Origin of the sequence: Marinicella meishanensis (assembly GCF_019931145.1) — a bacterium.
GTDB lineage: Bacteria > Pseudomonadota > Gammaproteobacteria > Xanthomonadales > Marinicellaceae > Marinicella > Marinicella meishanensis.
In genome coordinates this window covers 57,672-115,342 of record NZ_JAIOUV010000001.1, presented here as the reverse complement: position 1 = coordinate 115,342, position 57,671 = coordinate 57,672, and the positions used below count along the sequence as shown (strand labels likewise).

General features: G+C 51.7%; 45 protein-coding genes and 3 tRNA genes (2 of these 48 cut by a window edge). 26 read left to right on the top strand and 22 right to left on the bottom strand.

The features are described from left to right. The 4 genes in view from K7G70_RS00480 to K7G70_RS00465 are tightly spaced (at most 12 nt apart) and all read right to left on the bottom strand, a layout consistent with a single transcriptional unit that may run on beyond the window. Positions 1-598, bottom strand: partial view of a FecCD family ABC transporter permease gene (locus K7G70_RS00480; protein ID WP_223786624.1) — the 5' portion only. The gene continues 365 nt to the left of window position 1, outside the view; the window shows 598 of its 963 coding nt (coding positions 1-598); it begins with the start codon at positions 596-598; its stop codon lies beyond the left edge, outside the window. 12 nt (positions 599-610) lie between these two features. After that, a complete protein-coding gene (locus K7G70_RS00475; RefSeq protein WP_223786623.1) occupies positions 611-1,936 on the bottom strand; it encodes an LSm family protein in 1,326 nt (441 codons plus the stop codon). An 11-nt stretch (positions 1,937-1,947) separates the two neighbouring features. After that, positions 1,948-3,684, bottom strand: a complete 1,737-nt coding sequence (locus tag K7G70_RS00470; protein ID WP_223786622.1) for a phospholipase D-like domain-containing protein — start codon at positions 3,682-3,684, stop codon at positions 1,948-1,950. 1 nt (position 3,685) lies between these two features. After that, positions 3,686-4,252 carry a 4'-phosphopantetheinyl transferase family protein gene (locus K7G70_RS00465; RefSeq protein WP_223786621.1) on the bottom strand — a complete coding sequence of 189 codons (567 nt, stop codon included), beginning with the start codon at positions 4,250-4,252 and terminating at the stop codon, positions 3,686-3,688. Positions 4,253-4,263: 11 nt separating this feature from the next. Between K7G70_RS00465 and K7G70_RS00460 the strand changes: the two genes are divergently transcribed. The 7 genes from K7G70_RS00460 (at position 4,264) to K7G70_RS00430 (ending at position 16,744) form a co-directional block, all read left to right on the top strand. Continuing rightward, positions 4,264-5,394, top strand: a complete 1,131-nt coding sequence (locus tag K7G70_RS00460; RefSeq protein WP_223786620.1) for a class I SAM-dependent methyltransferase — start codon at positions 4,264-4,266, stop codon at positions 5,392-5,394. A 112-nt stretch (positions 5,395-5,506) separates the two neighbouring features. Further along, positions 5,507-6,427 carry a GTP cyclohydrolase FolE2 gene (folE2, locus tag K7G70_RS00455; protein WP_223786619.1) on the top strand — a complete coding sequence of 307 codons (921 nt, stop codon included), beginning with the start codon at positions 5,507-5,509 and terminating at the stop codon, positions 6,425-6,427. A gap of 508 nt (positions 6,428-6,935) precedes the next feature. Next, on the top strand, positions 6,936-8,654 hold the full coding sequence (locus K7G70_RS00450) for a choice-of-anchor B family protein (RefSeq protein ID WP_223786618.1): 1,719 nt from the start codon (positions 6,936-6,938) through the stop codon (positions 8,652-8,654). Positions 8,655-8,821: 167 nt separating this feature from the next. Beyond that, on the top strand, positions 8,822-9,724 hold the full coding sequence (locus K7G70_RS00445) for a helix-turn-helix transcriptional regulator (protein WP_223786617.1): 903 nt from the start codon (positions 8,822-8,824) through the stop codon (positions 9,722-9,724). A 208-nt stretch (positions 9,725-9,932) separates the two neighbouring features. Beyond that, positions 9,933-13,343, top strand: a complete 3,411-nt coding sequence (locus K7G70_RS00440; protein WP_223786616.1) for a hypothetical protein — start codon at positions 9,933-9,935, stop codon at positions 13,341-13,343. 361 nt (positions 13,344-13,704) lie between these two features. Beyond that, a complete protein-coding gene (locus K7G70_RS00435) occupies positions 13,705-15,423 on the top strand; it encodes an FG-GAP-like repeat-containing protein (RefSeq protein ID WP_223786615.1) in 1,719 nt (572 codons plus the stop codon). 13 nt (positions 15,424-15,436) lie between these two features. Beyond that, positions 15,437-16,744, top strand: a complete 1,308-nt coding sequence (locus K7G70_RS00430) for a Vgb family protein (RefSeq protein WP_223786614.1) — start codon at positions 15,437-15,439, stop codon at positions 16,742-16,744. Between the two features lie 96 nt (positions 16,745-16,840). Here the strand turns inward: K7G70_RS00430 and K7G70_RS00425 are convergent, their stop codons facing one another. Further along, positions 16,841-19,078 (bottom strand): TonB-dependent hemoglobin/transferrin/lactoferrin family receptor, encoded by a 2,238-nt coding sequence (locus tag K7G70_RS00425; protein ID WP_223786613.1) that lies wholly within the window; start codon positions 19,076-19,078, stop codon positions 16,841-16,843. 95 nt (positions 19,079-19,173) lie between these two features. On the opposite strand from K7G70_RS00425, the gene K7G70_RS00420 reads away from it, so the two are divergent. From K7G70_RS00420 to K7G70_RS00405, 4 genes are read left to right on the top strand one after another with little or no spacing between them, the layout of a single operon-like run. Then, positions 19,174-20,022 (top strand): heme/hemin ABC transporter substrate-binding protein, encoded by an 849-nt coding sequence (locus K7G70_RS00420; protein WP_223786612.1) that lies wholly within the window; start codon positions 19,174-19,176, stop codon positions 20,020-20,022. A 37-nt stretch (positions 20,023-20,059) separates the two neighbouring features. Further along, entirely contained in the window at positions 20,060-21,103 is a 1,044-nt protein-coding gene (locus tag K7G70_RS00415; protein ID WP_223786611.1) for a FecCD family ABC transporter permease, read from the top strand. A gap of 1 nt (position 21,104) precedes the next feature. Then, on the top strand, positions 21,105-21,908 hold the full coding sequence (locus K7G70_RS00410) for a heme ABC transporter ATP-binding protein (RefSeq protein WP_223786610.1): 804 nt from the start codon (positions 21,105-21,107) through the stop codon (positions 21,906-21,908). Between the two features lie 8 nt (positions 21,909-21,916). Beyond that, positions 21,917-22,657 carry a HugZ family pyridoxamine 5'-phosphate oxidase gene (locus K7G70_RS00405; protein ID WP_223786609.1) on the top strand — a complete coding sequence of 247 codons (741 nt, stop codon included), beginning with the start codon at positions 21,917-21,919 and terminating at the stop codon, positions 22,655-22,657. 55 nt (positions 22,658-22,712) lie between these two features. On the opposite strand, the gene K7G70_RS00400 is transcribed toward K7G70_RS00405, so the two are convergent. Next, positions 22,713-23,543: a 5'-nucleotidase, lipoprotein e(P4) family gene (locus K7G70_RS00400; RefSeq protein WP_223786608.1), complete on the bottom strand. Its 831-nt coding sequence runs from the start codon at positions 23,541-23,543 to the stop codon at positions 22,713-22,715. Positions 23,544-23,688: 145 nt separating this feature from the next. On the opposite strand from K7G70_RS00400, the gene K7G70_RS00395 reads away from it, so the two are divergent. Continuing rightward, positions 23,689-25,017, top strand: a complete 1,329-nt coding sequence (locus K7G70_RS00395) for a right-handed parallel beta-helix repeat-containing protein (protein WP_223786607.1) — start codon at positions 23,689-23,691, stop codon at positions 25,015-25,017. Positions 25,018-25,055: 38 nt separating this feature from the next. On the opposite strand, the gene K7G70_RS17840 is transcribed toward K7G70_RS00395, so the two are convergent. Genes K7G70_RS17840 through K7G70_RS00385 form a run of 3 tightly spaced genes read right to left on the bottom strand, consistent with a single transcriptional unit; the run spans position 25,056 to position 26,819 of the window. Next, a complete protein-coding gene (locus K7G70_RS17840; protein WP_255589797.1) occupies positions 25,056-25,721 on the bottom strand; it encodes a S41 family peptidase in 666 nt (221 codons plus the stop codon). Further along, positions 25,703-26,383 (bottom strand): S41 family peptidase, encoded by a 681-nt coding sequence (locus K7G70_RS17835; RefSeq protein WP_255589708.1) that lies wholly within the window; start codon positions 26,381-26,383, stop codon positions 25,703-25,705. The genes K7G70_RS17840 and K7G70_RS17835 overlap by 19 nt, the downstream gene beginning before the upstream one ends. Positions 26,384-26,393: 10 nt before the next feature. Continuing rightward, positions 26,394-26,819, bottom strand: coding sequence for a MarR family winged helix-turn-helix transcriptional regulator (locus K7G70_RS00385; RefSeq protein ID WP_223786606.1), 426 nt, complete (start codon positions 26,817-26,819; stop codon positions 26,394-26,396). Positions 26,820-27,000: 181 nt separating this feature from the next. On the opposite strand from K7G70_RS00385, the gene K7G70_RS00380 reads away from it, so the two are divergent. The 3 genes from K7G70_RS00380 to K7G70_RS00370 all read left to right on the top strand — a co-directional run bounded on the left by K7G70_RS00380 (position 27,001) and on the right by K7G70_RS00370 (position 32,601). Then, positions 27,001-27,591, top strand: coding sequence for an ECF-type sigma factor (locus tag K7G70_RS00380; RefSeq protein ID WP_223786605.1), 591 nt, complete (start codon positions 27,001-27,003; stop codon positions 27,589-27,591). 1 nt (position 27,592) lies between these two features. Continuing rightward, positions 27,593-30,457, top strand: a complete 2,865-nt coding sequence (locus K7G70_RS00375) for a serine/threonine-protein kinase (RefSeq protein ID WP_223786604.1) — start codon at positions 27,593-27,595, stop codon at positions 30,455-30,457. Between the two features lie 98 nt (positions 30,458-30,555). Next, positions 30,556-32,601, top strand: a complete 2,046-nt coding sequence (locus K7G70_RS00370; protein WP_223786603.1) for a DUF7452 domain-containing protein — start codon at positions 30,556-30,558, stop codon at positions 32,599-32,601. A gap of 201 nt (positions 32,602-32,802) precedes the next feature. Here the strand turns inward: K7G70_RS00370 and K7G70_RS00365 are convergent, their stop codons facing one another. Genes K7G70_RS00365 through K7G70_RS00355 form a run of 3 tightly spaced genes read right to left on the bottom strand, consistent with a single transcriptional unit; the run spans position 32,803 to position 34,428 of the window. Further along, the gene (locus tag K7G70_RS00365; protein ID WP_223786602.1) at positions 32,803-33,567 is read right to left on the bottom strand and encodes a hypothetical protein; all 765 of its coding nucleotides are present in this window, start codon (positions 33,565-33,567) and stop codon (positions 32,803-32,805) included. 28 nt (positions 33,568-33,595) lie between these two features. Continuing rightward, on the bottom strand, positions 33,596-33,865 hold the full coding sequence (locus K7G70_RS00360) for a DUF2024 family protein (RefSeq protein ID WP_223786601.1): 270 nt from the start codon (positions 33,863-33,865) through the stop codon (positions 33,596-33,598). A gap of 17 nt (positions 33,866-33,882) precedes the next feature. Further along, entirely contained in the window at positions 33,883-34,428 is a 546-nt protein-coding gene (locus K7G70_RS00355) for a carboxymuconolactone decarboxylase family protein (protein WP_223786600.1), read from the bottom strand. 112 nt (positions 34,429-34,540) lie between these two features. On the opposite strand from K7G70_RS00355, the gene K7G70_RS00350 reads away from it, so the two are divergent. The 3 genes from K7G70_RS00350 to K7G70_RS00340 all read left to right on the top strand — a co-directional run bounded on the left by K7G70_RS00350 (position 34,541) and on the right by K7G70_RS00340 (position 37,916). Then, on the top strand, positions 34,541-35,077 hold the full coding sequence (locus tag K7G70_RS00350; protein ID WP_223786599.1) for a MarR family winged helix-turn-helix transcriptional regulator: 537 nt from the start codon (positions 34,541-34,543) through the stop codon (positions 35,075-35,077). 96 nt (positions 35,078-35,173) lie between these two features. Further along, positions 35,174-35,563 carry a BlaI/MecI/CopY family transcriptional regulator gene (locus K7G70_RS00345; protein WP_223786598.1) on the top strand — a complete coding sequence of 130 codons (390 nt, stop codon included), beginning with the start codon at positions 35,174-35,176 and terminating at the stop codon, positions 35,561-35,563. Next, on the top strand, positions 35,556-37,916 hold the full coding sequence (locus tag K7G70_RS00340; protein WP_223786597.1) for a M56 family metallopeptidase: 2,361 nt from the start codon (positions 35,556-35,558) through the stop codon (positions 37,914-37,916). The genes K7G70_RS00345 and K7G70_RS00340 overlap by 8 nt, the downstream gene beginning before the upstream one ends. 67 nt (positions 37,917-37,983) lie before the next feature. Here the strand turns inward: K7G70_RS00340 and K7G70_RS00335 are convergent, their stop codons facing one another. Continuing rightward, positions 37,984-39,171, bottom strand: a complete 1,188-nt coding sequence (locus tag K7G70_RS00335; RefSeq protein WP_223786596.1) for an alkaline phosphatase — start codon at positions 39,169-39,171, stop codon at positions 37,984-37,986. Positions 39,172-39,334: 163 nt separating this feature from the next. Between K7G70_RS00335 and K7G70_RS00330 the strand changes: the two genes are divergently transcribed. The 4 genes from K7G70_RS00330 to K7G70_RS00315 all read left to right on the top strand — a co-directional run bounded on the left by K7G70_RS00330 (position 39,335) and on the right by K7G70_RS00315 (position 43,817). Beyond that, complete coding sequence (locus tag K7G70_RS00330; RefSeq protein WP_223786595.1) at positions 39,335-39,796, top strand: RNA polymerase sigma factor; 462 nt, start codon at positions 39,335-39,337, stop codon at positions 39,794-39,796. Further along, positions 39,793-40,131 (top strand): hypothetical protein, encoded by a 339-nt coding sequence (locus K7G70_RS00325; protein ID WP_223786594.1) that lies wholly within the window; start codon positions 39,793-39,795, stop codon positions 40,129-40,131. The genes K7G70_RS00330 and K7G70_RS00325 overlap by 4 nt, the downstream gene beginning before the upstream one ends. Before the next feature lie 182 nt (positions 40,132-40,313). After that, positions 40,314-41,099 carry a hypothetical protein gene (locus tag K7G70_RS00320; RefSeq protein ID WP_223786593.1) on the top strand — a complete coding sequence of 262 codons (786 nt, stop codon included), beginning with the start codon at positions 40,314-40,316 and terminating at the stop codon, positions 41,097-41,099. Positions 41,100-41,240: 141 nt separating this feature from the next. Continuing rightward, entirely contained in the window at positions 41,241-43,817 is a 2,577-nt protein-coding gene (locus tag K7G70_RS00315; RefSeq protein WP_223786592.1) for a TolB-like translocation protein, read from the top strand. 16 nt (positions 43,818-43,833) lie between these two features. On the opposite strand, the gene K7G70_RS00310 is transcribed toward K7G70_RS00315, so the two are convergent. The 3 genes from K7G70_RS00310 to K7G70_RS00300 form a co-directional block, all read right to left on the bottom strand. Next, on the bottom strand, positions 43,834-45,444 hold the full coding sequence (locus tag K7G70_RS00310; protein ID WP_223786591.1) for an integrin alpha: 1,611 nt from the start codon (positions 45,442-45,444) through the stop codon (positions 43,834-43,836). 115 nt (positions 45,445-45,559) lie between these two features. Beyond that, on the bottom strand, positions 45,560-46,129 hold the full coding sequence (locus K7G70_RS00305) for a CDGSH iron-sulfur domain-containing protein (protein WP_223786590.1): 570 nt from the start codon (positions 46,127-46,129) through the stop codon (positions 45,560-45,562). Positions 46,130-46,243: 114 nt separating this feature from the next. Next, on the bottom strand, positions 46,244-47,611 hold the full coding sequence (locus tag K7G70_RS00300) for a choice-of-anchor Q domain-containing protein (RefSeq protein ID WP_223786589.1): 1,368 nt from the start codon (positions 47,609-47,611) through the stop codon (positions 46,244-46,246). Positions 47,612-47,873: 262 nt separating this feature from the next. Here K7G70_RS00300 and K7G70_RS00295 point away from each other — a divergent pair, with 262 nt between their 5' ends. Further along, complete coding sequence (locus K7G70_RS00295) at positions 47,874-49,136, top strand: MgtC/SapB family protein (RefSeq protein ID WP_223786588.1); 1,263 nt, start codon at positions 47,874-47,876, stop codon at positions 49,134-49,136. Positions 49,137-49,148: 12 nt separating this feature from the next. Here K7G70_RS00295 and K7G70_RS00290 read toward each other — a convergent pair whose 3' ends face one another. Then, on the bottom strand, positions 49,149-49,844 hold the full coding sequence (locus tag K7G70_RS00290) for a helix-turn-helix transcriptional regulator (RefSeq protein WP_223786587.1): 696 nt from the start codon (positions 49,842-49,844) through the stop codon (positions 49,149-49,151). A gap of 267 nt (positions 49,845-50,111) precedes the next feature. Between K7G70_RS00290 and K7G70_RS00285 the strand changes: the two genes are divergently transcribed. From K7G70_RS00285 to K7G70_RS00275, 3 genes are all read left to right on the top strand, one after another. Beyond that, on the top strand, positions 50,112-50,498 hold the full coding sequence (locus K7G70_RS00285) for a VOC family protein (RefSeq protein ID WP_223786586.1): 387 nt from the start codon (positions 50,112-50,114) through the stop codon (positions 50,496-50,498). A 153-nt stretch (positions 50,499-50,651) separates the two neighbouring features. After that, positions 50,652-51,749, top strand: a complete 1,098-nt coding sequence (locus K7G70_RS00280; protein ID WP_223786585.1) for a helix-turn-helix domain-containing protein — start codon at positions 50,652-50,654, stop codon at positions 51,747-51,749. A 69-nt stretch (positions 51,750-51,818) separates the two neighbouring features. Then, the gene (locus tag K7G70_RS00275; RefSeq protein WP_223786584.1) at positions 51,819-53,528 is read left to right on the top strand and encodes a TPR end-of-group domain-containing protein; all 1,710 of its coding nucleotides are present in this window, start codon (positions 51,819-51,821) and stop codon (positions 53,526-53,528) included. A gap of 189 nt (positions 53,529-53,717) precedes the next feature. On the opposite strand, the gene K7G70_RS00270 is transcribed toward K7G70_RS00275, so the two are convergent. The 5 genes from K7G70_RS00270 to K7G70_RS00250 all read right to left on the bottom strand — a co-directional run. Then, positions 53,718-55,307, bottom strand: a complete 1,590-nt coding sequence (locus K7G70_RS00270; RefSeq protein ID WP_223786583.1) for a HEAT repeat domain-containing protein — start codon at positions 55,305-55,307, stop codon at positions 53,718-53,720. Between the two features lie 67 nt (positions 55,308-55,374). Next, positions 55,375-57,237 (bottom strand): hypothetical protein, encoded by a 1,863-nt coding sequence (locus K7G70_RS00265; protein WP_223786582.1) that lies wholly within the window; start codon positions 57,235-57,237, stop codon positions 55,375-55,377. Positions 57,238-57,258: 21 nt separating this feature from the next. Continuing rightward, a tRNA-OTHER gene (locus tag K7G70_RS00260) sits at positions 57,259-57,391 on the bottom strand. A gap of 18 nt (positions 57,392-57,409) precedes the next feature. Continuing rightward, positions 57,410-57,531, bottom strand: a tRNA-OTHER gene (locus K7G70_RS00255). 29 nt (positions 57,532-57,560) lie between these two features. Then, positions 57,561-57,671: transfer RNA gene (locus tag K7G70_RS00250), tRNA-Arg, on the bottom strand; it runs 2 nt beyond the window's last position.

Sequence of the window (57,671 nt, the reverse complement as noted above, 5' to 3'; positions counted from 1 at the left end):
AAGCCACCACACTGATGAGCAACAGCACCGGCATCAGCACATTGGGTTGGGCGTAACTCAAATCCCCCATCAGCCAAAACATCATGGATTTAATTTGTTGACCCGAAGCGGTGGTCAACATGAAACTGATGAAGGCGGCAAAGCCAAAAGCCATGACCACGCCATTGAGGGTGATTTTGTCGGGCCTGATGCGGCCTTCATAGCTGAGTTTCAACAACAGCAAGGTGGCCAACAAACTGCCCACAAAACCAGCCACAAACAGGCCATGTTGGGACCAGCTTAAGCCAATCAGAATGACCATCAATTGGACACTGGCTGCCCCACCTGAGACCCCCAATAGGTACGGATCGGCCAAGGGGTTTTTCACCAGGTTTTGGATCAACAGACCGGACAGGGACAAGCAACCTCCCACCAGCAACGCATTGATGATGCGCGGCAAGCGCAGCTGCCAAATGATGTTGAAATATTCAGACTCGGGGTTGAACAGGGCCGTCAGGGGCACCGATACGGTGCCCACAGTCAATGATGCCACGACCAACAGCATCATCAGCAACAGCCAGAACCACCATTGCCCCAGCAGCTTGCCAGTGACCGCCATCAGTCCGGGCGATCAGCGACTGACGCTCATCGACACCACGTCTTTGCGGGCTACCGTGATGGTGGCATTACCGCGCATGTATTTTGAAGAAATGGTCAGTTGATCGCTGTCAATGGACATCAGGCGGCCGAATATGGGTCGTCCCCGTTTGGTCCTGACTTTGATGTTTTGTCCCACCGCTTGTGACCAATCAGAAATTTTGGTTTCATTGACACTGCGGCCGATGCTGCGGGTGATGGTTTTCAGCAACTCTTTGGGTTTGTTGGCTTCGGCTTCCAGGCGTTCAGCCTCCTTTTGTTTGGCTTCCATTTCAGCCCGCAAGGTGTCCATGTCCAGTTCCAAAAAGTCAATGTCGGCCAGTTCGATCTTTTGGTATTCATTTTCGCCCAGGGCCGCTTCGATGTTCACCTGGCCATAGAACTGGGTTTGGCTCATGTCGGTCACTTCAAAGATGTACTTGGGTTCGATCAATTGGAAAATGGCATTCAGTTCGATGTTTTCAGACAGCGCCCGTTGGTATTGGTTGCTCAAAAAATCGGGCATCTCTTTGCCGGCGTAAACACGCAGGTGTTTTTGGATTTCTTCGGCGCTTTTTAAGCGATATGCGGCGAATGAATTTTTGTTGTATTGGGCACACATGTCATTGCGCTTCTTATTGAAACCTTGGTCTATGTGGTAGTAATACAAGGTGTCCATGATGGTGTCATGAAAGGTGATGCGCTCAATGTCACTGGGGCGGGTCAGGGTGCCTGACCAGGCAATGAACCAATTGCCCGGGCTGTCGATGTTGACATTAAAGTCGATGTGGTAATCATCCACCAATGAATAACTGACTTCCATATTGAAGGTCGGTGCCATGGGGAAAATGGCTTGCCACTGGCTGTTGCTGAAGGCCGGTCCAGGGCTTTCGCCACAGCCAAAAGCGCCCAAGTATTGCGCGGCCATCGGCCAATAGTTGGCTTGGTTGATGGCTTGCTGTAAGTCATTGCCGTCGCCAGACACCCGAACATTGCTGAATGATAGGGTCATGTTTTTGGGCATGTGGGTGATCAGGCTTTGGCTGCCAGAGAACAACAGCTTTTTCATGTCCGTGTGGACTTTGATGGAATTGATATGAATCGATTGTTGGAATCCTTTGGGGCGAAAAGTCAGACCACTGATGGAGACTTCGCCATTCAATGAAGTGCTGACACCTTGTTGTGACCATTCACCCAAGTGACTGAGGTGGCCGATGATGCCTTCGGCAAAAAACTGGCTGTTGTGGTTGATGCGCCAATACGGCAAAGCCACCGCCGCCAACAACACGGCCAAAATAATAAGTTTAGTTCTGTTATTCATATTCTTCTCTGTTACATCACAGGTTCAGCAAAACCAGCAAAAGCGGATATTATTATCGTTTGTATTTGTTTGGAAGACAAATTGACATTAGGGAAATTGCCAATGGCTTCATAATTTTCATAAAAATCAGGGTGATCGGGTGGCACTTCAGGATAGCCCGCTTTCAGTCGATAACTGGTTGAATAGCGAAAAGGCCAGATGTCAAAAATCGGCAGTTTGCGTGAAATGGTGGCAATGATGCCACTGATGTGGCTGAAAAAGGGGATTTGCTCTTTGGCCGCCACCACCCAACTGTTTTGGTCCAACATGTCGGTTTCGATGTTGGCCGTTAAGGCCGCCGCGAAAGCATCGCTGTAAATCACAAAGCCCGATTCGGTGTTCAGCACATCTGAGCGGGGATCAAAATTATGCGAGCCGATCATGGCGATGTGGTCATCAATGACAAAAGATTTGCCGTGCATGCCAATGCGGGTACTTTGATTGACGGTGTGTTGGGCAAAGTGCTCGGTGATCATGCCAGGTCGGTCTTTGTATTCAAAAATTTGCATTTGCAGCTTTTTCAAATAAAAGCGCTTGTATTTATAGGAAATGGCATAGACGTAATAGGCGTCGGTTGAGGCCAGGGAGTTGGTTGACACCAACAAGTCCAACTCGGGGTTCTTCTTGCGCAGTTTGCGCAAGGTTTTGCGGGCTTGCCGACTGAACACCAAATAGGGTGTCTGGATCAATATTTTGTGCTGGGCAGAGGCAAAAATTTGATGAATTTGTTGGGTCAGCTGCTCGTTGGCTTGGCGTGCTTCCCGATTGAATGGTTTGTCGTGAGTATCGCTGAAATAATCAACCCGATCCACTTCGATGATGTGGGGAAAAAAGGTGGCAATCACCTGCGGCAAATCCTGTGCCCGGGCCAGCAGGTTGACTGCTTTTTCACTCAAGGGCTGTTGCCAATCAATTTTAGATTGTTCGTTGTTGAGGATGCGGGCGCTGACATCGCGCAGGTGTTCCACCGGCACCACATGGGGACTGGTCCAAAAGCTGTCAAAAGAAGTGGTCATGTCAGCGACCACCGGACCGATGGCCAACACATCCCGGTCTTTGTAGTTGAAATTCTCGTCCCAGTCATAGTAACGACTTTGGTAATTGCGACCTCCCACGATGCCATAGCGGTTGTCCACAATGAAGGTTTTGTTGTGCATGCGCTTGTTCAAGCGAGCCATGCAACAGGCCATGGCACTGAAGAATTCAAACGGCGAGGTGTGGGCGTCCTGAAACACCGGGTTGTACAACTTGAATGACAGGTTTTGGTGCAAGGTGGCCAGGTCCGTGACCAACCAGGAATTGCCCATGGAAAACAACTGGTCAATGACGACATTGACTTTGACCCCGCGTTTGGCAGCAGCCAACAACTCGCGCAACATGAAATGACCGGCTTCATCATTAACCCAAATGAAGGTTTGGATGTCGATGGATTCGGTGGCGGCCCGAATCAGATGAATGCGGGCCAACAAAGAATCTTCGCCATGATCCAACAACAGCATGCGGTTGCGTCCGTGATCAGTGGCCAAGTGAAATTGGGCCGCAAAAGGGCTGGGCAGCGCGCACCGGTTGGGCTCAGACTCAGGACAGGTGATGGTGTCGTCTTTCTTGACTTCAATCACTTGTTCCACTTGCCGAATGGTTTCCTTGTTCACGGCACAGGCATTGAGCAGCAAGAACAGCAGCCAACTTGTTGATATCGTGCGTTTCATGTCATGCCAAATGATTGATCCAGATCCGATTGAAAGGTTGTGCGCAAGCCACCGCGCAAGCATAACCGGCAATGTCTTGGGTGGTCTTGATGTGCTTGTCGGGCATCACCGCTGACTGGCCTTGGGCCAAGCCCAACACCGATCGATTCAAATAAGACCACAGGTTGCCGCCGTCCAATTTACACCAAGCTTCCTTCAGCGTCCACAGTTGATAAAACATGGACCGGCGGGCAGCCGCTGCCAGCGGCTGCATGGCCGCCAGTTCATCGTGGCTGAAGTAGCGGTCAGCGAGTTTTTGAAAAGCGTGGTTGGGGCGCATGTATTCGACATCCACCCCGACCTCTGCGGTGGTTGAGATGACGTAGGCATGGAGGTTGCGACAATTGCTGTGAGAAAAATAAACCGCTTCATTGACAAAGGGTTTGCCGTGGTCGTTTTTGTGAATGGTCAGGGTTTTTGAGGTATTCAGTGTGTTTTGTAACAACTGCTGTAAAATGGCGTCTGAGTGGGGTTTGGCCTCTGCTTTGTTCTGATAGGGGTTGTTGTGCAGCCAAATTGTTAAATCCATGTCCATCCAAGATGTCCGATTCACTGTCTGAAATAAAACGTTCATTGCAACACAAAATCACCGCACAAATCAAACAAAAAGGTGCGATTAGTTTTGCTCAATTCATGCAAATGGCTTTGTACGAACCGGGGCTGGGATATTACAGCGCCGGCTTGCATAAATTGGGTTCGGCCGGTGATTTTGTCACCGCCCCTGAGTTGGGCTCGCTGTTCGCCCGCTGTCATGCCGTCACTTTTGCCCGCGTTTTGACCGCAGTTACCCGACCAACGGTGGTGGAACTGGGCGCTGGGACTGGGCGTTTTTGTGTCGATGTGCTGCAAGCTTTGGATCAGTTGGGGGTGCTGCCCGAGCGCTATGTGGTGGTGGAAATCAGCGGTGATCTGCGGGCCGTGCAACAACAAGCCGTGGCCCAATTGCCCGCCCATTTGGCGCGATTGGTGAGCTGGGAAGCGCAGCCGCCTGCCACCCCTTTTAACGGGATTGTGTTCGCCAATGAAGTGCTTGACGCTTTACCGGTGGAAGTCTTTCGTTGGCAAGATACACAATACCAACGCCTGATGTTGGTCGATCAAGGCGGCCAGTTGACCGAAGTCTGGCATGGGTTTGATCACGCCATGGCGGCCCAATTAGACCAAATGGATTTGCAGGTGGAATCCGGTCACCGAGGAGAATTCATCCCCCAGCTGAAACCGTGGTTGGCCTCGATCACGGCAGGTTTGCAACAAGGGATGGTGCTGTTGGTGGATTATGGTTTTGGGCGACGAACTTTGTATCACCCCCAACGACGCCACGGCACCGTGGTTTGTCACCGCCGCCACCAAGCCAACTTCAACCCCTATCAGGACGTGGGTTTGCAAGACATCACCGCCTTTGTTGATTTCACGGCCGTGGCCGAAGCCATGGAAGCGGCCGGGTTGACGGTGCAAGGCTACACCACGCAGGCCGATTTTTTGTTGGCCACAGGCATCGAACAATGGTTGGACCCAGCCGCAGAATTCACCGCACATTACCGCTTGGTGACGGAAATGAAACAGTTGGTCTTACCCGAAGAAATGGGGGAAAAGTTCAAAACCATGGTCGGCACCCGCGGGTTGTCGGTGGCGATCCCTGGATTCCAGCACAACCGCTTCAATGACCTGTGAACCCGAAAGCGGGATTCAGAACGGCAAAAAGCAAGTGAAAGCAACCCGCGCGGTGCTTGAATTTGTTAAGATAGGCCTCATTATCAGAGCTTTGACCGCATAGACAGTTTCCGTGTTAGATTCCACCAACCAATCGTGTACCCTGCCAGACATCGCCGCTGAGGAAAAAGCCAAAGTGGGCGGTCAGTTGCAATGGGTGGGCATGAGTGACATCGAAATGCCGCTGCAGTTGCAGGCCGATGTTTCGATACCGCCGGCGGTGGCTCGCGTGCGGGCTGAAGTGTCGCTGGATGATGAGGTCTCCAAAGGCATCCACATGTCGCGTTTGTACCTGGCCTGTGATGAGGTCTTCAGTGGCGGTCGAATAGACTACCAACAGCTGCAACAACTGACCCATCAGTTTCTGGACTCGCATCGCGAACTCTCGCAAAACGCGTTGATAGAAGTTGAATCCGAAGCGCTGTTGCGCCGACCGGCCTTGGTCAGTGAGAATGCCGGGTGGCGATCGTATCCAATCAAGCTTTCGGTGGTTCAATGTCACCAATCTGGGCTCAGCCAATACCTGAGCTTTCAAGTGACTTATTCCAGCACCTGTCCCTGTTCAGCGGCCTTGGCCAGACAGTTGATTCAAGAAAATTTCAAACAAAATTTTGACCCCGGTGCGGTGGACTTTCAGGCCGTGGTGGACTGGTTGGGGTCGGAACAAGGCATCAATGCCACCCCACACAGCCAAAGAAGCTCAGCCGTGGTTAAAGTCAAATTGTCCAAACAACAACAGCAAGTGCCGTTGTTGAAAATGATCGACTTGGTCGAAAACGCTTTACAAACGGCCGTTCAGGCCGCCGTCAAGCGGGCCGACGAACAGGCTTTTGCGCTGCGCAATGGACAAAACTTGATGTTTTGTGAAGATGCCGCCAGGCGCATCAAACAGGCCTTGGGCAAAGAGCCTGCCGTTAAACACTTCCACTTACGGGTGACCCATCACGAGTCCTTACACCCCCACGACGCCACCGCTGAAGCCTACAGCGAATAACAGGGCGCGAGGCAGAATGGCCTGAAAAAAACCCAAAAAATATCTTGATTTTTTTGATTTATACACATTCGGTCATCTGACTTTCATAAAACAAGAATTTAGTTTGCAACATTGATTTTCAACGTTTGAAAAGTCTTTTAAGTGATTGAAATATATGATTTTTCATGTTTTGGTTAAAATTTAACCAAAGTGAATGAAATGTAAAGACTGCTGTTTTCGAAGCAGTGATTTGACCGCTTATCAACAAAGTTATCCACAGGCTCTGTGGATAACGGCAACGCCCGCTTGGTGACTGAATTTACACCCCAAGTGGCGCGGTGACAGGCTTGCGAATTGGTTTGTTTTTTTTGGCACAAAAGAGTCGGTGGTGGCGGGTCGGCACTGTGGTCCGTAAGCGACCGGGTCCCATGAACACCATTGGTCACATCGACGAAACCCTTAATAGATGCTTCCTATCTGCGCTTTGATCCACTACAATGAAAGGATTAAAGGAATAAACCAAACCACCATGAAGAATAAATTGTATTTGATCTTGCTGATGGCCGCTTTTGTGCATGTCACTGCCTGGGCTTGCCACACCCCGCAACAATCCGCCAAACTGAACAAAATGTATCCCGATTGGGACTTTGTGAAAATGATGCACAAAGCCCACAACCAACCTTACAAAGGCTACCAATTCAATGGACCGGCTGCATGTGAAAATGGCCAAGCCGATGTGTTTGCCTGTCACAACGTGGATTTGTTGGGTCATTTGGACTTGAATCAAATTGGCGGTGGTCAGGGTTCAGACAGTTGGGGCTGGAAACACGAGACCAGTGGTCGGTATTTTGCTTTGGTTGGTCGCTCCAATGGCACCTCTTTTGTCGAGATCACCGATCCGGCCAATCCCGTTTATTTGGGCAACTTACCCAGCACCAATGGTCAAGCCAGCGCCTGGCGAGACATCAAAACCTACCAAGACCATGCGTTCATCGTGGCCGATGACATCGAACACGGCATGCAGGTGTTTAATTTGACCCGTTTGTTGAATGTGCAAGGTGTGCAAACCTTCACCCCGGATCATTTGTATGAAGGGGGTGGTTTTGTCTCGGCCCACAACATCGTGATCAACGAAGCCACTGGATTTGCTTATCTGGTCGGTGGACAAAACAATTGTTTGGGCGGTTTGCACATGGTCAACATCCAAAATCCGGTGTCGCCGCAATACACGGCCTGTTATGATGCCGATGGTTACACCCACGACGCCCAGTGTTTGATCTATGCCGGACCAGACAGCGATCATTTGGGCAGAGAAATCTGTTTTGCCAGCAATGAAGACACCGTCACCATCGTCGATGTGACCAATAAGAACAACCCCACCATGCTCAGCCGCACAGGCTACAACGGCCAACAATACACCCACCAGGGGTGGCTCACGGCCGACCAAAAATATTTTTTGATCGACGACGAGTTGGATGAATTGGTGCGCCGCGATGCGGGGCTTTCAGACCACACCCGCACCTATGTGATGGACCTGACGGATTTGGACAACCCGGTGCTGACGGGATACCACGAAGCCGATGGCGTGGCGGTTGATCACAACCAATACATCGTTGACGGCCACACTTACCAAGCCAATTACATCCGCGGCTTGCGGATTCTCAAGCTGGGTGATTTGGCGGCCGCAGAAATGACCGAAGTGGCTTATTTCGACACCTATCCGGATCCCGATAACACGTCCAACTTTGGCGGTGCCTGGAACGTCTATCCGTTTTTTGACAACGGCGTGGTCATGGTTTCCGATGTCAATCGAGGGGTCTTCATTTTGCGCCCCAATTTGGCTGAAATCGTGGACATCGAAGCGCACCACTCGGGTTTGTGGATCAATCCCGATCAAGGCGGCCACGGCCTCAGCGTTGATGTGCTGCCCAACAACCAAATGGTGATTTTTTGGTACACCTACGACACCCAGGGCAATCAAATCTGGTTGCTGGGGGCTGGGTCGTATGCAAACAATTTGGCCACCTTGTCGGTCAATATGACTCGCGGTGCCCTGTTCCCACCTTTGTTCAATTCCAGTGATGTGGAGTTCACCGAGTGGGGCACTTTTGAATTTGAAGTGAGTGCTTGTGATGCCGCTAAATTCCGTTGGACCCCGAACCCTGGTCTGGGCTATGAAGCCGGCAGCTTGTCGATGGTGCCATTGGCCAGAAACGCGGGTCTGAGTTGCGAGCAAGACAGCGAATAAAGGCTGGTTTTGGCTGGAACACAGGGCGTCACAGCTGGTGCCTCTGATCCCCTGAAGGGGGGATAATGGGCCCCAACAAGCGGCGTTGAACCACTGAAAATGGGCTGAAATGAATTGCAAGGTGGGGCAATCTGTGTAATTATGTGATATATCAACTAAATGTGTCAATGAACAACCAACAGTCCCCACACGATGCCCCGATCATCCACCACGCTGATCAGCTTGAACTGGTCATGGACGAGATGTATTTTCCTGAAAAGCTGGGCAACAAGGTGCTGCGGTTTGTGTCAAATCAAATGGATGAGCAGGGTCGAATCATGCAGTCCTCGGTGGCTTATCAATCCATTTTTTCCTTGAAATACGTCATTGAAGGTCATGAAGAATACACTATCAATGGCCACAAAAAGTGGATCCAGGCTGGCGACACGTTGTTGGTGAATAACCGCCGGGATGTGGCCGTTAAATGCTCAGCCGATTGTTTTTCTGTGTTCATTGATGATCAAGTGATGGAAGCATTGGGGATGGCGCTGTTTGATCAAGAACTGCAATCCCTGAAACCTTTCAGCAGAGCCCACTGCCTGCCATTGCACTCGGCCCACCTGACCCGGATTTGGCACCAATTGTTGCGCCGTCCGCAAGCGGTGCTGGGTGAAGAGTTTTATTTGGAGTTGGGCTTGGTGTTCATGACGGCTTTCATGACCCATGAGGAAGCTTGGCACAAATTGGCTTGTCAAATGAAGCGCACTTCAAAGCGCATCAGAGACCAATTGGATGAGGCCAAAGAATTCATTTATGCCCATGCCCATGCGCCTTTGAACTTGGCGCAAGTGGCCAGGCAGGTTGGCACCTCTAAATTTGTTTTGCTCAGACGATTCAAGCAATTGTATGGCATCACACCAATTCGTTTGCACACTTGGTTGCGACACAATCGGGCCAAGCACTTGATTCAACATCATGGAACCAACCTCACCGATGTCGCAGAATGCTTGGGATATCCTGATGTCTACACCTTCAGCAAACAGTTCAAAAGGTTGTCTGGCATCAAACCCTCTGACTTAAAAAAGCAATGAATGACATGTTCAGCCCATGGCCATTCATTTATCTTGAACCCAGGGGCACGGCCCCAAAGCAAGCAGCCCCAGCATTTAATCTGGGCCTGGATTGGGCTTGAGCCCAACTAACCCATCACGCAGATGAATTCATCCGGCTGATGGCATAAAATGGTTGTAACCACCATCCAATGATGATTTTGGAGGTGAAAAACTGCAGGAGACCGACATGAAAAAATTCATTGTGATCAGTTTGCTGATGGGGCTGGTGTTGACCTGGTCAGCCACCCAACAACAAGTCAAGCAGAGCGGAGCTGGCATTGAACTGCCACGACCGGACGCCCAATACCCGGCGGCGGCTTATGAACGGCAGCAACATTTTTTGCAAAAACGATTGCCGGCCGGCATGGATCAACTGCCGATGGATCCTTACCGGGAAGCCATCAATGCCACCTTGCAAAAACCAGTCTTTTCAACCCGTTTGGGTCGGGCTTTGAATGCCCAAGAAAAGAGTTTGAAGTCGACCAAACAAGCAGCTGCCACAGCCTGGGAATGGTTGGGCCCTGGCAACGTCGGCGGACGCACGCGGGCGCTGTTGTTTCACCCAGAAGATCCAGCGGTGATGTATGCCGCCGGGGTTTCAGGTGGGGTGTGGAAATCAACCAACGGTGGGGACAACTGGCAGGCCTTGGCCGACAACATGGCCAACATCAATGTCGGTGCCTTGGCCATCAGCCGCCATGATCCCCGGGTGCTGTATGCCGGCACCGGAGAATTGTATCGCAAGACCCTGCGCCCATATTCCAGCATGACCGGTGCCGGGATCTTCAAATCCACCGACGGCGGTGAGACCTGGTTTCAGTTGTCAGCCACGGTTAATGAACAGTTCATGTACGTCAGTGATGTTTTGATCAGCCCCAACCACAGTGAGACGGTGTATGCCGCCACCAATTCTGGGGTTTGGCGTTCAACCGATGGCGGCCGAACCTTCACCCAAACCTTGAACCCGGTCTCTGACCAGGGCCAAACTTTGTTTGAAGGGTGTAATGATTTGAGCCTGCGTGATGATTTGGCCGACGATTGGTTGTTGGTTTCATGCGCCTCACGTTCGACCGATGACCGCTATTACCTGCCAGGCTTGTTGCCCGACGCCTGTGACGGTCCATGTGATGCCCGCATTTATGTCAATACCCAGGCGCAAAGCGGCGACGATTGGCAAATGACCCACACCGAACCGGGCATGGGCCGCACCGAAATGTCGATCCACCAAGCCAATCAAAACATCATCTATGCGGCATCGGCCAACACCGATGGTGGGCCTGATTTCAATTTTGATGGCCAGCCCGATCTGCACAACGGCTTGCACGCGATTTTTTATTCGGACGACGGTGGTTTGAGTTGGCAGGCGCGGTTGCGCAACACCGACAGCAACATCCTCAACACCCAATTGTTCTCCTATGCCGATGGGGCATTGGCCGCCTCATGTGGCAATCAAGCCCCTTGGTATTACAGTGCCGGTTGGTACAACCAAGCCATCGCGGTCAGTCCGACTGATCCCAATGTGGTGTGGGTCGGTGGCATGGAAATTTACCGCTCGGATGACGGTGGCCGCAATTTTGGCATGGCCTCAGACTGGGATGCTGAGTTTTACAACAACCCCGCGTATGACGGCGCCTATGTGCATGCCGACCAACATGGCTTCTACTTTCATCCGGAGTATGACGGCCAGAACAACCGCACCTTGTATGCCATCAACGACGGCGGCATTTTCTTGACCGAAGATGATTCACCTGCGGTCAAATATGGTGACACGGCACCGTGTTTGCCCGCCACCGATGGGGTGCAATGGCGCAGCATCAACAACGATTATGGCACCACCCAGTTTTATGCCGGTGGGGTGTTTTCCGATGGCCGTTCCTACCTGGCTGGCGCCCAGGACAACGGCACCCAATTCGGCAGTGACGTGTTTGGGGTGAATAATTGGCAGTGGATCAATGGCGGGGATGGCACCGATTTGGCCATCAACCCCAGCGATGACAATAATTTCTATGTGTCATCGCAGAATGCCAACATCCAACGCACCACCGATGGTGGCCAATCGTTCACCAGTCTGATTTCCTTTGCCCAGAATTCGCCCACGGTGACGCCGTGGCACAACCTCGGGGTGTGGCCCAATAAGATTTTTGTGACCCCCTTTGAAATCGATGAAAATGACCCCAATCGTTTGTTCTTGGGAGGCGATCGCTTGTGGCGCAGTGACGATCAAGGGGTGTCCTGGCATCAAGCCAGCCCCAGTGCCGGCAGCACCTTCAATGATTTGATTTCCGCGCTGGCGGTGGCGCCCGGTGATTCCAACCACGTGCTGTATGGCAACAACCAAATCATTGCCCGTGTCAACAATGCCTTGGACAACAGCGGTTTGTTCAACGTGTCTTTCTCCCGCCCACGAACCGGCTGGGTGTCGTCCCTGGCCTTTGAGCCGGGTAATCCCGATGTGGCCTATGCCACCTATTCCACTTTCGGTGGTCAACACGTGTGGCGCAGCACCAATGGCGGTGCCACCTGGCGGGCCATTGATGGCAGCGGAGCGGGTCAATTGCCCGATGTGCCGGTCCACAAAATCGTGATCGATCCGAATGATTCCCAACGCCTGTTCATCGGCACCGACTTGGGTGTGTTTGTGACGGTCGATGGCGGCGAAAACTGGGTGGTGGAAAACACCGGCTTCAGTCAAGTGATTGTCGAAGACTTGGTGATCCGCGAACCGGCCCAAGGCGGCGATCCACTGTTGTTTGCCTTCACCTACGGCCGTGGGGTGTGGCGGGTGCCATTGGCCGACTTGGATGGGGCGATTGATTTTGCCATCAATGATGAGGTCAGTGGCATTTGGTTCAACCGCGACCAATCCGGTCATGGTTTGCAGGTTCAGGTGATTGACTTGAACGGCACCCCGGCGGTGTTGGCGGCTTGGTATGCCTACATCGACGGTGAACCGATGTGGTTGATCGGGGTGGGCGAAATCTCCGGTAACCAAGCCACCCTGGATTTGAACATCACCGAGGGCACCGGTTTTCCCTTGGCCAATTTCGACCCTGATGACGTGGTACAAACCCCGTGGGGTACGGTGACCCTGGTGTTCGAATCGGATCGCAGTGCCCAAGTGATTTGGTCTTCCACTTTGTCGACTTACAACAACGGCAGCATGCTGATGGAACGGTTGACGCAGTTGGCTCCGGATGACAGCAGTGCCACAGGTCTGCGTTCCTGTCACAGCGGCTCGTGGTTCAGCACCGAACAAAGTGGCCATGGCTTTTTGGTCGAAGTGATCGAAGCCGGTTCTGGCCTGAACATGTTGATGACTTGGTACACTTATGTCAATGGCCAACAATACTGGCTGCTGGCCAACGGCCCCATCGATGGTGACGTGGCCACCATGCCGGCGATCACCGGCTCCGGCACCTCATTCCCCAACGACTTCAACCAAGACGATGTGGTGCTGACCGACTGGGGCACCCTGAGCTTCACCAAAGTCGATGACAACAATGCGGTGGTCAGCTGGACCAGCACCCTGCCCGGATTCCCAGATGGTGAATTGGCCGTCACCCGTTTGACCCAACTCAGCGGTTACGCGTGTGATTGAATAAGGTGGCATAAGCACAACCGCCGATCCTTAACCCGCAAACCCTGACCGGCCATGTACCCGGTGCTATTGACTTTTCAGGTGTTGCAGACCACCTGCTTGCAACACCTGACCCGCGCATGCAGTCAACCAGGCATGTTGCGTAAGAAAAAATAATCACATCACCGCCATTGAGACCTAATTTCTGCTCCGCCCAATTCGGTGGTGAGGCACAGGCACCTGATGCTCCAGACCATTCATCACAACCCATTGTTCCTCGATCAATAACGACAATAAAAAAGCAATGATTGACATGTACTAAGGGTTTCGTTTCGATTAATTTGGATGGTGCTGACAAACCATGAATGATCAGGAATTTGCTATGAATAGAATCCTTTCTTGGGCCATCACCACCACCATGATCCTGTGCTGTGGATCGGTGCATGCGCAATTTTCAGATGACACCCAAGTGCTGCAAAGCCACACGGGTGCTGGCTCTTATGGCTGGGCTGTATCCGAGCTGACAGACATCAACGGTGATGGGATTACGGACTACATCATTGGAGCCACCGGCACCCACACCACCGATGTGTTCTCTGGCGCCGATGGTCAGTTGATCCATCGCTTCACCCTGCCCGGTTCGAGTTTGGGATACGCCATGGCCGATGCCGGAGATGTGGACAACGATGGGGTGCATGACATCATCACGGGTGGGACTCTACTGAATGGATCCAGGGGGGTGGCCGTGGTCTATTCGGGTGCCACCGGCGCCCAATTGTGGCGCTTTGATGGTGAGCAAGCCGGTGATCGATTGGGTTCTGCTGTGGCCTCAGCGGGTGATGTGAACGGCGATGGGTTTGCCGATGTGTTGGTCGGGGCCGAGTCTTATGCCCCCAATAACATCGAAGCCGGTCGGGTTTATGTGTATTCAGGTCAGGATGGTCAATTGATCAGAACCCTGGACGCTGCCGCCAACCGCGATCGCTTTGGCGGCGGGGTTGGCTTGTTGGGAGATTTGAATCAAGACGGCATCCATGAGTTCATTGTTGGGGCCTACGATGCGGGCACCAATCGTGGGGGACAAGCTTATGTCTATTCGGGTATCGACGGCCAACTGTTGTTTACCTTGTTGCCAGATCCCGGGGCCAGCGCCTACGGTCAATTCTTTGTGGCTGATGCGGGAGATGTCGACCACGATGGTACCCATGACATCTATGTGGGCGATTACAACCATGCCGGTGGCAGGGGTCGCGTTTACATCTATTCCGGTGCCAACCAACAGGTCATCCATCGATTTTCCGGTCAGGCCGGGGAGGGGGTGGGTCCGGGTAGGCGCGCCGGCGATGTCAATGGTGATGGACATGCTGACTTGATCGTGGGCTCGTATACGGCGGGCCCCAATCAAGCCGGCAAAGTCACGGTGTTTTCCGGTGCTGATGGCAGTGTACTGCAGGTCATGCAACACAACTTGGCCAACAGCCAATTGGGCTTTGATGCCGTTGGCCTGGGGGACGTCAACCAAGACGGCAAAGACGACCATTTGTTGTCTGCCGCCAATGGCAATGTGGTTTATGTGGTGGCCGGTACGGTGGCCAAACCCGACCTCCAAACATTTGCCATCAACCCCGGCCTGTCCGGCGCTTGGGGCATTGAAGGGGCGGATTCGCAAGGCTTGATGTTTGACATCAATGATCAATTGTCATTTGTGTTTGGGGCTTGGTTCACGTATGCCGATGGCACCGCATCACAGACCACTGACCACGCAGCCGGTGTCAAGACCATTGGCGCCCCGGAACACCTGTGGTTAACCGCTTATGGTTCTTATGAAGGTGCCCAAGCGCCATTGACTTTGGCCTTGTCCAGCGACGGCTTGTTTGTGGACCCCAGCCCCACCGGCTTAACTGAAGTGGGCACGGCAGAATTGACTTTCAGCGACTGTCAACATGGATCGCTGACGTATGATTTGGCGATCCCGGATGGGTTGGTCGCATCGGGCCAGCTGAATTTGTTTCGCTTAACGCCCGATCGGTTTTGTCAAAACCTGCAAAGCACCGTGGATGAGCCACCATCGATCACCCACAAGCATTCACTCAAGCACTGAAGGAGGCGCCCCCATGCAAGCAATTCATCATCAATTCATTTGGCTGTTCCTGTGGTTGTTCATTTTCGGGGCAGAAGCCGGACAAGTGACGACCTTAACACCCACCCCATTCCAAGCCAGCGGGGATGTGGCGGTGGCCCCCAATGGTGACATTTTTGTGGCCGATTATGGGGTTAAATTAAGCCAAGCGAATGGCAGTCGCGTCTATCGGGTGACACCGGCAAGCGAGGTCTCTGTGTGGGCCACTGGGTTTTTCAGCGCCACGGGTAATGTCATCGGTCCCGATGGCGCTTTGTATCAATCCAATGGAGGCGCTGTGGGGGTTGACCGCATTGATGCGGCTGGCAACAAGACGCCTTATGCCCGCAACGGCGGCATTGCCGGGCCCATTGGCTTGGCTTTTGACTCCGCTGGCAACCTCTTCGTCAACAACTGTGGCAACAACACCGTATCCAAGGTGAACCTGGCAGGTGGGGTGTCTTTGTTTTCTGATTCGCCTTTACTGTCCTGTCCGAATGGCTTGGCCATTGATGAGGCCGATAATTTATACGCCGTGAATTTCAACAACGGCATCGTGGTGAAAATCACCCCCGCCGGTGAGGCCACTTTCTTTGCCCGCACACCAGGCGCCCCCAACAAACCAGCCGGTGGCAATGGCCACATCGCTTATGGCAATGATCAATTGTATTTGGTCAGCAATGCCACCCATCAGGTGTTTGGTTTGTCTTTAACGGGTGAATTGACCGTGATTGCCGGTTCGGGGCAAGCAGGGCGCGATGACGGGGATGCCCTGACCGCCCGCTTTTCCTTGCCCAATGGCATAGACGTCAGTCCCGATGGCAGCAAGCTCTATGTCAATGATTCTGCGGTGGTTGGCACCCAGGATGACATCGCCCCGAATGTGTTGCGGGTGATCGAACTGGATGACCCAAACAATGGCACCGGTATCATGCCCAATGATGGATTGACCGGTGCTTGGCATAATTTAGACATTTCAGGACAGGGCCTGTTGGTCGACATCAAAACCGACATTGGTTTGTTTTTCGCTGCCTGGTTCACTTATGACGATGAGGTTCAAGGGGCGCTGCGCTGGTTAACCATCCAAGGCGAGTTGGGATCCGGGCCCACCATTGAAGCGACCATTTTCAACACCACAGGAGGCCTGTTCAATGCCTTGAGTGAGACCGAGACCTTGCCGGTGGGTACCGCAGAAATGCGGTTTTTGGACTGTTCGACAGCGCAACTCAGCTACCAAATTGATGGTGGCTTAAGTGGCACAATCGACTTGGAGCGCAGTGTGCCCAATGTCTTTTGTGAGTGACATTAAAAAAAGGCCAGTCTTGCAACCGGCCAAACAGGGGTTGGGTAGATGTCAGGGCCAGTGATGGCATATGACTGACCCTGATTTGGCAAAGATTCAGAATTCGTAGCGAACCGTCAGGGACGCGTTGCGTCCTGGTTGCGTCAAGCGAGCCAAGTTGGCGGCACCAGCGGGTTGCAACAGCACGTCGTTCCACTGCCAATATTGTTTGTCGGTCAAATTGAAAATGCCCCAATTAACGCGGAGGTTGTCCCTGAGGTTGTAGTAACCCACCCAATCATAGGTGCTGAACCCCGGGGTGTTGAAGGCGGGTACGGCTGGATCGGCTGGATCAGCCGGTTGAATGGCGCTGTCATCGATGTCGGTTTTGCGGTCATTCACGGTCATGATCAGCTCTGAACCCCATCGGCCGCTGGGGGCATCATAACCCAATCCCACCACCAATGACTCTGGTTGCACGGTGTTGATGGGCAAGCCAGTGGTGTCGTCTTCGCCATCAGAATGGGCATAGGCGTATTGCAGATGCATGCCTTCATGAAAGTTGGCCAGGTCCAGGTGTCCACGCAATTCAAAGCCTACGATCTCAGCCTCATCCAAGTTTCTGGCCTGGAATTCCAACAGGCCAGTGGTGGGGTTGAACCCACGAAAAGCCAATGATTCAATGAAGTCCTCGTAGCGACTGCGGTAAAAAGACAGCTCCACCTGGTGTTGTTCGCCTTTGAACCGCAAGCCCAATTCAGTGGTTTTGGACGATTCTGGATTCAAATCAGGGTTGGGTAAGGTGGTGTAGCCACCAGCGAAGTTGGTGAATCCGGTGTTCACCGCATCGATTGGCGGGGCTTTGAATCCTTCGGCGTACTGACCGAAAACAGCCCATTGGTCAGTGAATCGGTGGATGAAACCCAATTTCGAAGAGAGTTCAGACTCAGAGTAGGCAGCCGGGGTGGGTGAGCCGCTGTTGCCTGACAGGTAAATGTCGTCCACTATGGGGGTTAATTTAAAATCGTCCCACCGCAAACTGGGAATGATGGACAGGCGGCCACCCAGGAAGGACAACTCATTTTGCACAAACAAACCAAGGGACTGGTATTCAGAATTGGGGAAATCTCGAGTGGGGAAATTGCTGGTTTCTGGGATGATTTCACCGGTTTGGGTGGCAATGGTTTGGCCGGCACGCAAGGTTTGGATGTCGGAGAAATCATAATCAATGCCATACACCCATTGTTGCCCCACCGGGGTATCAATGTCTTTGATAAAACTCACTTTGAAGCCGCGGTTGTCTTGCTCATAGAATGAATTGCGGGTGCGGGTTTGTCTGACTTGTGCCGGCGACAGGCGCTCTTCAAAAGTGTTTTGTGCAGAATCGGAATTTTGGAAGTATACGTTGACATTGACTTCATCAAACATCGCTGTGCTGGGGGTGCCCAAGTATTCGAATGAAAAGCGGTTGCGGTCACGGCTGTCCTTGGCATCAACACTCAGTTTAACTGTGCCAAAGACCACCGAGCCGGCTTGCGTCAACACGCTGGTGTCGACATCGGCTTGGTATTTTTCAGCGGTGAATTTGAAGGTGTGGTCTGCACTGGCTTGGAACACCATTTTACCCAACCAATTGACTTCGGTGTTGTCGATGGGGTTGGCCGACATGCGATTGGCACCGGTGCTGCGATCGGCTGTGAAATACGATTGGGTTGCTTCGCCATGGCGGTGGGTGCCCACCACCATACCTTGGAAGCGATCGCCGCCACCGGCATAGGTGAAGGTGTGGTCAAAAGAAGCATCGGACGAGTCCCAACCTGACTTGATTGAGACGTATTGCTGGTCATCGGAACCTTGGTAGTAATCGCTGGGGTCTTTGGTGATGAAAGTGACCAATCCCCCAATGGCGTTGCTGCCGTATAAACTGGAAGCCGGACCACGCACGATCTCGACCGCTTTCAACGCGTCCACGTCGATGTAGTTGCGGCGGGCTGACAAAGCCGGCCCAAAAGAAAACTCATCGGCGATGGGGGCCCCATCAACCAAGGTCAACACGCGATCACCGCCGATGCCCCGAATGTTGAAGCCCGATAAACCAAATCGACCCAAGCCAGAGACCGTCACTCCCGGCTCATAGCGGACCAGATCACGGATGTCTTGGTGCAGATACTTATCGATTTCTTCGGCGGTGATGACCGAGGCTTTGTTACTCAATTCATCCAGGGTTTTGCTGGTGCGGTTGGCCGTGACGGTGACTTTTTCCAGTTCCAATGATTCGTCTTCTTCAGCCCGCACTTCTTGCAGTGCGGTCACAATGCCCATGGCCAGGGCTGTGCAGGTCACAAATTTTTTCATGTTTTGATTGGTAATGATTGACTTGGGCGGTAATGTAATTGATAATTTACGCAAATGCAAATCATTATCATTAATATTTATAAAAATCAAATTCCATGAAATCATCCCATTTGAAAACCACCTCACTGCTTGGACTGTTTGGCTTGTTAACCAGCTCTTGGATGGCGTTTGCCGGGTCCGAGAACCGCACCATTGCTGCTGGCGGCAGCATCACCGAAATCATGTATGCCTTGGGTTTGGGCGATGAAATCATCGCGGTTGATACCAGCAGTTACTTCCCTGCCGCAGCCGCGGCCAAACCCAAAGTTGGTTATTTCCGCCAATTGTCTGCTGAAGGGGTGTTGTCCACCCAACCCAGCCGCTTGGTGGCTGCCGGAGGCGCTGGACCGGATGCCGTCCTGCAGCAAATTCGCCAGGCCGGGGTGGAAGTTAAAGTGTTCAACCCGGAACAATACAACTTGCCGGCTTGGAAGTCTCATGTGCGGGCAGTGGGTGCCTATTTCAGGGTGCCAGATCAAGCAAATCAGATCATCGCCCGGGTTGATGACCAGTTGGCCGAGCTGAAACGCCCGCCCGCTGGACAAGAGAAGACCGCCATTTTCCTCATGGATGTTGGCGATCGCGGCTTGGTGGCGGCGGGTTTGAACACCGTGCCCAACATGCTGTTTGAGTTGGCCCATTTCAACAACATCGTCAATGAATTTGAAGGGTACAAACCTTACAGTGCCGAACAATTGATTCAAAGCAAACCCGATGTGATTGTGATGCCATCGCATGCGGTGGAGAACATCGGTGGGGTTGCAACCATTTGTCAGAACCTGACCATCGCCATGGCCACTGCTGAACGGGGTTGTGATATTTTGGTGGTGGATGGTTTGTTGGCATTGGGATTTGGCACCCGCATCGATCAAGCGGTCGCCGTGCTGGCCAATCATGAGCGTTGAGGCCAGGGCGGTTGACTGCCCAACCGGCGCCAACCCAATGAGTCACAAGAAATGGGCCATCGGTGATCGGTTTTGGCTGCTGTTGTTGCTGTTGCTGAGTTTCATCATGGCAGTCTCAGTGGGCCCGGCCTTGATTGATTTTTGGGGCTTGTTCAAATCCATGGACACCATATTCAATGGCACCGATGAAGTTGACTTCATGTTGTCCATCGTCAACAACATCCGTCTGCCTCGGGCCATTCTGGCCATGCTGATTGGTGGCGCACTGGCCATCAGCGGAGCCTCATTGCAAGGCATCTGCCGCAACCCATTGGCTGACCCAGGCCTGTTGGGCATTTCTTCAGGCGCCGCCGCTGCCGCGGTGATTGGCATCGTGTTCATGACCCAATGGTCGGTGCCGGATGTGATCAGACCTTACTTGCTGCCGGCTTTGGCCTTTGCTGGCGCCGCCTTCACCGCGCTGTTGATCAACCGCATGGCCCAGGTGAATGGCAAACTGGAAATCGTCACCTTGTTGCTGGCTGGCATCGCTTTGAATGCCTTGTTTGCGGCCGTGATCGGCTTGATGAGTTATTTGGCCGATGACCAGTCCTTGCGTCTGATCACCTATTGGCTGATGGGTTCTTTGGGGGCAGCCAATTGGACCAACATCTTGATTGTGACCCCGATTTTGGGCCTGTCTGTGTGGGGCATCTACCGCAAACGCCATGAGTTGAACTTGCTGTTGTTGGGCGAAGCCAACGCCAAATATATGGGCGTGGAAGTGGATCGGGTGAAACAACAATTGTTGTGGCTCAACGCCCTGACTGTGGGGGTGGCGGTGTCGGTCAGTGGCATCATTGGCTTCGTCGGCTTGGTGGTGCCGCACATCCTGCGCATCACCTTGGGCAGTGATTACCGGTTTTTGTTGGCCAACGCCATGTTGTTGGGTGCTGCTGTGATGTTGCTGGCTGATTTGGTGGCCCGCATGGCGGCGGCGCCGGCCGAGGTGCCCATCGGCATCATCACTTCCGTCATCGGTGCGCCGGTGTTCATCCTGTTGCTGATCAAACAAAAGCAGAAACTGGCCTTTGGGATATGAAATGAGTTTACAAGTCAACAATCTGAATTATGCCGTGCCCGGTAAAATGTTGCTGAAAAACATGTCGGTGGCGGTCAACCAAGCCAAAGTCATTGGCATCATCGGCCCCAACGGCGCCGGCAAGTCAACCTTGCTGAAATGCCTCACGGCCCTGCTGCCAAGCCCTGGTTGCATCCAACTCAATGGCCAACCATTGGCGGCTTTCAGCCCTTTGGCATTGGCGAAAATCAGGGCGGCCTTGCCGCAAGAGTCACCGTTGAATTTTCCCTTTCCAGCCGCCGCGGTGGTGGGTATGAGTTTTGCTTTGTCGCGCATTTCTTTGGCTCAACAAGAGCAGCTGATTGATGCTTGCTTGTCCATGGTGGCCGCGCAGCATTTGGCCCTACGCAATTTCCTCAGTTTGTCAGGGGGAGAAAAACAACGGGTGCACATTGCTCGGGTATTGGCTCAGTTGTTACAGCATGAGCCCAGTGAAGCCATGCGCTTCTTGTGTTTGGATGAGCCCACAGCGCCCCTTGATTTGAAGCATCAGCATCAATTGTTTAGCCAACTACAACAACTGACCACCCAGAACATCAGCAGCCTCGTGGTGATACACGACATCAACTTGGCGGCCAGTTATTGTGATGAAATTTGGGTCATCAACCACGGCCGCCTGGTCTGCCAGGATGTGCCGCAACGGGCGATCTCCCAACGGCTGATGAAAACCGTTTTTGAGGTGGACATTGAGGTGTCCTTGTCTGGTCAACAGCAACGACCGATCATCCACAAACCCATCAACCAACCTATTAGCACGCAACCATGAGACCTATCATGAACCGAAAAACCAAAGCCACAACGGCTGCCAGAAATTTGCTGCGCAGCCAAGAAAAAGCCCTGTTGTCGACCCATTCTTACAGCAAAACGGGTTACCCTTTTGGCTCGGTCACCACTTACATGACCGACCACCAAGGCCACCCCATCATCTACATCAGCTATTTGGCGCAACACACCAAAAACATCCAGCAAAACCCACAAATGAGTCTGTTGGTCAATCAAGACCATACAGACGACATCAATGCCGGGGCTCGATTGACCTTGTTGGGACGGGCGGAGCGGGTGTCAAGCGATGAAAGCGCCGCATTGGCGGCCAAATTTTTCTTGAAATTCCCAGAGAGCCAGCAATATCAAGACACCCATGATTTCGAGTTTTATCGAATTCGTGTTGAATACGTCAGATACATTGGTGGGTTTGGACAAATCTTCTGGTTGGATGTGAATCAATTCATCTTGCCCCAACCAGACTGGTTGGGCCATGAACAAGCTGCCATTGATCACATGAATGAAGACCACCAAGATGCGATGAAATTTATCTGTTCATATTACCGCAACTTTGAGGCCGATCACATCCGCATGACCCATTTGTATGCCGATGGCTGTGTGTTGCAAGCCAATGAACAACACAACCATTTCTTGCCATTTCCTGCACCGGTGATGCAGGCCCAGGACATCCGGATTCAGCTGGTTCAGATGACCCAACAAGCCCGCGCGAAACTGACACCTGCTGCGGTGTGAACCCGGCGAACGCCCGGCCCCACCGAACCCAGCGGGTGGGGTCGGTCATTGACCCTCAGTCAGGCAGCAGTTTGCTGCGGCGCATGGCCGCTTTCTCGGCTTCACTCCAATCATAACGGCCTTCATACAGGCCATCGGTTTCCCAGTCGCCATACATGGGGTTGGGCAAGACGATGTAGCGGCTGCCGAATTGCTGCTGCATTTTTTTCGCCGTGTGGTTGCGTTCAGCACTGCTGCGGTCATCGAAATCCTGATGGAAATCAGACAAATTGTCACCGATCAACATCACCACCTCATGCTCAGTCAGGATTTGTTGGCGACGTGGCTCCTTGCCTGAAGTCTCGGTTTTCAGCAACACATGAGCGGCTTGGGCAAAGGGAAAGCCGTGGTGTTGCAGGTTGTTGATGGTTTCGGTCAACTGTTCCTGGTAGCGGTTGGACACATAAAACACGGTGATGCCTTGGTCAGCCACATAACGGTAAAAATCCAGTGCGCCGGGCACCGGTTTCGCCGACTCTTTGCGGCCCCACTCATACCAAGTGGGCCTGGAGTAATTGATGTCGTCGAGGATCATGCGGCTTGAATAAGGGCTGTTGTCCAACACCGTTTCATCGATGTCGGCAATGATGGCCAGGGGCAAGTCACTGTCGTGGTTGGCCAGCACCCAATCGATGCGTTGTTTGGCCACATTGTAAGCTTGGTAACACAAGGCGCGGTATTCTGCGGCATGCTGTTGCCACAACACCGCCAACACCAAATGTTCTTTGATGGGAATGCCCAAGTGGGCATCGGTGGTGGGCGCTGGTTGGGTGGTTTGTGGCTTGCTGCAACCAAGCAGCAGCATGACAGAGATCAACATCACAGCAGACAGGGCTTTGGGTTTCATGGGTTTCTCGAATGATTGAATTTGGGCGATTGTAACGCAGTCCCATGAAAATTGGATGATGAAACCCGACTTCTGACTGATGCCTGCTTGGACATACTTGATGCCGGTCTCATTCAAGCGGTGTCTGATGCGCTAAGATGGGGACATGATGGTGAATAACTGGACTCCTTTGCACCATGTGAGGGCACAACACGGCTTAGGCTGGGTGGGTTTGTGCCGCTTGGTTGGATTCTTGCTGGCCGCACCAGCTCATGGTGCCACCCCGGCTTGTTTGACCGCACCGGTGTGGCCGGCACCCACGGGTCAAGTGGTGAACATTGCCAATGTCGGTGAGTTGAACCAAGCCTTGAACAACCTGCAAGCCGACAGCACCCTGCTGCTGGAACCGGGGGACTATGTCTTGACCCAAACCCTGTGGATCCAACAGGATGACATCACCATTCGCGGCAACAGTGACCGCTGTGATGCCGTTAACCTGATTGGCCCTGGCATGGAAAACCCCAATTTTGGTCAAGTGCCTCACGGCATTTGGACCAATGCCACCAACTTAACGGTGTTGAACCTGACCATTCGGGATGTTTATCACCACCCCATTCAATTCGATCCGGGGGCCGACGCACCGGTGATTCACAACGTGCGCTTGCTCGATGCCGGTGAACAATTCATCAAAGGCAGCTCTGGTGGCTTTGGCATCGGGGTGGATGACGGGGTGGTGTCGCACAGCATCATGGCCTACACCGCCGGCCCGCCGGCCACCGACCACGGTGGTGGCACCGGCTACACCAATGGGGTAGATATTCACGGCGGCGATGGCTGGTTGATCAGTCACAACCTGTTTCAGAACTTTCACACCCCGGATGGCAGCGATCACCTGTGGAATCCAGCGGTGTTGATGTGGAACGGGGCCCGCAACACCATCACCGAGAACAACCGCTTTGTGGATGTGGATCGGGCCATCGCCTATGGTCTGGTGGACCGGCCATCGGGCACCGATCATACCGGGGGCATCATCCGCAACAACATGGTCCACATGACGCCGGGTACCTACAGTGCGGCTCGCCGGGCCAATTCGGATGGTTTGATCATCGTTTGGGACTCGCCCCAAACCCAGGTGTTGCACAACAGCGTGGTGTCCAATCTGAATCAAAGGCTGTCGATTGAAATGCGCTTTGACACCACCGGCAGTGACCTGCAAAACAATTTGACCGATGCCGACATCGGCTCCAGAAATGGGGCCACCTTCAGCCAATCTGGTAATGTGACCAGCGCCATCGCCAGCTGGTTCCTCAATCCGGCCCAAGGCGATTTACATTTGCTGCCTGCCGCCACGGCGGTGATGGATCAGGTGATGGCACCGCTGGATGCCCAACTGGACCATGACGGCGAACCCAGACCGGGCGGCAGCAACGCCGATGTTGGTGCCGATGAGTTCAACCCCAATCACGACCTCATCTTTATCGATGGTTTTGACTGAAGCCGTGATCGGCTGCAACTCAAGCCAGCATTCTATTTTCAATCACCGCGTTCGTTCTTGTCGGTGCGGCCGTTGTTGTAATGGCCGACAATGGCGCCAGCAACGCCTTCGTTGACCTCAAACTCAATCCGAAAATAGGGAATGGTTGCGAACATGAAGCGGTGGTTTCCCATGGGTATCATGGCGTGCTTTTCACCGGCTCCGCGTTGGTAATACAGTTGGTCTTGTTCCAGGGTCACCTGCCGCGGACCATAGCTGCCAACATACTGTCGCAAGGCCGCTGCCGCCAGGGTTACGGGGGAGTGTTCGGCCTGCAACCCTTCAAACAACCACTGATAAGCGGCTTGGGCTGTGGGATCCTGGTTCTCAGCCATCAGTTTTTCCAAGGCCATCAGGTAGGCCCGGTCCAGCGCCTCGGCTTGGGGCACTGCCACATGGGGTGACACCCCGGTGCCTTCCCAGTTGGTGTTGGTGATGGGGTTGATGGCACGGCCTGTGGGCACCCACACTTGGTAGCGATCGGTGGCGATCAAAGGACCGCCTGGGTGGGCGCCACCACCGGTGGTTTCACCCACCAAAGTCGCCCGTTCCAAGTTTTTCAGGTTGTAACTGAATTCCTCAGCAGCGGAAAAGGTGCGGTTGCTGGTCAACACATACACCGGCCGGTCTGGTTGTCGCTGTCCGTCTACATGGGCAAGGTCCAGGTTTGGTCATAACGCTCGGTGGCGCGGCGGTAAAAGGTGTTCAAATGCACCGGTTCGGGCCCAAACAGGTAACTAGAGATCAGCTGAATCATTTGTGGGCTGCCACCGCCATTTTGTCTGAGGTCAATGATCAGGGCATCGGTGTTGCCCAAAAAATTCATGGCCGCCACCGCGGTGTCACCGGCGTAGTCGGTGCCTTGAAAAGAGCGCAGATCCAGGTAGCCAACATTGCCCTCCATCACTTTGACCTGGTGAAAACCAAAGTTGTTCATGCGGTTGCGGGCCACCAGCTCAGCATACAGTTGCTGTTCTTCTGCAGGGGTCACTGCCTGACGTTGTCTGGCAATGGCGGCCGGATCAAAGATCACCCGAATGTGTTTGTCGTCACTCACCGCAACCAGGTCAGCGGTTAATCTTTGGGCGAACAGTTGCACATCGGTGATGTCCTGGTATTGGCCTTTTTTCAGGTTTTTGCGGATGGATTTGGCCATTTTATCGGCCAACTTGGGGAAAATGTAATGGTCCTGCAGTTGGCGGCTGATGGCCTCAACCACCGCTTCGTGTTCGGCTTGGGTCAGTGGCGCGGGTGGTTCTTGGGCGGTTGCCAGTCCAGCCACCAGTAAACCGGTGAGCAGGCAGATCAGGGTTTTGCTTGTTTTCATGGGATTTCCTTCAGTCACAGTTGTTGATGATTTTGTTCAATATGTGGGTCAGTTGTTGCAGTTCAGCAGGCGCTATGCCCTGCAAGGCATGGGCCCGGTTTCGTAAAATGGTGGGTTTGAGTTGTGCCAGTGTTTGTTGGCCTTGGGTTGAGATGGCCAACTTGAATTTCCTGCGGTCCTCCGGGTGGACCGAGCGCAGCAAGTGACCGCGTTTGACCAACAATTCAATCATGCGGGTGATTGAGGCGTGGTCTTTGAACAACATTTTGGCCAAATCTTTTTGCGCCAAATCAGGCTCGGCATCCAGCAAGCCCAAGATCAACAGTTGATCCACCGTGATGCCGGATTGCACGGCGGCAATTTGTTGCTGGGCAAACTGGCGGTAGGATTTGATGGCCTTTTCGATGCGATAAAAAACGGTTTGTTGTGGGTCCATATCAGGTGTTTGGGTAATTATTTGATATATCAATTATATCCAGGTCAATCCTGGATGCAACAGGCCATCAGTCATGGCTGCGCTGGTTCTTGGGGTACCAGACAAAATGTGTGGTTTGTTTGGGTGTTGCAGATCAGATTCTTTATAATGAAGGTTTCACATGCAAGGGGGCTTGGTTGTCGTGGCAAAATTTCAGGATGAGGACCTCACGGTCCTGATCAACAAGTTGGAGGGTGGCTTGCCGGGCGAGGCCAGCGCCTTGTATGCCCACCTGTATGATGACATCAAAAAAATTGCCAATGGCATCCTTTATCGAATGCCGGCCGGCAAAACCATCACCCCGACTGTTTTGGTGCATGAAACCTATGAAAAATTCTGTCACTCTTTGCCCAAAAAATTCAACGACCGACAGCACCTGATGCGCTCATTGGGCATGATCATGAGGCATTACATTTTGGACGTGTTGCGCCACAAACAAGCGCAAAAAAGCGGGGTGCCGGTGGCCGATTATTCGATGACCCAAGAAGTGGGCGATGACGACATCAAAATTGATTTTTATGACTTCCACAAAGCCCTGGAAGCGGTGTCTGTGGTGGATCCCAATCACACCCAATTGATTGAGTTGAAGGTGTTGTTTGGCTTGACCTTCCAAGAACTGGGAGACTTATTGGAAGTCAGCTCACGCCAAGTGATGCGCCGTTGGAAGGTGGCCAAAGCTTTGTTGATATCGGTGCTGAACCAACCTGAATTACTGTCAGATTCAAACCCCTAACATGGATCCCAACCAAGCAAAAATTTGGCAACAGGCCTGTGACATTTTCCTGCAATTGGCCGATCTGCCCACCGCTGAGGCCCTGGCGCAGGTGGCCGCCATGGATGATTTGGATGCCGCGGTCAAAGCGTCGGTGATCAACTTGATTCAAGCCGAAGAACAGGATGGCGGCTATTTGGAAGACCGCTTGATGAGTGACACCCAACAAGCCATTCGCAATCGCTATCAGGCCGGTGACCGCTTGAATGAGTATGAGTTGTTGGAGCCATTGGGTGAAGGCGGCATGTCGCAGGTGTTCAAAGCCAAGCGTTTGGGTGAAGACGTGCAAAAATGGGTGGCCATCAAAGTGCTTTCCCCGCAAGGTAAGGAAGCCGATGAATTGTTGCACCAATTTGTCAAAGAACAAGAAATCCTGGCTGGCTTGTCCCACCCGAACATCGTCGACATGCTGCATGGTGGTCAAACCGAAAACCACGATGTGTTTTTGGTGATGGAATTGATTGAAGAGGCCATGCCGATCACAGCCCATTGCCAACAACAAGGTGGCACGGTGCGCGAGCGGATGCGTTTGATTTTGCAATGTGCCCAAGCCCTGTCATATTCACACGCCAACTTGATCATTCACCGCGATTTGAAGCCAGACAACATTTTGATCGATCGCAATGAGGTGCTGAAAATTGTCGACTTTGGTATCGCCAAACTGATTGACCAAAAAATTCAAGCCAACAAAACCACAATTTTGGCTTTGACCCCGAATTACGCTTCCCCCGAACAAATCAATGCCCAAGCAGTCAGCGTCACCACCGATGTTTTTTCCTTGGCGGTGGTGGCCTTGGAGTTGCTGGTTGGTCAACCCCCATTGCCCAGAGACCGCTTGCTCAAATCCTGTGCCCATGACGAGTTGGCCGTGGACCAACACCTCAAGGCTTTGCGGGTGGATGGGGACCTGAAAAACATCTTGAGAACGGCCTTGCAGAATGAGCCGGAGCGGCGTTATCCGTCGATGTATGCCTTTGCCGAAGACTTGCAGCACTGGCTCGACAACAAGCCAGTCAACGCCTCGCCCCAATCGTTTGGCTACCGTTTGAAGAAGTATGCGATCCGTAAGCCAGCGGTGGTCACTGCAGTGGTCGCTGGGGTGTTGCTGTTGTGCAGCGCCTTGTCGGTTACCTTGTATAAAAACCAGCAAATCCAAGCCGAAGCGCAAAAAGCTGCGGTGGTCAAACAGTTCATGTTGGATGCATTTGAAAACACCAACCCCGACGTCAACCAGGGGGCAACCGTCACAGCCAATGACCTGTTACAAGCGGCCGCTTTGCGGTTGCAAGCAGACCGCCGCATGGATCAAGCGATTAAGTTTGATTTGTTACAGAGCATGGGCATCGCCTTTGGTAAGCTGGGACTCTACCAACAGGCCATTGATCACTTGCAGCAATCGTTGCAACTGCAGCCGAATGAACCCCGATCAATGGCCCATTTGTTGCAATTCCTCTATGACTCACAAAATTTTGACCGGCTTGAGGGCTGGCTGCAGCGGCCGGACATCTTTGCCCATGACAGCCTCTCTGACCTGGCCAAAATGTATCGGGTGAAATCCCGGTTCCTGGCCCGTCAAATGCAATATGATCAAGCCCTGCTGGCGGCAGACCAGGCCTTACAACTGCCCTTCACCAACAACCAAGGCATTGAATATGTGCTGAGTCAAAAACTGTTGGCAGAAATCCACTTTTTTCAATCCAATCCCCAGCAAAGCGTGGCCATCCTCACCCGCTTGTTGGCTGATTCGGCGATGGATCACAACCAGCGTTTGTTTTTTGAAATCAGGAAAGACCTGAGTGAATATCACCTGGAATTGGGTGCTTACGAAGACGCCATGGCGGTGTTGGAGCAGTTGTTGATTGATCAGCGACGGGTGTTGGGGGATGACCACCCCGATTTGTTGGAGACTTTGCGGGTGAGCTCGGCCACCCTGAAGGATCTGGGTTTGATCGATCAAGCGATGGAAAAATCCACCCAAGCCCATGCCATCAGTCTCAAGCATTTTGGGGCTGACAGCATCCAAACCGGTTATGTGTTGAATAATTTGGCCACCATCGCTTACGCGCAGCGCGACTTGGATCGCTCAGAAGCCCTGTTGGCTGAGGCGGTGGCCATTTTTGAAGCCAAGTTGCCACCCAACTATTCGGACACACTGGAGTTGAAATCGAACCATGCCGCGGTGTTGAAGGTGCAGAAAAAGTTCACTGAAGCCCTGGCAGTGACCAAACAGGTGTTGGAGTCGCAGCGAATCAGTTTGGGCCCGTACCACGACCAAACCCTGTACACGCAAAAACTTTATGCGGAGATTTTGGCCAAAATCAAACACACCGAAGCGGCTTTTGCCGAGATCGAGTCAACCGTTGCCTTGGCCCGCGAACATTTGCCGGCGTTCCATCCAATGACTTCTGAAATTTTGTACGCCCAAGGGGTGATTTATCAAGAGGCGGCGGTTTACCCCCAAGCCAAGCTGGCCTTCCATCACAGCATCGACAACGAAAAGACCGAAAGCCCGGTGGTCAGAAAAGCCGCCGCCAGGTTGGCCCTGGTCAACATCGAGTTGGGCGATTTCGTGGCAGCGCAAGAACACATCCTCAGGGCATTGCGCCTGGGTCAAGCGATGCTTGGCGAAGCGCATCCCATCACCGTGCGTTACCACATCATTCTGTTGGAGATTCTGTTGCAATCAAAACCCCATGACTTCGCGCTGATGCAGACCCACATGGATGCTTTGGCGCAGCTGATGCAGGCTCAGGATTATGCCGCAGAGCTGGTCGATCAACAGCAGCAAGTCATCGATCAAATCAAAGCCTTGCCCCGAACACCCTAAGCCGGTTGCGGCTGAATGTCCGATTTTCTTCACTGATCATGTCGCCTTATTTTCGCCGATTGCGTTAAGCATGGGTATCGAATAACTGAGGTGGAAACATGAAATACTTGAAATTTACCCTGATCGGCCTGTTGGGCTGGTCGATGATCAACACAACCGCACAAGCGGCAGACCACATTTGGAGCGGCGCGGGCAGCCTTTGTGGCGACAGCCTGGATGTGTGTGCCAATGCCGCAGCCCCGGGTGATCGGGTGCTGCTGCACATCGATGGACCGATTGATGAAGGCGTCAGCCTGACTGGACCCGGCATCTCCATCATGGCCGGTGAAGGCTATCGACCGGTGTTTGCCGCGGGTCATCGCATCGATGCTTATTTGACTGGTGGCTTGGCAGAATTCAGTGGCTTGACCTTTGTCGATGGCAACCTGTATTTGATTGTGGATGACGAGGCAGACAGTGCCCTGGAGATCCGCATCAAACACAACAATATCAACAAAGACCATTCCGGGCATCCAATTGTCATCAGCAACAATGCCGATGTCGAGGTCACGGCGCACATCAGCAACAACCGCTTGCGGACACTGGCCACCGACACCGGACAAAGTACGGTCTACTTGACCAACTACGCAGCCAATGCCAACATGCAGGTTGAATTGATTGGCAACAGCATGCACGCCCAAACCAGCCTGATGACGATTGGCAACAACGGTGCGGCAACCAATGCCGCCATGGCAGTGGTGTTGCAAGCCAACAAATTCTACTCCAGGTATTATGGCAACGAATTTGGCAATTTTGCCCCAGGCGCCACATTCTCCGTGCATGCCGAATCCAACTTGATCAACATGTTGACCACCTCCTCATTTTCCACCGCCATGCGGTTCAGGAATGACGGCGGCGACTCGATGGCGGTGACCATGGTCAACAACACCTTGATGGACCGCAACCAGACATTTAACTTGGGTGAAGCCATCCGCGTCCTGAACACCGGAGCGGCAGCTGACTTTTCATTCGAGTACCACAACAACATCATGCAGGATTTCAATACGGGCATCTGGGTGCAAGGTGATGCCATGGTCAGCAATTCCTTTAATCTGTATCACAACATTTCGTTTCACAGTAATTTTGTGCCCGAAACCCCGGACACCGATCCACTGCTGGACCGCTATGGTCGGTTGCTGCCACTGTCACCGGCCATTGATGCCGCCGATGCCTCGATTTTGGCCGGCAGCCTGTTGCCTTATTTGGACATGGACGGTTTGTATCGGGAAAAGGATGGCAACGGCGATGAGGTGGTGATGTTGGACATCGGCGCCCATGAATTTGGGGTGGTCTCACACCAGCATGTGCATGCAGGGCCGGTTGACAACATCTCCAACGTGAGTCATGCCAGCATGGATGGTTATCCGGGCTTGATTGGATTGCACGTGACCCATCAATTCAATCTGGATGGGGGTCTCAGCGGGTTCTACAACAACGCCAATTCCGACCTTGAATACATCGACGGCAGTGGCCTGTGGCGGATCTATAACTATGGTGGCTTCGACATACAAGTGGGCTCGGTATTCAACATTTTGAACATCGCCAAAACGTTCACCACTTTCGAGGTGCAACAAAGTGGTGCCGCTAATTTTGTTGAAATCGACCGCACGGGTTTGAATGGTCGACCCGAAAAAATTGTCCATGTGATGCAAAAATATGACAGCAGCAATCCAGGCTTCAATGACCATCCGGTGGGCATCAATTACCTCATTGATCGGTGGTACGTACAAAACCTCGATGCCGCCACCCTGCCATTGAACACCACGTTCAATGTGTATTATCAGGATCCCAGCATCAGCGCTTTCAAGCACACCGTTGGCAGTGGCAACATCCACCCGGATCCGGTGATGAATTACGCCACGATGTTGAACAACCCCTTGATCAATGGTTGGTCTTGTGCCCAGCTGCAAGTCACCCAGTCGGCCGAGACCGGCTTGGTTAATCCGGCGCCCGTTGGGGTTCGCTTTGACAACACGATGGGCCGTTGGTTGATCTACAACCAAGACACTTCGCCCATGCCAGCCGGCGCGACCTTTCATGTGTTGTTGGATCCGGCGCAGATCGAAGTTTGCACCGATGAGATTTTCATCACGGCCTTTGACTGAAACAGCAACCAATGGTGAGAAAAGGAAGCCACCCAAAGGATCGGGGTGGCTTTTTGTGTGAATGGCACAAAACAGGGGGTGCAACCAGAGGAAACTCACTCCACCGGGGTAACAACAGAATGATCAAAGTTGACCCATTGATACAAAACGGATTTGCGGACATCTTGGTGACACATTGGGCTGATTGTTTTCAGCCGTGGTTCACCGCACCCGACCCGGCATAGACAAGTCGCCAGAGGCCACATCAAACACATTCACCACACACAACAAAGGGGCATGGGCGCTTTCATTGACCCTGAGGCCAGCGGTGACGCCATCGAAGGCCACGCCTTTGAGTGCTTTGGCTTGCTTGTATGGCACCCGCACACTGACTTGTTGTTGGGTCAAAATGGGACTGTAACCGGGGCTGTCGATCAAGATCGGCAGGCCTGGCCAAGTCAAGGGCAATTGCGGTTGGGCCCCTGCGGGGATGTCTTTCACCTTGAGGGCTCCCGGGCCGCAAGCCTCATCGGGCACCAACACCACCCAATGAGAGTGCCACACAGTGCCGTCATTGTTCAGGTTGCCATCACCGTTTTCATCAAACAAAGGGGTGTCATCGAAATCAGGATGGGACGTGATGGCCATCGACAAGATGCCCTGATCGGCGGCAAAACCGACCTCGGCACTGTTGATTTGGGTGGGCCACACATAGGAAAAAACCTCGCTGCCTTCCAGTTTGCCGGTGGGGGTGGGCTTGGAAGTGCCGGCCTGATCACTGACTTGCATGGTGAACGTCAACCAATGGTCACTGGCGGTGATTTCGGCTTGCACCAAATCAAAGGCGGCCAAGGGTGTGTTACCCGCAGTGGCTTGGATGGCGGCACCAGCCGACGGCTGATGCTTGGTTTCCTGGTGCGGCCAAATCGTTTGGCTGAATAGGGTCAGGGCGATCAAAGCCCCAGTGGATGGTGATTTAAGTTGCATGGTTTGCTCCTGTGGTGGTGATGAGGGGTCAGTAAGGTGCTGGACAGCCTTCCATTTGGAGGATGAAGTACCCGTGTTGTTGGATGTGTCTGGCGACCTCCGGATTGGCGGCAGCGGTATGACAGAACTGACAATGAGATTGTTGCAGCCCGTGGGCAGGTTCTCCAATCGACTGCAGCCATTGCTGCCCATATTGATGGGCTTGCGCGGCCGCGGTGTCGGTGGTAACCAGCACGTCAAAGTGCATTCGTTGGCCATTGCGGGCGGTGGCATAAGAATCGTAAACATCGATTTTCATGTGAACTCCTGCCTGTTTCAGGCGGCTGACTTGAAGGGTACAACCGGAAAGTCGGTGGGCACTGCCAAGCCGACATTGGTGTAGTTAGTGAACACATTCAAGGCCACGTGGGCCACCAGTTCGGCCACTTCAGCGTCGGTAAAACCGGCTTGTTTCACCTGGGCCACATCGGCCTCACTGAGGTGGGCTTTTTGCGTCACCATTTGTTGCACGAACTGCAAGGCTGCAGCGGTTCTGGCATCGGTAGAGAGCCCCTGTTGGGCTTGTTCCATTTGGGTCGCCGTGAGGCCGGCATTTTGGCCCAGCAGGGTGTGGGCAGCCAGGCAATACTCACAACGGTTCAAGTTGGCCACCAGCACTGCAATCTGTTCAGTCAGTTGGGTGTCTAGCTGGCCTTGACCCAGCGCGACGAACGAAGTCCACAGGCTGTTCAAGGCAGCCGGTGACTGACCGATGGCTTTGAACATGTTGGGCACTTGGCCAAAAGCCAGTTGGATGTTTTTGAAGTCTTGGTGGTGTTGTCCCACGGCCTTGGCGGGATCGAATAAAGGGATGTGACTCATGGTTTTGTCCTCGTAAACTGAAAAAATATTAGTATAGTTTCTAAACTTTATGCCGCAGTATACCGATAAAATTGGGCTTGTCAAGAAAGTTTAGGTGCTATACCATATATGCATGAATCAAGAATTGAATGTGTGGCTGGAACGCCTGACCTCTTTGTACAAAAGCCAAATGCGGCAGGCAGCCAGTTCAGCCGGCCTACAAATGGTGCATTTGGAAGTGATGCAGTACCTGTCGGTCTGTAATGGCTACTCCAACACCGCCCAAGCCCTGAGTGAATACCTGGGCCAAACCAAAGGCAGCATCTCGCAAACGTTGAAAGTGATGGAACAGTTGGGCTTGGTGACCAAAAGCAACTGCACCCGCGACAAACGCATTGTGCGCTTGGCCTTGACCAAGCTGGCGCGTGCGCAGTTGACCGCGGTGGCAGAACAGTTGGTGGTGGTGGACCACAACCATGAGCAACTGACGGCCGGCATCCGCAATTTATTAAAGGGCTGGCAACAACACCACGAGCAACCGGGTTTTGGTTTGTGTCAGTCCTGTCGTTACCACCAACCGATGGATGAAAAGCAGTTCCTTTGCCAACTGACCAAGGAGACCTTATCGACCACAGGTCAGCTGCAGCTGTGTCGTGAACATGAGTTTTGATCCGTCTTGCTGGGTGACAAAAAATGTAAAAATGGATTGACAAACTACACATGTAGTATTAAATTAAACTACAGTTGTAGTAATTAATCACATCCCATGACCCAAACCAGACCCGCCATCAAGCTCAGCCAGGCTCAAATCGAAGTGATGAAAGTGTTGTGGCAGCACGACAAACTCAGTGTCAGTGAAGTGCACCAACTACTGAACCAACACAAACCGCTGGCCTTGACCACGGTGGCGACCATGCTCAAGCGCTTACAGGAAAAGGGCGTCATTGGTTACGAAAAAGACGGCCGCCAATACCTCTATCAAGCCCAAGTCAGTGAAGCCGAAGTGCGCTCATCGATGTTGGGCAGTTTGTTGCAGCAATTGTTCGATGGTGAACCTGAAGCCTTGGTGCACCACTTGGTGGACCAAGAAACGGTGTCTGAAGATGACTTGCTGAAAATCAAAGCCTTGCTGGATCAGGAGGTGCGCCGTGATTGAGACCATCCAAACTTTGGCCGAACAGCTGATGCTGTTTGCGGTCAACTATTTCATTCACTCCACCGTGCTGATTGGCCTGGTGTTGGTGGCCATCCGACTGGGCTTGTTGGCCTTTGATCGTTTGGGTGAATGGGTCATGAAGTCGGTGTTGTTGCTGGGCTTGTGCACGGCCTGGGTACAGACCCAAGGCTGGATTCCCCAGGGGGCCATGACCTGGAGCCCTGCACAATGGCAGCCATCCAACCAACCTTTGGTCAGCAAGCAACCAACAGTCAAACCACCAAACCGCAGTTCAGCCAAGACTGACCCAGTGGTCACCGTGCCGACAGAGCACACCCCCGCACCCAGCCACCCAGAGGGCGCAGACATCAAGCCGCATGTGGGGCAAGGGATTGGGCAAGATCTTGGCCAAAGAAATGGCCAGCCAGACCCAATCAACCCAGCCATGTGGTGGTCATTGATTTGGCTGGCCGGATTGATCGGTTTGGTTTATCGACACCGACACAGTCAGCGCCAATGGTGTTGGCTGATGCAATCCAGACAGGCCGTAACCAACCCGGACACCCTCACCGCTTTCCATCGCTTGTTGGTACACAGTGGCTTGCCGGCCAACACCCGATTGAGCCAATCGGAAGTGTTGACTTCACCGATTGCCTTGCACCGCGAAGTGGTGTGCCCAACGGCCTTTTTGCAACAGTGTCGAGCCGAACAAATTGAAGCCGCCCTGGCCCATGAATTGGCCCACATCAAACGCCGTGATGGGCTGTGGCTGGCCATCAACCAATGGTGGCAGATGGTGTTGTTCTTCCAACCACTGAACCGCCTGTTGACCCAACACATTCACCAAGCCACCGAACAACAAGCCGATGCCCTGGCCACCACCTGGACCAACAATCCCAAGGCCCTGGCAGTGACTTTGGTTGATGTGGCCAAAGCCCAACAACCCAGACAGCTCAATCAACAACCTCAACCCCTAATGGTACCCGCTATGACATCAAAGAAAAGCCAACTGCTGCAACGTGTGGAAAACATCATGCAGCCCCAAAACAAACGAACCAGCCGCCTGTGGACCATGGGTCTGATGGGCATTTTGGCCCTGATCGTGGTGACCGCCCCTGGCGTGGTGGCCCAAACCCATTCGGTCCTGACCAACATCCACCATGCCAGTGGCTCATCCTACCACCACATCAGCACCGATGGTGGTGAGACTGAAATATCGATCAGTTCTTCCCGCGATGACCGCCAACTGAAAGTCAAAGCCAAGCTCAAAGGCGACATTCAATTCAATGACGACGAAAGTCAAATTCTGGCCTTCCCCAGCAACAGCCGCTTTGATCTGACCCACAGCGAAGGGGGCATCAAACAACGCATTTTGATTGAAAGTGCGCCCGGGACCAATGCCGAAAATGCCGCCTACACTTATTGGTACGAGGGTGATGAGCAAGCCTTTGATGCCGCTGCCAGGCGCTGGTTTGCCAGCGTCATACCCATGGTTTATCGGGAAACCGGCTTGCAGGCGGAAGCCCGGGTCGAACGCATTCAATCCCACCACGGAGATCAAGGTGTGTTGGAAGAAGTGGCTTTGATCCACAGTGATTTTGTGCGCAAAGCCTACCTCAAGCATTTGTTCAGCTTGTCTGTATTGAGTGATCGCGATTTGTCACAGGCCATGACCCTGGCGGCCGACATCGGTTCGGACTTTGAGTTGGCACATGTGTTGTCGGCCATGGTGGCCACCCAAGAGATCGAATCAGAAGGTCAGTGGTTGGACTTTTTTGCCGCTACTGGCAGCATTGGTTCGGACTTCGAAATGGCCAAAACCATGCTCAACGTGCTGCCGCAATTACCACCCAGCACCGCCATCAACCAAGCCTATTTCACCGCCGCTGAAAGCATTGGATCGGACTTTGAAATGGCCAAGGTGTTGATCGCTTATCTGGATCAACGCGGCGATCAAGGGGTGAATGTACAAAACCTGTTTGCCTTGGCCACCGCCATCGGCTCGGATTTCGAATTGGCCAAAGTCATGTTGGCTGCCAATCAACACATCGAACAAGCCGATGAGGCTTTGTTCACCGCCTATCTGGATCTGGCCAGTCACATAGGCTCTGATTTCGAGATGAAAAAAGTGTATGCCGATTTGCTCAAGTTTAACGTGCCAGAAGCGCATTTGGCCCGCATGATCGAAGCCGCGGCCGAACACATCGGTTCGGATTTTGAATTGGCCAACTTGTTGCTCAGCATCAGCCGCCAGCCGGCCATGAATGACGCCATCAAAGCCCGCATCAAAGCCGCCGCGAACAGCATCGGCAGCAACTTTGAACGCAACCGGGTGTTGGCCGCGATCAGCTGATCGTCAAACCAATTAAAGCAAGAAACCACCCAGACAGGGTGGTTTTTTTGGGTCAAATCAGGGGTGTTTATGGCGTCGTTGTTGCCTCATGTGGAGTCAACAAGTCTTTCAGCACCAGACCAATGTCCGTGTTGCGTTGGACCCGGGTAAATGCTTGGGCCCCAGGGCCTGTGGCCAACAAGGGCACCACCACCGCCGTGTGGTGCCTGGTTGACCAGCGCATTTGTAGATCGGGGTAGGTGGTGTAGTCGGCGGTGGCGGCCAGCCCACCGGTTTCGTGATCGGCGGTGAATACCAGCAAAGTGTCGGGATTTTCGGCGGTGTACTGCAGCAGCACCGCCAGGGTGTGTTGAATGACTTGCAAGCCGGCAATGACCCGATCTGCATCATTGGTGTGGGATGCCGAGTCCAGCTCCTCACTTTCGACCAACAGCAGCATGGGCTGCTGGTGCCATGACAAATACTGCAGCGCCGTGGCGGTCATTTGCGGTAGGTTGGGCGATGAGTTCAGGTTTTGAATTTCATCTTCATCATACAAAACTGCGATGGGTGGCAGTGGTTCGGTTTGTGCCGGCAAGGTCAGGGATTTGTCCAGTAATTGAAACCGTTGGCTCAAGATGGATTCCGTTTCAGCCTGTTCAGGGACCAGGCCTTCACCCAAATCTTCCAGCTCACCAAACAGCAGTGCCAACTGGCTGTTGGCCTGTTGCTTGAGGATGTTTCTGGCATCGTCTTCATTGCGGATGTGGGTGGTGAAACCAGCAGGTGTGCCATCCCAAACATATGAATCGGTCACCACCCCAGTCACCATACCTTGGGCGGATGCCAGTTCAAAGACATTGCTCAGGTGGTTTTGTTCGGCGTCCATGCCGATGTGACCAAAAGCGGTTGAGTGACCCGTGGCCATGGCCGTGGCAGCAGCCTCAGAATCGGTCAAAGGACCGTAGTGGGAGCGCGCATCATGCCAAGTTTTGACCTCGAATTGTTGCCAGACCGAGGATTGACCGGCTTGTTGTTGGGTGTGCATGGCCACTGTCAAATGACTGAATCCCATGCCATCGGCAATGAACACAATGATGTTCTTTGGCCGTGTCCCCTGCCAAGTGGGCAGCGGTGTTTGGCGTTTTGCTTCGGCCACGAAGGGCAAGTTATTCGAAGGCAATGAAATGTTGATTTTGAACAGGTAGATGAACAAAGCCAACAACAAGGCAAAGAACAACAGTGACAAGGCACTGATTTTTTTCCAATCATTCATGAGCGGGTGGTGCTGAGAATCAACAACAAATCAAAACCCAACCACCTTATCACGAATGCAAGGAGAAGGGCAGCTGGTGATTCACCACCCAAAGTAAAAAAACTTCAGCCCTGATGCACAAAAATCCCCCGCCCGACACTCATATGAATAAAAATCTGTAAGTATGAGGATAAAGCAACTGGGGCCACTGTTTCAAAAGCACCAACAGCGATGGTATGTGTGCGCTTTGGCGATCACCAAAAACCGTCAGTTGGCTGAGGATGCGGTGCATGAAGCCTTGTTGGCGGTGGCCGAAACCCCGGCCGAGCCCGACAATTTGGTGGCCTATGTGTATCGCGCCGTGCGCAATCAGGCCCTGCGGTTGCGCCAACAATCCATGCGCCATCAATCCACTTGGACGGAGGTGATTGATTGGCAACAAGCCGATCCGGCTTTGCGCCACCAACAACAAACCGTGTTGCAACTCATGTCACAACTGTCTGAAGCAGAACAGCAGTTGTTGGTCATGAAAGCCATCGGTGGCTTGACCTTCAAAGAAATCGCCCTCAGCAGCAATCAATCCATCAATACCGTGGCTTCGCGTTACCGCCGGGCCATCGAAAAGCTCCAGGAGTCAACACCATGAATCAACCCGAAGACATACTGAAATCACTCTCATTGAAGCCTGCCAGTGCGAGATATCAAACCAAAGCCGATGAATTGTTTGGACAACCAGCCATTGGCTCAATCAACCTCAAACCATTTTGGCAATGGTCCATGGCAGCAGCCTTGTTGCTGTCTTTGACTTTGAATGTGGTGCAGTTCCAACTGCTCGAAGCCACACCTGATCAAGCAGAAAGTGCGGTTGGGCAGCATGAAGATGCACAAAAAAACCCCGGTGGATACTCCATCGTTCAAAGTGATGAATCACCAGACGGTCTTCATCAATCCATCACCATCATTTGGGAGAACAAATCATGAGACACCTCTTCAATTGGATTTTGCTGTGGAACGTTGTTGTGGGAGCTTACGTCCAGGCTGAACAACCAGCCACCATATTTGTAGAAATGGCGCTTTATTTCACACCCAATTCAGATCAGGAAATGATTGAAGAATTGGCAACACACCGCGTATTTCCAGGCCACACTTCAACATACCGTTCAATGAAAAATGAATACATCGATCACCTCAAACCCGGCGGTCCCTGGAATCTAGAAATGTTTTTGAATGAAGAAAACCAATTGCATCTGTTGTTTTACCTCAAGCAAAAAGACGATGCCTTGCTTGATCAAAAGATAGATGTTTCACAGCTTGCAATGTCATCGCATGTACTTTATGACTTCACCGAAGGTCAGATCCGCCTCAATGTGGTGCCCAAATTGAAAGCCGCACAACCCGAGGCCATCGAATTGACCGCTGATAACTTTGGATTGAATCACATGTGCTTCAATCGCTCGGCGGTGATCTATAACGAAACTTATTATTTGGGCGATTACACTGGTTTCGGTGAGCGATTGAAAACAGGCGTACCCGGGCTCAATAATGTGGAATTATCACTCAAACCCCTGAAAGATTGGCAGCCCATAGGCACATACTACAAAGGCACCATTCATGTGGGTTTGGAAGGAGATCATTTACTTAAAATATTGCGAGTGGGCATTGGACCAAGCGGCTTTGAGAACGGTGGACCATTCATCGTTTACGGTAAAATCACACCAGCCAAAAAAACCCAAGAAAAAGCCAGCGAGGATGCCATCGAGAGACTCAAGCGCACCCATGGAAAACCACCCTGGAATCAATATTTGGACCAGTTGATCCAAACCAAACAAGAATCCCCTTACGCAACCACATCTGCCGGCACAATTGGATCTAATTATCGCCCACCCATTCATTTACTGAATGCCATAGGTACGCCCACTTCAGGTCACAAGTGCGGCAGCCTGCGCTGATACAGAGGTTCTGACTGATCAGGCCCCAAACCATGGCTTGGGGCCCATTGGCTGCTGAATTCAGGATGAATTCAGCAGCCTTTCAGGTTTCAGCTCCACCCATTTCCTAGAATGAAGCCTTTCATTTTTTGGGGATTTGTCATGTTAAGAGTGGTGTTCTTTTGGGGTTTGTTGTGGTCAGTTGATCGGGCCACGGCCAATGAGTTGTCCTGGTTGACCGAGCCCAATTTGGATGTGGGCTTGTTGGCCGATCACGGGGCCGAAGATTTGCGGTTGTCCAACACCGGTCGTTACATCAGCTTTGTCAGCAAAGCCAATAACCTGGTGAACAACGATGCGAATCACATTGAGGATTTGTTCATCAGGGATTTGCAAACGGAGACCACCCAATTGGTCTCAGTGAGCCAAAGTGGTCAGCAGGCTTTGTCTGAGGGCATTTATTCGTTTTCACGTCCTTCATTTGATGGTCGCTACGTGGCCTTTGCCAGTCAAGCGACCGAGTATCCTGGCGGCAATGGTGAGGCTTATCAGCTGTACATCAAAGACCTGGTGACTGGCGAACTGTTCAACGAAAGTGGTTTTGGCAGCAATGGCATGGTCGAAATCACCAGCGGTGAACTGTATCTGTCAGATGATGGGCAGGGCGTGATTTTCAGCAGCCGCACAGCCATTGATCCTTTGCACGTCGGCAACAATTCGACCCAAATCTACCGCAAAGATTTGAGCGATGACAGTTACACCTTGTTGAGCACCTCACTGGATGGTGCGGCGGCCGCTGATGGCGACACCCACAATGAACATGTTTCCAGCAGTGGGCGATATGTCTTGATGGTTTCTCGGGCGGATAATTTAAGTGCAGAGGTGATCAATAACAGCGGTGACAACCTGTTCGTGCTGGATCGGTTGAATGACGCCAGAACCCTCATCAATGTCACCCCCGGCGGAGTCAATTCCAGTGACAGTGAGTTTTCTGGCTGGGCTGGGCAAGTCAGCAATCAAGGCACGGTGGTGTTCTCCTCGAGACAAGAAGACCTGGTGGCCGATGACAGCAACAACCGCATCGATGTGTTTTGGTATGACAGTGGCACCATCACCCGCCTCAATGTGGATGACTTGGGCAACCAACTGCTCAATCACAGCAGTTTCAGTGATGTGGCGATCAGTGGCGATGGAACGCGGGTGGCGTTCACCGAATCATCGGATGAGATGTTCCCGAGTTCAACCAATGGTGATTATGATTTGTATGCTTATGACACCGCCACCGGTGTGTTGACCTTGGTGTCGCAGAACGCTTTGGGAGAAAAAGCCAATGGCCACAGTTATGACCCACAATTGGGGGTCTTTGGTGAACAGTTGTTGTTCACCACCGCGGCCACCGACCTGACCTTAACACCCACATTTGGGCCCAATACCTCGATCTTACAGCATGACTTTACCGACGGCTCCATGCAACAAGAACACGTGGCGGCTTTCACCCCAGAAACGGTGATGGATGACATCAACCACGTCAAAATCAGCAGCGACCAGTTGACTGTTTTACTCTCCAGCAAATCCCCCAATTTGGTGCCCGAACCCTTGAATGACACCTTGGATTTGTTTGTGTTGAATCGTGACAACGGCATCATGGATCGACTCGCAGCCAACATCAGCACCTATGAACCGGCCTTGTCGCCTTCAGGGCGCTATGTGTCGTTTCGGACCCAGTATGAACCACCCATGGGCCTGAATTCTTTGGGCAGCTATTTTTTGTACCGTTATGACCGTCAAAACAACGCCTTTTTGCAGATTGCCGAAGGCTTTAACAATCGGGTCAATGACCAAGGGGTGGTGGTGTTCGACACCTTCGAGGACTTGGTGCCCAACGACAGCAATGGTCAACGTGATGTGTATGCTTATAACCCAAACAACGGTCAGGTGGTGCTGATCAGTGAGGACATGGCTGGGCAAGCCGCCGGATCCGAAGAATTTGATTTCAGCGGGCTGGCTGGGGAGTTGTGGGTCACTTACACCTCAGATAACGACCAGATCGTCAACCACGACGGCAATGGCCAAACCGATGTGTTCCTCAGGCAATTGGGTGGTGGTACGGTGCGGATATCTCAAACCATGGGTGGCACCGAAGCCAACGACCAGTCACGCGATCCGGCCATATCAGCCGATGGGCGTTGGGTGGCTTTCATCACCGACGCGGACAACTTGACTGCTGATGACTACAGCGGTGCCAACAACTCGCAGGTGTTGTTGTACGATCGCTTGGCAGGTGACCACACTTTGGTGTCATTGAATCAACAGGGTGTGCCCTTGACCCAAGCCGGCACCTCAGGCATCAGTCAGGTGGCGGTGTCTGATGCCGGCCGTTATGTCGGCTATGTATTCACCGATGTTGATCCAGATGACAACAACAATCGAGGTGGCAGCAACCCTGAATTTGCCGGTGACACCGATGGCAATCGGGATTTGGTGCTGATTGACACGGCGACGCAGCATCGACAGATCGTTTCGCGGATGATTGATGGCACCGAAACCATCGATGAAGTTGAATTGGAAATCCAAATCAGGTCAGATTTGACCAGTGCCTCACCAACCGTCGGCGTGGTGTTCATGGCCGACCATGGCAGCCTCACCGGTCGCTTGGGTCACCCTGGTCATGACGAAGCGTATTTGTATCAACAGCCGATTTGGAATCCTGATGTGATCTTTTTGGATGATTTTGAATGAATGATTAAGCCGGTCATCAAAACTTTGGTGGCTGGTCAAATCCATCTTTAAATATGACGTCAGGGTTTTTGTAGACCAAATTAAATATGGAGCCAGCCAATGGATCCATGTCATTGGATTCATTGCCGGGTTTACCCATGGTCAAAGTCGAGCCTTGTCCATAATTGCCACTGGTCAAAGAAAAGCCGAAGTTGGCGTCCAATTCATCAGACAGGAAATGTTGGGTGTCATTGATGTCCATGCCGCCAGCGGTACCAAAAATCACATGCACAATGCCTCCGGCATTCATGGCGGTGTCCTCAAACGGGGTGCCAATGATGACCTCATCAAAACCATCGTAGTTCAAATCAGCGGCGTGCAAACTCAAGCCAAACACATCACCGGTTTCAGCCACTCCAAACAAAGTGCCATCGTTCTGTGACACGGTTTGATTGCTGGCGACTTGTAATCCACCACTGGAACCCAGGATGGAGTGGACCACGCCGGCATCAACCAAACTCTCAATGTCTTCATAAGCCGCGCTGACGATCAAATCATCAAACCCATCGCCATTGATGTTACCCGTGGTCATGGAAAAGCCAAACAGGTCGTTGACTTCTAAAACCACTCCGAATAAATCATCTTGAGACCAAATTTCATTGTTGAATACCAAACCATTGGATGCGCCATACAGAACTTGTACGATTCCTGCATCAATGACACCGTTGTAATCTTCGTAAGGGACGCCGATGACCAAATCATCATAATCGTCGTTGTTAAAATTACCAGCGACCAAACTGATGCCAAAATAGTCTTGCACTTCAGGAACTCCAGAAAGTGCGCCATTGGCTTGACTGAGGATGTCTCTGTCGGTGTTGCGGATTCCTAATGGATGACCATTGTAAATAACCACCATGCCGGCATCCATCACAGGATTGTTGATGTCATCAAACACCACATCTTGTCGATGCACACTGACCACCAAATCGTCCCAGTCATCATTATTGAAATTACCCACTGTCAAGGCATGTCCAAAGCGGGCTTCGTCTTGTAACAAGTCACCGCTGAACGGGTCATCGATGTCGATGTGAATGTAATCAGAATCTGTTTCAATGCCGCTGCTGCTGCCGTAAAATATATTGATTGCCCCGGCATTCACAAAAGTCGTGTTGTTGGGGTCATTGAAGTCAGTGGTGACGTCCTCATTTTCTGTTCCCACCACCAAATCATCATAGCCATCGCCATCAAAATCACCAACGGCCAATGTGCCACCAAACAAGTCTCCCGGTTCCAGACCATCCGAATCAAGCAGCAAACTTTGGGTCAATTCCACCGATTGACTGGGAATGCCATTGAATGTTCCATACACAACCATCACCATGCCGGTGTCATCTACCCCCACGTTAAAGTCCCATCCTGGAATACCCACTGCCAAGTCGTCTATACCATCTCCATTGAAATCTCCAGTGGCCGATGAAAACCCAAAGAAATCTCCTGGTGCTGTGGCCGATGGTGTGCCAGGTGAATCCAAATCAAGCACATAACTGAGCAATATTTCGGCACCAAAGACAGACGCCTCATTCTCAGCTGACTGACTGTGCTGTAACCCAAACACCCCAGTCCAAATCATCAAAAATACGTTGATCATTGCAATGCTCCATGAAATGACATCGTCACCAAGATATCACACGAGCCATTGGGTTAACCACCAAAATGGCTGAATTAAATTGAATTCCAGCTAATTTGTCGATTCAATCACTGTTTTAAAGCGCATCATGAGAGCCATCACAGAAGGGCTTCATCTTTGAATGACCACAGGTGCACAAGGCGTAGTGTTCTTGAGAAGCGCCATCACCCCAGGTGGTGTTGCGCAACTCGATGGCACCTTCGACTTTAATCGGACTCAAATCATCCACGATCAGCTTGGCTTCGCGCTCAACATCGCGGTGCTCGATGTCATCCAGGGCATAACTCAAAGCGCCCGAAGGGCAAGAGCGCACGATGTTGATCATGGCCCCGACATCGGCCAGGTCCCATTGGTCTGGTTTGCCTTTGGGGCAGTTGCCGGCGTGGCAACAGATGGCGACGTTTTCATACACGGTCAAGCGCGCTTGTTTAAAGGTCAGCCGTTCATCATCGGGGTTGTCGGGCCGGCTGTCATCAAAGCCCACCCGGCTGTGTGAACCATCACAAAAAGGTTTGTTCTCTGATTGTCCACAACGACACAAAAACAAGGGCCCGTCGACCGCTTGGCTTTGCCCATTGCGGTGGATTTCTGTCACCCCTTCCACTTTCAAAGGACCGTTTTTGACAGGATTGATGGATGGTTTCATGCTGGCCTCCTCAGGCTTGAATGCTCACCCAATTAATTTACTACCTGGGTCGTGAAATTAACAGCAATTTCAGGGCAATCGCAAGGTTGAGTGCATTCCACATTAAGCACCAGTTTACTCAAAATCATCCAAGAAAATCAGATCCAAGTTGTATTCCACTGCACCGATGTCACAAACCGCGCTGGCATCGAAATCGCCATCGATCGGGCGTGTGACCAATCTTTGGTCCAACTGCTGGCAAGCATTGGGATTGCCCACATTGACCGGTAAGGGACTGCCTTGATCAACCGCCGGGCTCCAAGGCAAAGGCTCTTGATGCAACAGCACCAAGCTGTTACCGAAGGCCGATTTTGGGGCATTCAACAGCGGGTCGGTGTTCTCCATGTTATTGGCTCCGCTGGGTAAATGACAACTGAAGTCCGAGGTGATGTTGTGTCCGCCGTTGCCATCACCAAAATTGATCACTCCTGAGTTGATTGTGGTGCAATCACTGACCCCTTGATTGGCGATGATGCTGTTGCGCACAAACAGGGTTTCCAGATTGCCATTGAAGTCAAAAAATCCAAGCCCGGCTCCAGCGTTGTTGTTGATCGTGGCGTTGATCAAAGTCAGGCTGCCATTTTGGCTGTAAATGCCGTTGACACAGGTTTGCATGGTGCCATCGGCCAAGATGCCATTTTCAAGCACGCTGGTGTTGAACAGCCGCATTTCTTGGCTGGTATTGTTGTGTCTGATGGTGTTTTTGCTGCAGGAAATCACACTGGCATCCAGGGTGTTGTTGTGCAGGGAGCTGAATTGAATTTGCATGCTGCCTCCTGCGTTGTAAATGGCCAAGCCATCGGCATTGCTGGTGCCTTGCACCAAGGTGTTGAAGGAGATGTCTGATAGGCTGATCAAGCTGTTACTGGCCCGTGAATGAATGCCCGCGCCTTGCTCGGCTCGATTGAACCACATGATCGAATTCAACAGATTAAACTGATTCACCGTGTCGGCCACTTTGATGCCCCCACCCAGTTGGCTGATGTTGGTTCCGGCTGTGGCATCCCCATTGATGATTGACACCGCAAAAAATGTCACGCTGTTGGCATCGGTTACTTCGAACACCCGATCGATGCCATTGGCGCTGATGATCGGTATTTCGGTCACACTGGCGGCCGGAATGCCTGGATTTTCAATGCTGATGGTCAAGTCACTGCTGATGTCCAAATCACCAAAAGCTTGGGTGTCGGTGACGACATCGGTCAAGCTCAAGAAATACACGGCGTTGCGCGGCAAGTATATGGTGTCGGCAGTGAGGTTTTGGTTGGCTTCCATGATGGCCGCTCGCAGGCTGCAATCACCATTGATGTCAGCACAGACACCGTTGCCCAAAGTCAGATCGGTTGTGTCTGCTGTGGTGTTGACAGTGAATTCCAATGCGGATGTTGAACACATCGCACAGACCATCAAACCAGCGGCCAATAGACGAATTTTGTTGGTCATTTTGCCCACCCAAATGAAATTCAGTGTGCCCCAGTGTATATCAGATGGTTGGTCGATCGTTAATGCACGCGTCACATTTTGACCCATTGGCAGGTTCGCAGCATGTCATTTTGGTCTGATGCAAGCAGGGGTGTAGCCTGCTGGATTCAACCCTTGATGCCCATTGACCCAAGCAGAATATCCGCCAATTGGGCATGAATTTGACGCCACAGATCATCCCCCTTTGCTAAACTGCAGGATCGTTATTTGTCATCATGCACCCATGTTTCAGCAATTCAGCCCCTTTTTGACAGCCCTGGTGATCGGTTTGCTGATCGGTGTTGAACGTGAACGCTCACAAAGCAAAAAAGGCCTGCGCTCGGTGCTGGGCGCCAGAACTTTGCCTTTGATTGGTTTGTTGGGTGCTTTGACAGCTGCCATCAACCAAACCATTCTGCTGGTCATCATCAGCGTCTTTGTGTGCCTGATTGTGTTGCTCAACGATGTGCGGTGGGATGCGGCCGATCGGACCTTGTCGGTGGCGGGCACCTCGGCCATGGCCGCCATCATCACTTTTGTGCTTGGCTACATGGCCCATGACAATGGACAACTGGCGGTGATCTTGGGGGTGGTGGTGTTTGGTGTGTTGGCCATCAGGAACCGCTTGCGAGAATTCGTCAGAACGGGGATATCAAGACAGGAAATGTCGGCCGCGGTGACCTTCTTGATCAGTGCCTTTGTCATTTTACCCTTGTTGCCCAATGACTACATCGACCCATGGGGACTGATCCACCCCACCCGAATTTGGTTGTTGTTTGTGTTGATTGCTGGCGTCCAGTTTTTCAGTTACATCGCATTGCGCCAAATGGGACAAAAATGGGGCCTCTTGCTCACCGGATTTTTGGGTGGTTTCGTCTCAGCCACCGCCACCACTTTGGGCTTGGCCATCAAATCCAAAACCCAGTCAACTGGGGTGATGTTGTCGGTGGGGGCTTTGGTGTTGGCAGAGGTGTCTTCCTTGCTTATCCAGATCATGGTGGTGGCCATCATTGCCGATCAAATCACCTGGCAACTGACTTTGTTGTTAGGAATCCCCGCGGCGGTGGGTATCCTCATTGCCTTGACCTTGATGCTGGTTAGTCGCAACCCCAGCGATGCAGAGGACGTGCCCTTGTCTGTGGACAACCCCATTTCCCTGAAAAGCACCTTGACCTTTGCGGCGTTGATTTCTTTGGGATTGATTGTGATTGCTTTGGCGGCCAGGATACTCGGTTCGGTGGGTGTCATGATCACGTCAGCTTTGGGTGGTTTTGCCAGTTTGCGGGTGGTTACTTTTTCGGTCACCGAATTATTCAACGTAGGTGAAATACTGATGCCGGTGGCTGCATTGGCCATATTACTGGCCATGACCACCAACATCATCATGAAGCTGATCATCATCGCCCGCGTCGGATCAATGCGTTTGTTTTATGCCTCCACCCTGGCTTTCGGGATGATCCTGCTCAGTGGCTATGGCTATTATTATCTGATATTCGCCCAACACTGAGTGCTGGTTGGTTCACGCCCGATCATGACATTCTTTAACCAAAGCCAAATAAGCGGCCAAATTCTTGTCTGCCTCATCGGCAAAAACGTCACCATTGGCGGTTAACTTTTGCATCCGATCCAAACGAAAATTGCGGAAATCCTGGCGCAATTCACACCAGGTGGTGAGCAGCCACACTGGATTGAAAAACAACAAGGCCAGTGGCCGCACGGTGCGGTTGGTGTGTTGTCCCCGTTCATCGGCATAGGCCAAATCAATTTTTTGCCCCTTGCGGATGTGCTCCCGCAAGTCAGAAAAATTCACCGACCACGGCACCGCAGGGCGGTTGGGTACGGCATAGGTGGTGATTTGTTGCAGCTCGCCTTGCAGACTGGCCGGCAGCACCGCTTGCACCTTGTCCAGGGCACTGTTGGCTTTGTCGGCAAAGCGTTGATCGGTCCATTGGCGCACCATGCTGATGCCCAGGGCGATGGCTTCCAATTCATCGGCATCAAAGGCGATGGGTGGCATGAAATACTGTTTGTCGATGGTGTATCCGACGCCAGCCTCGCCCCGGATCGGCACCCCCGAATCCATCAGGCATTGGATGTCCCGGTACACCGTGCGTTGACAAATCGAAAAGTGTTCCGCCACTTGTCTGGCGGTCACGGCTTGGCGATGCTGACGCAAAAAATGGGTGATTTTCATCAAGCGATCGGCACGTCTCATGGTTTAACCTTTGGGTTCATTCCTGTCACATTCATTTGGGTTCTGGTTGATTCAAATCTTAATAAAAAAATATTCGTCATTACCCGGCTTGACCGGGAAATCCACAGTGCAGCGAATTGGAACGGGCTTGAAAATTCTGGTCATTAAACGCATTCCTGATGGCATCTTGAGCACTTGAGTATAGTGTAGCAAAACACTGCTGACACCATGCTGTCAGCAGACCCTTGTTACAGTGGCATTTCTTTTCACAACACAGGAGAAATCAACATGATTGGATACGTCACCATGGGCACCAATGACTTGCCCCGCGCCACCGCTTACTATGATGCATTGTTCAAATCGATCGGGGTCGGTCGATTTTTGGAAGAAGACAATTATTTTGTGGCCTGGTCGCCTGGGCAGAATGCCCCAGGCGTCTCGGTCACCATCCCATTCAATCAAGAAGCAGCCACCGTAGGCAATGGCAACATGGTCGCCTTGTACTTGGAAACCCCTGAACAAGTGGATGCCTTTTATCAGAAAGCCCTGGAGTTGGGCGGTACCGATGAAGGCCAACCCGGATTTCGTCCACCCGAAGCCAACAAGGGCTTCTACGCCGGTTACTTTCGTGATCTGGATGGCAACAAACTCAACGCCTTTTGCATGGTTGAATAAACCTGATTGCCCATTAAATGATTGATTGATGCGGTCAAAATTTCGGTATGTCACCGTCAATTCTGGCCGCATTGATTTTCACTTAAGGGCTTGTCATCAACGCTTTCAACCCATAAGATTTGTTGCATAACTGATTGAACACAGGGTTGCTGAATGACACATATCATCCTTTACTTGGGCATCATACAAGGACTGTTTTTGTTGCTGGCCCTGTCTTTGATGCAACACAAAAAGGACACCCTCATATCACTCAATTTGTTGATTGCCTGTTCTGTGCTGATCCTCTTTGCTGATTTGTTGTCAATCAATCACCCCAACCTCAAATTGAAGCTGTATCGGATGGAAGAAACCATTCCATTGTTGTTTGGTCCTTTGATGTTGGCGCATTACCGGTCCATTTTTATCAGCAACAATGTGTTTAAACAATGGTCTACATACGGACACTTTTTACCCTTCGTGGCGTTTGTCTTGATTTACCTGTCATTTTATTTGCAACCAATGGAACTCAAATCTGCCTACATAACGGCCAGAAGAACCAACGGTATCCCTGCCTCTGTGGCCTTATTTGCTGGATTTAAAGGTGTGCATTATTTGGTCTACATGCTTTACATACTGCATGACCTCAAACATCAGAAAAAGCGCTCTGACTTGAATCAGGAAGCCATCCACAACTTGCATGGGTTGTCGGCCATTTTGTGGTTCAAGGTGATGGTTCTGGTATTGGTGTATGGCGTGTTCATTCTGCAAGTCATGGGTTTTCGGGTCTTTTTAGATTCGGACCGGCTCGGCTCATTGGTGCTGTCATTCATCATGTATTTGTATGCGTTGGTGATGTTTGTCAAACCCAAGGTGCTGTTGCCTCAGCTCAAGGCCCAAAAGTACCTCACCTCTGGGCTGACTGCAACGGATAAACAGCGAATATTTGCCAAATTTGAGGCGACCCTCAATCACAATAAACTGTTTACAGACCCCGACCTCACACTGCAAAAATTGGCATCCTTATTGGAAGTCAAACCAAATCAGCTGTCTCAAGTGATCAATGAAATATCAGGAGACAATTTCTACAATTTCATCAATGCATTGAGAATCAAAGAGGCCTGCCAGATGATGTTGACCTCTGAGAAGTCAATGTTGTCAATCTCGATGGATTGTGGTTTCAACAGCAAGTCAGCCTTTTACCGGGCTTTTCGAAAAGTCATGGGCTCGTCACCCAGCCAATTCAAAAATTCGCAAAAAAAAGTGACCTCCTAAACCCAGGAAGTCGATCTGTTCTACCGCATGGTGTTCAATTTGTTGTTTTCAAACAAGTGAGGAATACCCATGAAAAAACCATTCAATGACTTGGCGTTGATCGTCATGCTGGCCTGGCTGTCCGGAACTGGTTTCGCCAAAGCCACCCTGCTGGAAACAGCCGAACAGGCCTATTTCAATGAAAACTGGCCAGCAGCGATCAATGCATATGAAGTGTTAACACAGGCCAGTCCGTATCATGGCGACTTTTTCTACAGGCTTGGTCGAGCCTATTTTTATAGTGACGATTTGGCCAACGCCCAAATCAATTTTCAACGGGCATTGCAATACGGCATCTCAAGCAACAGTGGTCACGCGCATTATTACTTGGCCAAAATTGCCGCCAAACAAGATGACAAAAGCATGGCCTATCTGCATTTGTCCCAAGGCATCGATCTGTCACCCAATTACATCAATATCGCTTTACAAGACCCCATCTTTGCCCAATTACGCCCACAAAAACAGTTCGCCGAAATGTTGGGGATTGATCAAGCAACAACCAAAGACCCAGTCAGTGGCTGGCGAAATGATCTGTTGTTTTTAAAAAATCGATTTGAGCGATCTCATCACGATCTGTTTCACCACACCACAGAAGCTGAATGGAACCAAAAGATCAAAACCTTGTATGACCAAATCCCTGGAAAGTCGTTGTCTGAGGTTTTGCTTGAATTCCAAAAAATCGGTGCACTGGCGATGGACAGTCATTCATATGCTACCCCTTTGTTCGGTATGAAATTGGAACACCCTTATCACATGCTGCCACTGGAGTTTTATTTCTTTGGAGATGATTTATTTATTCGCGCTGCTCACCCCAAGTACCATAATTTGGTTGGTCATAAAGTGGTGAAAGTCGGTGACAAGAATGTGGCCGCTGTGGCAGAAATTTTTCGGTCAGAGCCATTGGTTGGCCTGGACAATGCCTTCCAGTTTAAGTGGCAATTGCCATGGTTTTTGCGGGTACCGGAAGTGCTGCACGGGGTGGGTGTGACGCCTGCTGTTGATCGGGTGGCCTTGACGGTTGAGGATGAGTCAAACCAAATCAAAGAGGTCACGATTGAAGCACAGGAGCCCTTGGACATGATGAATTTGATGTCCAGTGTGGCAGCTGACGACTGGGTGCACATGAATGCTCAGGCCAAAAATCCCAAGCCACTGTTTTTAAAACACCCCGAGCAAACTTTTTGGAAAACCCATTTAGATAAAGACCAAATCATGTACATGCAAATCAACAACATGCGTGATCAAGCCGATCAGACTTTGGCACAATTCACCGAGGCGTTTTTGGCCGATGCCCAACAACTCGAGGCCCAAGCTGTGGTCATTGATGTCAGGCTCAACAATGGCGGTAATGCCAATGTGGCCAGAAACTTGGTCAAAAATCTGTTGAAGTCACCATACAACCGGCCCAACCGCTTATTCATCATCATCGGCAGAAATACGTTCTCTGCCACCATGCCGCCTATTGCAGCATTGGATAAATGGTCTGATGCCATATTTGTTGGTGAGCCGACTGGCACCCGACCGAATTTCATAGCCGAAGGCAACATGTTCAGGTTACCTTATTCTGGGGTGGTGGCCAGTGTCTCCAACAATTACTGGCAAGGCGGATTCAATTCGCAAGACAGCCGCTTATGGATCGCTCCGGAGCTGGGTGCTGAGCCCAATGCTCTGGATTTTCAAAACAACATCGATCCAGCCATGCAGCGGATACAACACCATTTATCTTCCATGAAGCATTGAGCTTGCCAAATCCATGGTCATGAACCACATGCCAGCCTATAGAACCAGGGTTTTACTTCCGTGATCTGGATGGCCACAATCTCAACGGCCTTTGTATGGTTGAGTAATCCCTAAAGGGCAAGCCCCCACGCTGATTTGGCATGGGGGTTTGGCCAATTGCCAGTTTTGAATGGCAGTGCCTCTGACCACTCAACCCAATGAGCGCAACAAGCGATCCATACCCGGATGATAATCAGGGATCTTGTGGTTGAGTTTGTCCCAAACGTCCATCACCTCTTGCCAGGTTTCCTTGTTGTGGATAAACCATGGCATGGTGCCAAATTTCTCAAACCAGTGGTCATAATAAACGGCGGCAAAGTCGGCGAGGTCTGGGTCTTCATCCAAGATGAATATCAATATGTATTTCAAGGCTTCTAACCCACCCAGCGAGTGCAAGACTTTAAAGGCTTCTTTGCGGCTGCCTGATGAGCCTTGTTCACTGACCGCAATCAACGCATCCAGGTCTTTGGGTGGGTGTTCAATCAAGATGGCTGAACACAGCTTTCTGACTTTGCCCACATCCTTCAAGCCATTGATCAAACGGGCTTCCATGCCTGTTGCATTGATTTGCTGTAAAGCCAGCAAGGCGGCGGCCCTGATTTTACTTCTGCTGTCAGACAAATATCCTGTCAACAATTTGCTGTCATCAATGGTCCCAGTTTCTCCCAGTCCGGCGATGATGCCAACTGTGATGGGTTGTTCACTGTGCAGCCGCTGGCGGTAAAGGGCCGCAAGATCATTGTTATCCGCAAACACGCCAATGTGTTTGAGAGCAAACCGGGCGCTTTCTCTGATCGAACGACACCCATCAAAAACCGCCAGTTTGAGCACATCGGTGTAATCTGGCCAATGGTTCTCAGGTATCCGCCTGAGCGCAGCGATTCTGACCCGCGTGGCTTTGTCCTTGAGCAGCTTTTTGATGCGGGGCACAAACAAGGCATCTTGGGGTAATTTTCGAGCGCCCCATTGCCTGATTTCTGGGGCCGGGTCTTGCAAGGCGACGCCAATCAACTCACTCAGTCGATTGATGTTTTGGGGCATGTGTTTCAGACAAAACAACCGTTCATGGTATGGTCCGGCAATCAAGATGTCCAACAACGCCCCCCTGTGTTCTGTACGGCCCATATGTGCAGTCACCTGTTGGGTGACGTGCGTCAGGTCATGTCGGGTTGATCTGGCCAACCAGGCAAATAAGTCATGTCGTCTGGTCAATTGTTGTAATGACAGCGCAGGCAAGCATTGCAGGAACATGTCCCGGGCGATTTTTTGGACTTGGGGCACCCAATCATTCAGCCGCATCAAGATGTATGGCAAGGCATTGTCTGACTGGCATTGCTTGAGTCGCTGCAGGGCCGCTTCACGAATGAAACCGTCGCGATGCAAAGTCATCAGGCCAAACAAATGGGCTGCTTGGTCGGCTGGAAATCCCGTCAATTTATGCAGCGATTGTTTGGCATCAAACTCATAACTGAAGTGACAGCCATGATACAGCCTCAGCCAATCCACCGGTTTTGTTTGGTCATCCAATAAGGTGGCGATGGTCTGTGCGGCGGCTGACCGAATGGCCTTGTTTTTGGTGTCAGAGACATACCTCATTAAATGTGGCACATCGGTGGGTTGGCCATGTAAACCAATGTACTCAAGGGCCTTGATTTTGTCCTTCACCAATTGGTCAGACATGTACCATTTGTTTTGCTGCAAAATCTCTGCCTGTGTTTTGAATCGTTGGTAAAAATCCATTTCATTCCTCTGTGTTTTGTCACAATTTATATAAAAACCAAGGTGCGACAGATGCCGCACCTTGGTCTCAATCACCCATCAACAGCTTCAAAAAGGTGGTTTTGTCCAAGGCTTCTGGGGACAAATCCACACAGTCCTCACCGGATAATTCAGAGAAGACTTTGGCACCAGCTTGGGTCAAAATGTCGCGAAAATCGATCGAGCTTAAGGTCACACCCACCAGGTATTTCCTGATGTGTGTGGCGTTGCTGCTGGCGCGAGAAGTGATGGCATTGCCGACACTGCTGTTGCTGAAATACACTCGATTTTCGCCATCCACTTGGGTCACCAAACCAATGACATTTTGTCTTTTGTCAATTTTGATGGTTGCCGAAGCCACCAAGTTATTGACATCAACCACATGGTTTTTGCCAAAGTTTTTGGGCTGTTCCTGGGCCACCAATATTTTGCAATCGACCTCATCTGACTGCGTGAAATTATAATAATTCACGGTCAAAATTCTGGGTTCCTGAGGACCTTGTTTCAGGTAAAACAGCTCAGTTGCTCCCAACGGCGCCGGCGCACTGGTCACATCACCGGAAAACAACACCTGGTTGTCACCGGATCGGTAACCCGCATCCCAACCGATTTTTCCGGATTCACCAATCACGGCCAAATCCAAATCCACCGTTTTTTGGGTGTTCTGCCAATGGATGCCGACAATGATGTCTTCCGGCACCACCACATAACTGCCTGTGGGCAAGTGACCGGTGAACTGTTTTTCAGTCGCTGGCAAGGCATAAAATACATTGTCCGGAATGAAAAACTGTTGGCCATTCACTTGGGCTTTGAGGTCCTCGATGACGGCTGCAATGACGCGGTCATAAGCACCTTGGGTCACTTGATCATGGGCCGATGACCAACTGAAATCAGTGGCCCAGCCGCGGCCGTTACGCACTTTATACAGAATTGATTGTTGGTAGTTCAATCGATATTTCAGGGCGTAAGCCAAACGGATTTTTTTGAACACATTGGCGGTTTTTAATTGCGCCGCCAATTCATTGAAATCCAATTGCTGATTTTTGATCATGGCAGTGACCTGACCCAGGTAGTCAACCGGTAAGGGCACGTGCATGGCATCAGCATCCCTGCGCAACTGATTAAAAACCGATTTATTCTTACTGGCTTTTTTCATGGCCAAAAACAAGGGTTTGAAACGGAAGAAAATGGACGCCAGGTTGGCAGGCGCGTCTTTCATCAACAAATCCAAAAACTTGCCATTGGCTTGTTCCATTTGCTTGATCAAGGCTTCATTTTTTATCAGCAATGACTGATCGGTTAACTTGCTGACCACATAACGCAAGAATGCCACTGGCTCATCCGGCACGATGTCATAATGGTCATTCAACAAGGCCACCAGTTCTCGGTTCTTGATTTGCTTGATGAAGTCACTGTCATACGCGTTGCCTTCGACGATGCTCATGATGTCTGCCAATGATTGCGCCGACAAAGCGATGCCTGAGCTCAGTTTGATGATCCCAGCCAATATCTCATCCGCCGTCATGGCCTTGACCACAGTGATCGGCAAGTCCTTGGTCAGGACAGGCACGTTCAACAATTCATTGGGAATGTAAATGGTGTGGTCATCATAGATTCCATCATACTGAAAACCGTAAGTGGTCAAGTAGTGCAGCACTTGCTGTTTCACCAACACTGCCATATCAGCTGCTTCAATGGTTTTCCAAGACTTGTGAAATGCCGCATTGGCTTGTTCACCCGATAAACCGATGACCGCATCGATGGCGGCCAACAATTGATGGGTGGGATTGATCGCACCATCCAACACGTATCCCTGTTTGATGAATCGTTCTTCGGTATTCAGTAGTGTGCCGCCCTTGGTTTGGTTGTCAACTTGAACCGCTTTGAATAATCTTAATGTGGCTTGTTCCATGGTCATTCTCCTTGTTAAATATGGCGGGGAAGGCAGGATTCGAACCTGCGACCCATGAAGTAGGAATTTTTTAGGAACCCTTGGTGCTTCAGTTTATAACAACTGATGGCGAAGGGTAAAAAAGTTCACGGCTCTACCACTGAGCTACTTCCCCATAATTTGGATGTTGAATTGGCAGGGAAGGCAGGACTCGAACCTGCGACATCCGGAATCTGGAAAATTTTAAAGGAACCCTGTTTGCTTCCCAGCGGAGGGTAAAAATAATCCGGCGCTCTACCACTGAACTACTTCCCTATTTGCTACTTCATTCATCTTTTATCATTTGGCGAGGAAGGCAGGATTCGAACCTGCGACCTGTGCGTTCGAAGCGAAATCAGGAACCCCATGTGCCGCCTGGCGAAGGGTAATCACTGCTCTACCACTGAGCTACTTCC

What these genes read in the sequence shown, in the direction of transcription:
- K7G70_RS00475 (WP_223786623.1), bottom strand. Translation starts at nt 1,936, where the DNA reads ATGAATAACAGAACTAAACTTATTATTTTGGCCGTGTTGTTGGCGGCG.
- K7G70_RS00470 (WP_223786622.1), bottom strand. Translation starts at nt 3,684, where the DNA reads ATGAAACGCACGATATCAACAAGTTGGCTGCTGTTCTTGCTGCTCAAT.
- K7G70_RS00465 (WP_223786621.1), bottom strand. Translation starts at nt 4,252, where the DNA reads ATGGATTTAACAATTTGGCTGCACAACAACCCCTATCAGAACAAAGCA.
- K7G70_RS00460 (WP_223786620.1), top strand. Translation starts at nt 4,264, where the DNA reads ATGTCCGATTCACTGTCTGAAATAAAACGTTCATTGCAACACAAAATC.
- K7G70_RS00450 (WP_223786618.1), top strand. Translation starts at nt 6,936, where the DNA reads ATGAAGAATAAATTGTATTTGATCTTGCTGATGGCCGCTTTTGTGCAT.
- K7G70_RS00445 (WP_223786617.1), top strand. Translation starts at nt 8,822, where the DNA reads ATGAACAACCAACAGTCCCCACACGATGCCCCGATCATCCACCACGCT.
- K7G70_RS00440 (WP_223786616.1), top strand. Translation starts at nt 9,933, where the DNA reads ATGAAAAAATTCATTGTGATCAGTTTGCTGATGGGGCTGGTGTTGACC.
- K7G70_RS00435 (WP_223786615.1), top strand. Translation starts at nt 13,705, where the DNA reads ATGAATAGAATCCTTTCTTGGGCCATCACCACCACCATGATCCTGTGC.
- K7G70_RS00430 (WP_223786614.1), top strand. Translation starts at nt 15,437, where the DNA reads ATGCAAGCAATTCATCATCAATTCATTTGGCTGTTCCTGTGGTTGTTC.
- K7G70_RS00425 (WP_223786613.1), bottom strand. Translation starts at nt 19,078, where the DNA reads ATGAAAAAATTTGTGACCTGCACAGCCCTGGCCATGGGCATTGTGACC.
- K7G70_RS00420 (WP_223786612.1), top strand. Translation starts at nt 19,174, where the DNA reads ATGAAATCATCCCATTTGAAAACCACCTCACTGCTTGGACTGTTTGGC.
- K7G70_RS00415 (WP_223786611.1), top strand. Translation starts at nt 20,060, where the DNA reads ATGAGTCACAAGAAATGGGCCATCGGTGATCGGTTTTGGCTGCTGTTG.
- K7G70_RS00410 (WP_223786610.1), top strand. Translation starts at nt 21,105, where the DNA reads ATGAGTTTACAAGTCAACAATCTGAATTATGCCGTGCCCGGTAAAATG.
- K7G70_RS00405 (WP_223786609.1), top strand. Translation starts at nt 21,917, where the DNA reads ATGAACCGAAAAACCAAAGCCACAACGGCTGCCAGAAATTTGCTGCGC.
- K7G70_RS00400 (WP_223786608.1), bottom strand. Translation starts at nt 23,543, where the DNA reads ATGAAACCCAAAGCCCTGTCTGCTGTGATGTTGATCTCTGTCATGCTG.
- K7G70_RS00395 (WP_223786607.1), top strand. Translation starts at nt 23,689, where the DNA reads ATGATGGTGAATAACTGGACTCCTTTGCACCATGTGAGGGCACAACAC.
- K7G70_RS17835 (WP_255589708.1), bottom strand. Translation starts at nt 26,383, where the DNA reads ATGAAAACAAGCAAAACCCTGATCTGCCTGCTCACCGGTTTACTGGTG.
- K7G70_RS00385 (WP_223786606.1), bottom strand. Translation starts at nt 26,819, where the DNA reads ATGGACCCACAACAAACCGTTTTTTATCGCATCGAAAAGGCCATCAAA.
- K7G70_RS00375 (WP_223786604.1), top strand. Translation starts at nt 27,593, where the DNA reads ATGGATCCCAACCAAGCAAAAATTTGGCAACAGGCCTGTGACATTTTC.
- K7G70_RS00370 (WP_223786603.1), top strand. Translation starts at nt 30,556, where the DNA reads ATGAAATACTTGAAATTTACCCTGATCGGCCTGTTGGGCTGGTCGATG.
- K7G70_RS00365 (WP_223786602.1), bottom strand. Translation starts at nt 33,567, where the DNA reads ATGCAACTTAAATCACCATCCACTGGGGCTTTGATCGCCCTGACCCTA.
- K7G70_RS00360 (WP_223786601.1), bottom strand. Translation starts at nt 33,865, where the DNA reads ATGAAAATCGATGTTTACGATTCTTATGCCACCGCCCGCAATGGCCAA.
- K7G70_RS00355 (WP_223786600.1), bottom strand. Translation starts at nt 34,428, where the DNA reads ATGAGTCACATCCCTTTATTCGATCCCGCCAAGGCCGTGGGACAACAC.
- K7G70_RS00350 (WP_223786599.1), top strand. Translation starts at nt 34,541, where the DNA reads ATGAATCAAGAATTGAATGTGTGGCTGGAACGCCTGACCTCTTTGTAC.
- K7G70_RS00345 (WP_223786598.1), top strand. Translation starts at nt 35,174, where the DNA reads ATGACCCAAACCAGACCCGCCATCAAGCTCAGCCAGGCTCAAATCGAA.
- K7G70_RS00335 (WP_223786596.1), bottom strand. Translation starts at nt 39,171, where the DNA reads ATGAATGATTGGAAAAAAATCAGTGCCTTGTCACTGTTGTTCTTTGCC.
- K7G70_RS00330 (WP_223786595.1), top strand. Translation starts at nt 39,335, where the DNA reads ATGAGGATAAAGCAACTGGGGCCACTGTTTCAAAAGCACCAACAGCGA.
- K7G70_RS00325 (WP_223786594.1), top strand. Translation starts at nt 39,793, where the DNA reads ATGAATCAACCCGAAGACATACTGAAATCACTCTCATTGAAGCCTGCC.
- K7G70_RS00320 (WP_223786593.1), top strand. Translation starts at nt 40,314, where the DNA reads ATGAAAAATGAATACATCGATCACCTCAAACCCGGCGGTCCCTGGAAT.
- K7G70_RS00315 (WP_223786592.1), top strand. Translation starts at nt 41,241, where the DNA reads ATGTTAAGAGTGGTGTTCTTTTGGGGTTTGTTGTGGTCAGTTGATCGG.
- K7G70_RS00310 (WP_223786591.1), bottom strand. Translation starts at nt 45,444, where the DNA reads ATGATCAACGTATTTTTGATGATTTGGACTGGGGTGTTTGGGTTACAG.
- K7G70_RS00305 (WP_223786590.1), bottom strand. Translation starts at nt 46,129, where the DNA reads ATGAAACCATCCATCAATCCTGTCAAAAACGGTCCTTTGAAAGTGGAA.
- K7G70_RS00300 (WP_223786589.1), bottom strand. Translation starts at nt 47,611, where the DNA reads ATGACCAACAAAATTCGTCTATTGGCCGCTGGTTTGATGGTCTGTGCG.
- K7G70_RS00295 (WP_223786588.1), top strand. Translation starts at nt 47,874, where the DNA reads ATGTTTCAGCAATTCAGCCCCTTTTTGACAGCCCTGGTGATCGGTTTG.
- K7G70_RS00290 (WP_223786587.1), bottom strand. Translation starts at nt 49,844, where the DNA reads ATGAGACGTGCCGATCGCTTGATGAAAATCACCCATTTTTTGCGTCAG.
- K7G70_RS00285 (WP_223786586.1), top strand. Translation starts at nt 50,112, where the DNA reads ATGATTGGATACGTCACCATGGGCACCAATGACTTGCCCCGCGCCACC.
- K7G70_RS00280 (WP_223786585.1), top strand. Translation starts at nt 50,652, where the DNA reads ATGACACATATCATCCTTTACTTGGGCATCATACAAGGACTGTTTTTG.
- K7G70_RS00275 (WP_223786584.1), top strand. Translation starts at nt 51,819, where the DNA reads ATGAAAAAACCATTCAATGACTTGGCGTTGATCGTCATGCTGGCCTGG.
- K7G70_RS00270 (WP_223786583.1), bottom strand. Translation starts at nt 55,307, where the DNA reads ATGGATTTTTACCAACGATTCAAAACACAGGCAGAGATTTTGCAGCAA.
- K7G70_RS00265 (WP_223786582.1), bottom strand. Translation starts at nt 57,237, where the DNA reads ATGGAACAAGCCACATTAAGATTATTCAAAGCGGTTCAAGTTGACAAC.